A 54592-nucleotide genomic window follows, 5' to 3' on the forward strand; every position below is an offset into this window, starting at 1 on the left:
GACTTATAGTTTCCTGTCATTTCTTGTAATGGAAACTGTCGTTTCCCGGTGAGGGAACGGTCGTTCCTTATAATGGAGACGACCGTTCCTTTTAAAGGGAACTGGCGTTTCCTCCGAGGAAACCAACGCTTGCCCCATATGATACTGATGCTTGATTTATATGAACTGACAATTTAGCGTATAACTGAATCGTTGTTAAGCCATTCGGCATGGATACGAAGAAACAAGCAATCTTATGCTGCGGCAGAACATTTCTTTGCATAACCTCGTTTATTATATAACAAACTAAATATATATTCAGTATGAAGTCATTCATCTTAATGGTTATAACAATGGTATGTGCAATCTCTCTGGAAGCGCAGAATAAGTCTTTCTACGACTTCAATGTGACCACGATTGATGGTAAGGAATTTCCGCTTTCTTCTTTGAAAGGAAAGAAAGTGCTGGTAGTAAATGTAGCCTCCAAATGCGGACTGACGCCACAGTATGCCAAACTGCAAGAGCTATATGATAAATATAAGGATAAGAATTTTGTAATCATCGGCTTTCCTGCCAACAACTTTATGGGACAGGAACCGGGAAGCAATGAAGAGATCGCTCAGTTCTGCTCCTTAAAGTATGACGTTACTTTTCCGATGATGGCCAAGATTTCCGTCAAGGGCAAAAACATGTCGCCACTTTACCAATGGCTGACGGAAAAGAAACTGAACGGCAAAGAAGATGCGCCCGTCCAGTGGAATTTTCAGAAGTTTATGATTGACGAGAACGGAAACTGGGTCGGCTTTGTGGCCCCCAAAGAGAGTCCGCTCTCGGAGAAAATCGTTACTTGGATAGAGCAGGAGTAGGAGCAGGGAAAAGAGACGGAATAAGGGATACTTTCTTTAATTCCCCTTCGAAGTTGGGGGTGAAAATACCTTTTCCGAGGTTTTCTTCTATTTCTTCGATGGTCCAGAATCGTCCGCCGTCCAGTTCGTCACTGGGGTGCAGTTCACCGTCGTAAACAGTTTTGTGAACAAAGACAAGTTCTTTCTCACGATCCGATTCGAATACATAGCTGGTTAGCAGTTCGGGAGTAAAGTCCGTGATGCCTAGTTCTTCGCGGACTTCCCGTTTGAGTGCGATTTCTACGCTTTCGCCCAGGTCAATATGTCCGCCAACGGCTGTGTCCCATTTTCCGGGCTGGATGTCTTTCCATTCCGGACGTTTCTGCAGATATAAATCTCCTTTCGAATTGAAAACGTGAAGATGGATGACAGGATGAAGGAGCTTGCTTCCGCTATGGCATTCTCCGCGTGTGGCGGCTCCGGTGATGTTTCCCTGTTCGTCTACGATGGGAAACATTTCTTGATTATTATCGCTTGGCATAGTTGTTTTTACTTTTTGGTTTACGGTATCAGCAGAGAAGAATCTCCATAACTCAGAAAACGGAAATCGTGCGCCAGCGCATAATCATAAATTGTGCGCCAGTTTCCCTTCACGAAGGCGGAAACCAAAAGTAACAGCGTACTTTGCGGCTGGTGAAAGTTGGTCACCATCGCTTTCACTATCTTATACTGATATCCCGGAGCTATGATAATCTGCGTACTGCTGTGAAGGGCTTCCAGCCCGTTCCTGTCGAGGTAACCTAAAATCTTTTGCAGTGCGACTACAGGCGGAATCTGATCATACTTTTCGTATGGCTGCCATTGTTTGACGTGCAGTTCTTCTTCCGTAGCATCGGGATTTTCCGCCAATGTTACTCCGATGTGATACAGGCTTTCGAGCGTACGCACCGAAGTGGTGCCTACAGCAACAGCGCAACCGTCATGATCGATCAGCTTTTTGATCGTAGCCCGATTGACGGAGATATACTCCGTATGCATCTCATGTCCTTCTATCTCTTCGCTTTTCACGGGCTTGAAGGTTCCTGCGCCTACATGAAGTGTCAGTTCTTCCAGATCAATGCCTTTTTCCTGCAATGCTTCCAGTACACGGGGAGTGAAGTGCAGTCCGGCTGTCGGTGCGGCTACCGAGCCTTTTATTTTGGAATAAACGGTCTGATAAGTTTCTTTATCGCTCTCTTCCGTATCCCGGTTCAGATATGGGGGAATCGGCAGTTCTCCGAACACTTCGAGGATATCGGCAAAGGTTACTTCCGGATTGTCCCAGGAGAAATCAATCCAGTGGCTGGTGCCCCTGCATTCTCCACGGGTAGCGGTCAGAGTGATCGGGAAACCTTTTACCGTCATCTCCCGTTTCAGTGCTCCGTCTTTCCATTTCTTCAGGTTACCGATCATGCAGAGCCAGGCAGCGTGTTCCGTTTGCTGGAAGTTCAATACATAATCGTTGGGCTGAATCGGTTCCAGACAGAAGACCTCGATCAGCGCCCCCGTTTCTTTGCGGAAGTGGAGGCGTGCCTGAATCACCTTCGTGTTGTTGAATACCATCAGGCTTCCTTTCGGAAGATAGTCCGGCAAGGATGTGAAGACATCTTCGCTTACTTCACCGTGGCGATATACCAACAGTTTTGACTGGTCTCGTACTGCTAAAGGAAATTTGGCGATTCGTTCATCCGATAGTGGATAGTTGTATTCGCTGATGTGAATATGTTTCGGGTCTTCTTTCATTCTCGTTTCAATAAAAAAAGCATCAATAACCCATCGATTATCAATGCTTTGTCGGTAGTCGGGATGACAAGATTCGAACTTGCGACCACACGCCCCCCAGACGCGTACTCTACCGGGCTGAGCTACATCCCGAATTGCGGTTGCAAAAGTAGTGCTTTATTTTTAAATAGCAAATAAATAGCCTGTTTTTTTCCATTAGCTGATTTTAGGATAAGTTTCCGTTTGCGGAATAAAAAGTCCTTTAGTCCATAATAATTCTAAATAATATAGGTGGTTGCAAACTAACATAACAGGGTTTTGTTTATGAAATTAAGTGAATAGATAGTGCGTAACTTCTTTAAAATGAAACCATATCGGCATACGAGACATGAGAGTAGTTTAGGATAGTATATTTTTGTATTTAGTTTTATTTAATGAGGGGGTAAATGTGTATAATAAAAATAGAGAAACGTTAGAAGCTTATGTCTTAGGTGATGATTTTAAGTATTTTCAGAATTTGAAGTATCTTCCCCTAAGCGTTTATCCTTCTAATATTCAGTCTGCTTTGGTCGTGTATTGCTTCAGCGGAAAGGCCAAGCTTAATGTATATGATGATTCGCATTGGATACAGCCGCAGGAATTGATTATTCTGTTGCCGGGACAATTCGTTTCGTTCACCGAGGCCAGTGATGATTTTCTGACTACTACGTTGGTGGTGTCGCCTACAATGTTCAGCGATGCGCTGAGCGGTGTGCCTCGCTTTTCACCGCATTTCTTTTTCTATATGAGGACCCATTATTGGTATCCTCAGACCGAAAATGATACCCGGCGGTTGATGAATTTCTTTGGAATGGTAAAGGATAAAGTGACGTCTAATGATATATACAGGCGTGAGCTGATTATTCATTTATTAAGATACTTATATTTGGAATTGTTTAATGCTTATGAAAAGGAGGCATCTCTGATGACTACCCGAAAAGATACTCGTAAAGAGGAACTGGCTAATAAATTCTTTGGGTTGATAATGAAGCACTTCAAGGAGAATAAGGATGTTGCTTTCTATGCTGATAAGTTGTGTATCACATCCAAATACCTGACGATGGTGATTAAGGAAGTGAGCGGCAAATCTGCCAAAGACTGGATTGTAGAATACATCGTACTCGAAATAAAGGCTTTGCTGAAGAATACGAATATGAATATTCAGGAAATTGCCGTGAAAACAAATTTTGCCAATCAGTCGTCTTTGGGACGTTTCTTCAGGAAACATACCGGAATGTCGTTGTCCCAATACCGGATGAGTAACTTAGGATAATATAGAAGATGCCTGTGGGGAATAAAGGCATATGTGGGGAGAGGAGAATGGGAAAGGGAAAGAAGAAATGGGAAACCTTTTAGGGAATCCCATTCTCCTTCATTATTATAATAAGTTTCAAGATCAGACTCCCATACATTCGCGATAGAAGTCAAGCATTTCAAAAATTGTGTCTTTATCAGCTGTCTGGTTGATGCAAATATCTCCGATCTCTTTCAGTAAAGTGAAATTGACCGTTCCCGAGGTATTTTTCTTATCATGTTGCATAAATGCGTAGAGTTGTTCGTACTGCTTACAGTCGAATGCGAATGAACCATAATTCTCTTTGATGAATTGGATGGTCTGTCGCATCTTGTCTTTCGGAAAGCCGACTTTGAGGTGTGACAGGTAAAGCTCGCATACGATTCCCCATGCTACGGCATAGCCATGCAGCACGGGGCGATTCTCAGCCAATGCCAGACTTTCGAAGGCATGTCCTGCTGTATGTCCCAGATTCAGTGCTTTACGGATGCCACGCTCGAAGGGGTCTTGCTCCACAATGTCTTCCTTCACCTGTACCGATCGTCCCACCATATTTTTGAGATATGCATAATCAATGTTATTGGTATTGAAATCCAGTAATTCGACCCAGTGTGCGGTATTGCTGATTAATCCGTGCTTTAACATTTCAGCATAACCGGAGAAGAAATTCTGTGCATCGAGGCTGCGCAGGAATTCAGTTTCAATCAGCACACTGTCTGCCGGAGCAAACGAGCCTATCTCGTTTTTCAGTCCGTTGAAGTTGATACCTGTCTTACCGCCGACGGATGCGTCGACCATAGCCAACAGTGTAGTGGGTATATTGATATAAGAAATCCCCCGTTTGAAGGTAGCGGCGGCAAAGCCTCCCAAATCTGTTACCATGCCCCCACCAAGGTTGATGAGCAATGAGTGACGTGTAGCCCCTTGCTGACTCAGTGCCATCCATACGGAGGCCAGAGTCTCCAGTGTCTTATGCACATCTTCGGCTCCGATACAGATTTCGACTGCGTCTTTCAGAAACGATACCTCTTTCAATGAGGGCAGACAAAGACGCTGGGTATGTTCGTCTGTGAGGATGAATAACTTGTCATGCGGACACCTTTCAATGGCACGACCGAGGCTTGTTTCCAAGCTTTCGCAGAGAATGACTTCTTGTTTACTCATGATTCTTTTGCTTTTTCTTGGTGCAAATGTATATAAAATATCTTTTTTTACTTACTTTTGTCTCGTTAAAACGTTCAATTATGAAAGCATTGTTTCCTGTATTTTGCCGTCCTTTGGGATATGTGGTGTTGTTAGTAGCTTTGTTTCTTCTTCCGATTTTGCTAATGCAAGGGTTGATAACCGACCATAACCTGCTATTTTATAAGGAATGTACGAAGCTGTTGATGATGGCAGGATGCTTGCTGATCATCTTTGCCTTAAGCAAGAATGAAAGCCGCGAGACGGAACAGATTCGTAATGCGGCAGTCCGGAATGCAGTCTTTCTGACTTTTCTGTTTGTTTTCGGTGGTATGTTGTGGCGTGTTCTGCAAGGAGATGTGATCAATGTAGACACTTCTTCTTTTCTCACCTTTTTAATCTTTAATGTGCTTTGTTTGGAGTTTGGTCTTAAAAAAGCGCTTGTTGATCGATTCTTCAAAAGATAATTTTCTATTAAATTAAACCTTTTACGATTCTATTTGTCAAAAAGACATTGTTATTACTCTACTAATCGTAATTAAGGTAAATGAAAAGATTATCAGTTTGGTGGGTGCTTACACTGTTATGCACCTTCTCTATTTTTGCACAGAATAAGGTGATTACCGTTTCGGGGCGTGTTGTCGAATCTGACTCTAAAGAGCCAGCTGCACAGGCAACTATTCAATTGTTATCGTTGCCGGATAGCGCTTATGCAGCCGGTATAGCAAGTAGTAATAAGGGTTGGTTTACGCTCCCTAAAGTGAAAGCGGGGAAATATTTGTTGAAGGTTTCTTACATCGGTTTCCGTACGAAATTCGTTCCTGTACAATTATCCAATAATGTGACTGAAAAGAAAATGGGGACAATCTCTCTGGACCCTGATGCAGTGATGCTGAGCGAGGCTGTGATTACGGCGGAAGCTCCTCCTGTTACTGTAAAAGCTGATACTACAGAGTATTCTGCAGCGGCTTACCCTGTACCGGAAGGTTCCATGTTAGAAGATCTTGTGAAAAAAATTCCAGGAGCTGAAGTGAGTGATGAAGGTAAAATTACTATAAATGGTAAGGAAATAAAAAAGATAATGGTTGATGGAAAGGAATTTTTTTCTGATGACCCGAAAGTCTCTATGAAGAACTTACCTGCTAATATGATTGAGAAAGTAAAGGCTTATGATAAAAAAAGTGATATGGCACGTATCACAGGAATTGATGATGGAGATGAAGAGCCCGTCTTGGATTTGACCGTTAAGAAAGGTATGAAAAAAGGATGGATTGGAAATCTTATTGCAGGGTATGGTAGCCAGGATCGGTATGAAGGGGGAGTAATGATCAGCCGCTTTAAAGATGATGCCAGTCTTTCAATTATAGGTTCTGCAAATAATACTAATAATAAGGGATTTTCTGAATTTGGTGATGCCGGACAAGGACTAGGTGGAGGTAATGCTGGTTCAGGTATTACAACTGCACAATCGTTGGGAGTCAACTTCGCTAAGGATACTAAAAAGTTGCAGATCGGGGGGAATGTACAATATGGACATTCTGATAATGACGCTCGTCGCAAAACCTCTTCAGAAACATTTTTGGGGGAAACATCTTCTTTTGCTCAAAGTGAGAACTTTTCAAATCGTAATCGTCATGATTTTCGCGTTGATTTCCGTTTGGAGTGGAGACCTGACACATTGACTACGATTATTTTCCGTCCTAACGGTAGTTATTCACAAACAGAATCTAGCAGTCGTTCTTGGTCAAAGACAGAAAATAACTCGCATAGTCCTGTTAATGAAAAAGAGGCAGCTTCTTCTTCTAAAAGTCATAATGCATCTTTTAATGGTAGCTTGATGGCTTTTCGAAGATTGAACAATAAAGGACGAAACTTGTCTTTGGGTGCACGTTTCGGATATAGTGACAGCGAGTCCGATTCTTATTCTGATTCAAAGACTGAATTCTTCGAAAAGGATAGTATTTCTGATATTTCGCGCTATACAGACAGAAATAGTGATAGTCGTAACTGGAGTGTATCAGCTTCTTATACAGAACCTGTATTTAAAAATCACTTTTTGCAGTTGCGTTATGAATTTGCTCATCGCAAACAGTTATCACAATCATTAGTGTATGATAGTATTAACTACTATCCGTATCCTGAATATATAGAGCGTGGGTATGATAATGAACTAAGTACACGTGTGGAGAATTTCTATGATACTCATACTGCTGATGTTTCTGTACGTGGTATTCACCCTAAGATGATGTATAGTGTAGGAGTGGGGGTGACTCCTCAGTCATCCTTAAGTAAAACGACAATTGGTCCGAACTATAAGAAGAATCTTCCAGAACAGAATGTTTTGAATTGGGCTCCTTCAGTAATGTTCCGTTATATGTTTAATAAACAACATGTATTAATGTTCCGTTATCGTGGAAGAAGCAGTACACCTAACATTGAGGACCTGCAGGAGGTGATTGATATAACCGACCCGATGAACCTAAGATATGGTAATCCGAATTTGAAACCATCATTTAATAATAATTTTACTCTCGATTATAGAAAGTTTGTACCGGAATCTATGCGTAGCTATTCTGCTAATTTGTATTATACAAGTACATTGAATTCTGTAGCAAATAGAATGACATATGATCCTCAGACGGGTGCTCGGGTTTATAAGAAAGAAAATGTAAATGGTAACTGGCAAGCAAGAGGATTTTTTTCATTCAATACACCGTTGAAGAACAAGAAATTTACAATTTCATCTAATACAAATGCACGATTTAGTGATGCTGTAAGTTATACAAGTGTCGGAAGTTCTAAAAATGCAGATCAGGAACTAAGTACAACGCATAATTTAGGGTTAGGAGAACGGTTTACCAGTAGTTATCGTAGTGAAGTTTTTGATATATCCTTAAGTGGTTCTGTTAATTATAATTTGGTCAGAAATAGTAAACAAGAAAATAGTAATCGAGAAACATTCGACTACTATATTGGAGGTAATACCAATGTAAACCTTCCTTGGCAAGTCTCGATTTCCACAGATATTAATTGTCGATTTAAAGATGGATATACAGGTGGGCTTAATAATAACGAAGTGATGTGGAATGCACAAATTTCGAAGAATTTTTTAAAGAATAATTCGGGTACAATTCGTTTTAAAATATATGATATCTTAAAACAACAAAGTAGTTTGTCGCGTTCGATTAGCGAAACAATGATGAGTGATACTGAATATAATACTTTAGGAAGTTATTTCATGGTACATTTTGTATATCGCTTTAATACGTTGGGTGGAAAGTCACCAAATCGACGTGGACCGGGTGGTGGACCTAGAGGAGGACATGGCTTTGGCGGCGGTGGCAGACCTATGCGTTTCTAAATTGTGACTAGCTCTGAATGAAAACGGGAAAGTCCCGATGGTAATGAACATGACTAACATGACTTGCCATCGGGACTTTTTTGTTTATCCGATAATTTGCTTTATATTTGTTGTTCAGTATCCATATAAAAAAGGAGTATCCTATGATTGACTGGAACATACTAGTTAGCCAGATAGCTACGGTTGCTTTTGATATCGTTTATTTTGGAGCCATTATCAGTACGATTGTCGTTATCATTCTTGATAACCGGAATCCGGTGAAGACTATGGCATGGATACTCATATTACTTTTCCTCCCAATTGTCGGTCTTGTTTTTTATTTCTTCTTTGGTCGGAGTCAGCGTCGGGAACGTATCATCGGTCAAAAAAGTTATGACCGCCTTTTGAAGAAACCTATGGCGGAATACATGGCGCAAGACTGTTCGGATGTACCTGAAGAATATGCCCGCCTTATCCAACTTTTCCAGCATACCAATCAAGCTTTTCCATTTGAGGGAAACCGTATTGCTGTCTATACGGAAGGCTATACCAAATTGCAATCATTGCTTCGTGAGCTCCAAAAGGCGAAACAACACATTCATATAGAATACTATATCTTTGAAGATGATGCTATAGGACGTTTGGTAAGGGATGTACTAATCGAAAAAGCATCTCAGGGGGTTGAAGTAAGAGTAATTTATGATGATGTGGGGTGCTGGCATGTACCTAACCGCTTTTTCGAGGAAATGCGTAATGCAGGTATTGAAGTCAGGAGTTTCTTGAAAGTACGCTTCCCTTTGTTTACAAGCAGGGTCAATTATCGTAACCACAGAAAAATAGTCGTGATAGACGGACGTATCGGCTTTGTGGGAGGTATGAACCTGGCAGAACGTTATATGCGTGGTTTCTCATGGGGAATTTGGCGTGACACCCATATTCTGATAGAAGGAAAGGCTGTGCATGGTCTGCAAACGGCCTTTTTGCTCGACTGGTATTTCGTTGACCGTACATTGATTACAGCTTCACGTTATTTCCCAAAGATAGAATCTTGTGGAAGTTCATTAGTGCAGGTGGTTACCAGTGAACCCATTGGCCCCTGGAAAGAAATCATGCAGGGACTGACTATGGCGATCAATGGAGCGAAGAAGTATTTCTATATGCAAACCCCTTATTTCCTGCCGACAGAGCAAGTACTTGCCGCTATGCAGACAGCTGCACTGGCAGGAGTAGATGTGCGTTTGATGTTGCCGGAACGTGCCGACAACCGAATCACTCATTTGGGATCGCATTCTTACCTGGCAGATGTGATGCAGGCAGGTGTCAAAGTCTATTTTTATAAGAAAGGGTTTCTGCACTCCAAACTGATGGTTTCTGATGATATGCTCTCTACAGTAGGGTCTACCAATGTTGACTTCCGTAGTTTTGAGCATAATTTTGAAGTAAATGCCTTTATGTATGATGTGGAAACGGCTCTTGAAATGAAGGAGATATTCCTTCAGGATCAGCGGGAAAGTACACAGATCTTTCTGAAAAACTGGGTGAAACGTTCGTGGAGGAGGAGGGCAGCAGAGTCTGTCGTTCGTTTGTTGGCTCCGCTGCTTTAAAAAGGATGCTTCCTTTATCTGATATACTTTTATCTTATCTGAAAAGCGAGAAATTCACACTTCCATAGACTCTTCTTTCTATGAAATGCGGATGATCTTCAAAGTTATTTTGCTTACCATGCTCCAATACAAACAAACCTCCTTCTTTGAGCAGATTATTTTTGAATATTAGTTCCGGTATCGATTCCAGCTCCTTTAAAGCGTAAGGAGGGTCGGCAAAGATAAAATCAAACTGCTCTCGTCCGCTGTTGATAAACTTAAATACATCGCCACGGATAGGCAGACATTTGTCAGTTTGTACTTCTTTCATTATTTTGCAGATAAACGAGTGATGAGCCGGATCTTTTTCCACACTGATCACACGGTCGCAGCCTCGGGATACCAGTTCGATACTGATACTGCCCGTGCCTGCAAACAAGTCAAGTGCAGTTACTCCTTCTTCGAAATCAATATAATTATTAAGTACATTGAACAGATTCTCCTTGGCGAAGTCTGTTGTAGGGCGTGCTTTGAATGTACGTGGTACATCAAATCTTCTTCGTTTATAAATACCGCTGATTACTCGCATGTTAATAAGGCTTGCATGTCAATATTGTTGGCAGGATTCATAATGAATACCTGCAGAATGAATTTTTTCAGTTCGTTCATCAATGTCTCTTTGTCCGACAGAGTGCCTGTCAGATGTAGTTCATCCCGTTCCTGATTAAATTCCAGTTGCTTCCAGACATATAATAGATAGTAGATACGATCTTCGGTTTGCATGCACTCGAAAGAGTTGGCCAAAAGTAGCTGCCCCCGTTCGAAACAGTAAATGTCAATGGCATCTTTGCGTACTGAAGCATACATTTTCTTACTATTCCCCAGTCTGCTTTTGATAGAAAAATACTCGATGAGCGGGGTAGACTGAGAGTAGAAGCGGGCTTCGGGATATTGTTCATTTAAGAATGTATAGGTGCTTTTGTCTATGCCGAAGATTATGACTACATTATTCTTTTTCAGAATATTGTACATCACTATTTCATTCTCCCGTTTCTGATGATTGTGATAGAATAAAAGCTCTGCCTGTTCTTCCTCAAACAGTTCCAATGGTATCATGGTAAAGCGTTTGCTGGCTATCATGATGTTCACCCGTTTGTAGGAGTAGCTTAAAAAGTCCGATTCGTGGAAAACGTTTTTAAGATTGGCTGTCAGAGACAGAGAGGTGTCTACCTCTTTTTCGAACAGCGACTGCGAATTGTCGTTAATCGGATTGTAGATAGAAAAAGAAAATCCATCCGTACTAAGACGGATGGATAAAGTATATTGTTTTGATTTTGTAAAATCAATCATTATTCCCAGTTACCAGCACCATTGTTAGGATTGTCAATAGAACCTACCATCAAACCTGAGTATCTGCCCAGTTTTTCATTAAGGTCTTTCAAATTGATAATTTCTTGTCTGTCAAGTCCGCCCAAGTAAGTTTCATATGGAGCTTTCACTTCAAACAAGTATACAGGAGCACCTGATTTAGCTGTGTCGTTTTTAACATTCATTTCAAAGATAGCACCGTTGCCATAAGGAATGTACTTCATTGAATCTGCATTGAAACCTTTTGGATAGATGGTGTCCATTACAGCTACCCACATGGTGTCACGCTTAAAGTTTTCAAGTCCGTTTTTCTTAACTTCATCATACTTGCCTGTTTTTTTAGCTTTGTTGATGATTGCCATTGCTTTCTTCTCAGTCAAGCCGCTTTCCAATTGGTCGTCTGTCAGCTGACCAACTTTCATAACGAAAGGTAATTTTTGATTTTTAACGAAATCAATCAGTGTGTCAAAATGTTCTGTGTACATTCCGTGATGAAGCGAACGGTATTCCTGTTGTGCTTTACGGATGTCGATCAAACGGGCAATGACAGCCTGCTCTCTTTCCTTTTTCGCTTTTTCAAAATTGATAGGACCCATAATACTGCTATAGCAAATGTAGATTAATGCAGCAGCACAGAGTACTAATACAATATTAAATACTGTTTTCATGATAAATTATGTTTTTAGTTGTTATATTCGCATCGCAAAAATAGAATAAATAAATTTAAATACGATAGTTCCGGGAACTTTTTTCTCGTACAAAAATGATAAATAACTATTTAGAAAGGCAAATTAAGGAAAATTTTCCTTATCAACCAACTTTTGAGCAGGAAATAGCTGTAAAATCTCTTTCAGAGTTTCTGCTTTCCACACTGGCGGATGAAGTATTTATCCTCAGAGGCTATGCCGGCACTGGTAAAACATCTTTGGTAGGGGCATTGGTAAAGACGATGGATCAGTTACAGCAAAAGGCTGTGTTACTGGCTCCTACCGGTCGTGCTGCAAAAGTTTTTTCATCCTATGCCGGTCACCCGGCTTTTACAATTCATAAGAAAATATACCGGCAGCAGTCGTTTTCTAATGAAACCAGTAATTTTTCAATAAATGACAATCTTGCTACGAATACTTTGTTTATAGTCGACGAAGCTTCAATGATTTCCAATGAAGGATTGTCGGGCAGTATGTTTGGAACGGGAAGATTATTGGACGACCTGATACAGTTTGTTTATTCCGGTCAGGGGTGCCGTCTTTTGTTGATGGGAGATACTGCGCAGCTTCCTCCGGTAGGTGAGGAGTTGAGTCCGGCACTTTTTGCAGATGCATTAAAGGGATATGGATTGGAAGTGCGGGAAGTTGACTTGACGCAAGTGGTTCGTCAGATACAGGAATCGGGCATTTTGTGGAATGCGACTCAATTGCGTCAGCTGATAGCGGAAGATAATTGCTACTCTTTACCTAAAATAAAGATAACAGGTTTTCCGGATATAAAGATGGTGCCGGGTACGGAATTGATTGATGCCATCACTAGTTGTTATGATCATGACGGCATGGATGAGACGATTGTGATCTGTCGTTCTAATAAACGCGCGAACCTATATAATAACGGAATACGTGCACAGATCCTTTGGCGGGAAGATGAACTGAATACGGGAGATATGTTGATGATAGCCAAAAATAATTATTATTGGACAGAGCAATATAAGGAAATGGACTTCATTGCCAATGGAGAAATAGCAGTCGTGCGTCGTGTCCGTAAGACGCGTGAGATGTATGGTTTTCGCTTTGCGGAAGTGACTCTCAGGTTTCCTGACCAGAATGATTTTGAACTGGATGCCAATTTGCTGCTGGATACTCTTCACTCTGATTCTCCCGCATTGCCAAAAGTAGATAATGACAGATTATTTTATACCATACTTGAAGATTACGCAGATATATCTAACAAGCGGGACCGGATGAAAAAGATGAAAGCAGATCCACACTACAATGCGTTGCAGGTGAAATATGCTTATGCGATAACTTGTCATAAAGCACAAGGTGGGCAATGGCAGAATGTTTTTCTTGATCAGGGATATATGACGGATGAATATTTGACTCCGGATTATTTTCGCTGGTTGTATACGGCATTTACTCGCGCCACGAAGACATTGTATCTGGTGAATTATCCCAAAGAACAAATTTTATAAAAGATTTCTTTTTTTTTCTTCGTAAATAATTGATTCCCAGTCTAGATGAATGGGGAGATACTCGTTGTGAAAAAATAAATATGAGATTATATTTATTTTTTTTCAAAAACCTCTAAGTGTTTTTCAAGGTATGGGTTGTTATATAAATGTGAATCGAAAATAATAAATGGAATATCGATTCTAATATTTATATAAAAACTAATGTTTAATCTTAAATTCAAGTGTATGAGAATCAATGACTCGTGTAGAGGCTCGAAGATTTTTCGGGCATTGTTGATCTTGATGCTATTCGCCCTTCCGGCACAATCTGCAATAGCACAGTTAACAATTAGGATCTCCAATTCTTCTTTAGGAACTGTGATTAAGCAAATCCAGTCTCAATCCAAGTATCAATTTTTTTATGATGACAATTTGGCTTCAATGCGAATTGAGTCATTGAATGTTAAAGATGTTTCTTTGGTAGAAGTACTGGATAAGGCTTTGAAAGGGAAAAATGTCGTTTATAAAATTGATGACAATGTTGTTTATTTGTCGAAAGCAAATGCATCTTCTTCGACAAAGTCGACTCAACAACAACAGAAAGTAACAGGTAAGGTGGTAGATGCTAATAACGAACCTTTGATTGGCGTTTCTGTATTGGAAAAAGGAACAACTAATGGTACTATTACTGATTTTGATGGTAATTATACATTAGTCGTTACAGGTTCAAATGCAGTTTTGCAATTTTCGTATGTTGGATATCAAACTTTGGAGAGGGCTGTAGCAGGAAAGACTGCTATTAATATCACTTTAAAGGAAGATGCTCAAGTCTTGGATGAAGTCGTAGTTACGGCATTGGGAATCAAACGCTCAGAAAAAGCGCTGTCTTACAATGTACAGCAGGTAAATGCTGATGCAGTGACTACCAATAAAGATCCTAACTTTATTAACTCATTGAGTGGTAAAGTGGCAGGTGTTAATATCAATGCTTCTTCATCCGGAGTGGGCGGTGTATCTAAAGTAGTGATGCGTGGTACAAAATCTATCATGCAGTCTTCCAATGCATTGTATGTAGTAGATGGGGTTCCGATGTACTCCAATGCAAATAAAGTGAATGGGACAGAGTTTTCTTCTAAAGGAAATACTGAGCCGATTGCCGACATTAACCCGGAAGATATTGAATCAATGTCTGTGTTGACTGGTGCGGCAGCAGCTGCACTTTACGGTTCTGATGCTGCCAATGGTGCGATTATCATTACTACTAAAAAAGGAAAAGAAGGTCGTGTGAATATCACAGTGAATAGTAATGTTGAGTTTAATGCTCCTTTGGTAATGCCTCGTTTCCAGACACGTTATGGTACAGGTATTGGTGGCGTGAAAGATGATAACTCCAGTCGTAGCTGGGGCCCTAAACTGACAGAAGCCAGATATTTTGGATATAATCCTCGTGATGATTATTTTCAGACTGGTGTTATAGGTACAGAAAGCGTATCATTCTCTACCGGTTCGGAAAAGAACCAGACTTATGCTTCCGCTGCAGCGGTTAATTCAAAAGGTATCGTTCCTAACAACAAATATGACCGTTATAATTTCAACGTACGCAATACTACTTCATTTCTTGATGATAAGATGACATTGGATGTAAATGCCAGCTACATTTTGCAGAAAGACCGCAATATGGTGAATCAGGGTACTTACAACAATCCGTTGGTAGGAGCTTATCTGTTCCCTCGTGGTAATGACTGGGAAGATATTAAAATGTACGAACGCTATGACGTTGCACGTAAGATCTATACTCAGTACTGGCCGACAGGTGATGGTAATATGACTATGCAGAATCCTTATTGGGTGAACTATCGTAACTTGCGTGAAAATAAGAAAGACCGCTATATGTTAGGTGCAAGTCTGAATTATCAGATTCTTGACTGGTTAAATGTTTCCGGACGTGTCCGCCTGGATAATTCTAACAATGATTATACGGAAAAGGCTTATGCCAGTACAAATACTCAGCTGACAGAGTTGTCTGATCGTGGTCTTTATGGCATTTCCAGAAGCTACGAAAAGCAGTTGTATGCAGACTTCCTGGTAAGTGTGAACAAAACATTCGGTGAAAAATGGTCTTTACAAGCTAATATGGGTGGATCGTTTACTGATATGCGATATGATGAAATGGCTGTACGCGGACCTATTGCTGATGATTCAAAAACGTTTGCTGGTGAAAAAGCCGGATTGACAAACGGTTTCTATATTCAAAACCTGAGTACGACCAAGACAAGCAAAATGCAGTCAGGATGGCGTGAACAGACTCAGTCTATCTATGCATCTGCCGAAGTTGGCTACCAAAGTACTTATTATCTGACATTGACAGGTCGTAATGACTGGCCTTCACAGTTGGCAGGCCGTAACTCTGTCAATAAATCATTCTTCTACCCTTCGGTAGGTATGTCTGTAGTGTTATCTGAATTGATGCCTAAATTGAATAAGGATTATCTGTCTTACTGGAAGATACGCGGTTCTTTTGCTTCTGTAGGTACAGCATTCGAAAGATATATAGCTAATCCTTTGTTCGCATGGAATACCAGTATCGGTCAGTGGAGTAACCTGACTGACTTCCCGGTATATGACTTGAAACCGGAACGTACCAATTCTTTTGAAGTAGGTATGAATATGCGTTTTCTTAAGAACTTCGAACTGGATGTGACTTATTATAACGCCAAGACAATGAATCAGACATTCAATCCTGAGTTGCCGGTAGGTGAATATGCTCGTATCTACATTCAGACAGGTGCAGTTCGCAATCAAGGTCTTGAGTTAGCGTTGAATTACAATAATACATGGAAAGATTTTACTTGGAATACAGGAGTTACTTATTCAATGAACAAGAATAAGATTCTTACCTTAGCTGATAATGCCATCAATCCTATCACTCGCGAGAAATTCTCTATTTCTTCTCTGAATATGGGTGGTCTGGGTAGTACCCGTTTCATCCTGAAAGAAGGTGGAAGCATGGGTGACATTTACTCCTTGATGGATTTGAAGAGAGATGCCAATGGAGCTGTTTATATCGATGAGAACAACAGTGTTGTAACAGAGAGTCTGGAAGCTAATAATTACATCAAATTAGGTAGTGTATTGCCGAAAGGAAACTTGGCATGGCGTAACAATTTCAGTTGGAAAAACATTAATGTGGCATTCCTTGTATCAGCTCGTCTGGGTGGAGTTGTATTCTCACGTACACAAGCTGTTCTTGATAACTTCGGAGTTTCTGAAGCATCTGCTGCTGCACGTGACAAAGGTTATGTATCGGTAAATGGAAACGACCGTGTAAATCCGGAAGGCTGGTATTCAGTAGTAGCTGGTGGTACGGCTGTTCCTCAGTATTATATTTATTCCGCTACTAATATTCGTTTGCAGGAAGCTTCTATCGGTTATACTATTCCGAGAAAATGGCTGGGCAATGTGTGTGATATCAAAGTTTCATTGATCGGACGTAATCTTTGGATGATCTACAACAAGGCTCCTTTCGATCCTGAAAGCGTGGCATCTACTGATAACTTCTATCAGGGAATTGACTACTTTATGATGCCTTCATTGCGTAATATTGGCTTTAATCTGAGCTTTAAATTCTAAATAAATCAAGATAGGTATGAAAAATATAATAAATAAATTAGTATTTGGATCTCTTACCGTTGCCTTGTCCTCGTGTATCGGTAACTATGAGAATATCAATTCCAACCCATATGAAGCTCCTGATTTGTCAGCGGATGGATATGCTTTGGGATCTGCCATGAATAACCTGGCCGGTTGCGTGGTATCACCGGATGTAAATACAGCTCAGTTCACAGACTGCTTGTTGGGCGGACCTTTAGGCGGATATTTTGCCGATTCTAATGCCGGTTTTACAGAAACCATTTCAAACTTCAATCCGAAAGACGACTGGAGCCGTGTGTTTCTGAAAAGTGATAAGATTATTCCGACATTATATTCTAATCTGACCCAAGTGAAACTTGTATCACAAAATACGAATGATCCGGTTCCTTATGCCATTGCACAAGTGATAAAGGTGGCAGCTATGCATCGTGTAACTGATGCTTTCGGTCCGATACCTTATTCTCAGATAGGTGCGAATGGCGAAATTGCTACTCCTTATGATTCTCAGGAAGTAACATATAATACATTCTTCGATGAGTTGAATGCAGCTATTGCCACACTCAATGAGAATTCTAACGAACAGCTCGTTCCTACAGCCGACTATATATATAAAGGTGATGTAAAGAAGTGGATCAGATTTGCCAACTCACTGAAGTTGCGTCTTGCTATCCGTATAGCTTATGCTAATCCGGTGAAAGCTCAACAGATGGCTGAAGAAGCTGTGAATCCTGCAAACGGAGGTGTCATCGAATCGAATGCGGACAATGCAACATGGAACTACTTTGAGACTTCACAAAATCCTATTTATGTAGCTACCCGCTACAATCAGGTACAGACTTCCGATCATGGCGGTGTACCCTGTTTGACTGGCGGTGATACGCATGCTGCTGCCGATATCATCTGCTATATGAATGGTTACAAGGATAACAGACGTGAAAAGTTCTTCACAAAATCCGAATGGGCGGGACAGGACTATGTAGGAATGCGTCGTGGTATTGTCATTCCCGAACTGAAGACAACCGGACATAAATACTCTGGGGTGAACATTGCTCCTACATCTCCGCTTTATTGGATGAATGCAGCCGAAGTAGCTTTCTTACGTGCTGAAGGGCAAGCTGTTTTTAACTTCAGCATGGGTGGTACAGCAGAATCATTCTATAATCAAGGTATCCGTCTGTCATTTGAGCAATGGGGTGCAGACGGTGTGGAAGACTATCTGAAAGATGATGTAAACAAACCGACTGCATATACAGACCCGGCAGGTACGAACACTTATCAGAATGCTTTGTCCAATATCACTATTAAATGGAATGATAGTGCTGACAAAGAAGAGAAGCAAGAACGCATTATCGTGCAGAAGTGGATTGCCAACTGGCAATTGGGTAATGAAGCTTGGGCAGACTTCCGCCGTACCGGATATCCGAAACTGATCCCGGTGAAAGAAAATAAGAGCGGTGGTGTCGTTGATTCAGAGAAAGGGGCGCGTCGTATGCCTTATCCGTTGGATGAGTTTGTCAGCAATAAAGCAAATGTAGAATATGCGATTGCCAACTACTTGCACGGTGCAGATAACATGGCTACAGATGTATGGTGGGCTTCTAAAAAATAATATTAAACTTAAAGGAAAGTATATATGAAAAATAACCTGAAATATAGATTGTCTGCTCTGCTGTTTCTGGCATCAGCTCTGACAATAACTTCATGTAGTGATTGGACAGATGTGGAAAGTCTCCAATTGAATACTCCTACATTTGAAGAGCAGAATCCTCAGTTGTATGCTGACTATCTGAAGGATTTGAACAGATATAAGTCTGAAGAACATAAGGTCACTTTTGTTTCTTTCGAGAACCCTAAGGGATCTCCCGGCAAGCAGGCTGAACGTCTGACCGTCGTACCTGACAGCGTTGATTTCATTTGTCTGAATAATCCGGAAGTAAGTCCCGAAGTACAGGCAGAAATGGTCAAAATACGCGAGAAAGGAACTCGTACGGTTTACAGTATTGATTATTCCAGCATTGAAAATGCCTGGAAGGAGAAAGTAAAAGCCGAACCGGAGTTGACAGAAGAGGATGCTCTTCAGTATATCGGTGAACGCACCAATGAGATGTTGGCACTCTGTGACAAATATAACTTTGATGGTGTTATTGCTGATTATACAGGGCGTTCGCTGGTGAGCCTTCCGGAGGCAGCTCTGAAAGAATATAATGACCGTCAACAGAAGTTTTTTGGCGAGGTGATGAACTGGCAAGGCAATCATGATGACAAGACTCTGGTATTCTACGGAAATGTACAATATTTAGTGCCGGAGAATATGGATATGTTAAGCAAGTTTGACTACATCATGTTGAAAACTGCTTCTTCTACCAATGCTGATGATCTTGCTTTAAAAGCATATTTGGCTATTCAGGCGGGTATAGATGCAGTAGGCGGTACAGAAGAAGGAGTGAATCCTGTTCCTGCTGATCGTTTTATCGTTTGTGTCGAATTGCCGCAGGCTGACGATAAGGATAAAGTGAAGGGTTACTGGAGTACAGTGGATGAAAAAGGCAATAAACTAGTAGCAGCTCCGGGAGCAGCCCGGTGGATGGTTGAAGCATCTCCTAATTACACCCGGAAAGGAATCTTTATTATGAATGTCCATAATGATTATTATAACAATACTTATGGATATGTGCGTGAAGTTATTCGTATTATGAATCCTAATAAATAAGAATAGAAATGAAACTCTATAAATATTGTTTTGCGCTTTTGGCTCTTACAACAGTCACAGTGAGTGGTTGTAAGAATGAAGATATCAATGAAGAGCATCATTATGACAATAAACTCTATGTTAGCTCGGCTCCTGTTTGTGATGATTTGCTGATTAAACCCAGTATAACTGAGGCTACCCGTGAACTTAGCTATCGTATAGCATCGCCGGCAGAACAAGATATTCAAATAAGCTTTGATGCGGCTCCCGCTATGACAGCAGCATATAATTTGATTTACAATGATAACGCAACTGCACTGGATTCATATTTTTATAATATACCAACAAAAACTGCTACTATTAAGGCAGGGGATATTTCCAGTGATAATATTGTGATTGACTTTAAGAATACCAACGAATTGGATAAGTCAAAACGATATGTATTGCCCGTCACCATTCTAGATGCATCCAATATTGATGTACTCGAAAGTGCCCGTACTGCTTATTTCATATTTAAGGGTGCTGCCCTTATTAATGTAGTGGCAAATATCAAAGAAATCTATTTCCCAATTAACTGGAAGAGCAGTGTGAATAGTCTTTCTACTGTTACTATTGAAGCTTTGGTTCGTAGTGAAGACTGGGTAGCAGGACGTGATAATGCCCTGAGTTCTGTTTTCGGTATTGAAGGTAAATTCCTTGTACGTATTGGTGATGCTGACCGTCCACGTGATCAAGTTCAGGTAGTAGCTCCCGGTGGTAATTTCCCAGGTCCGAATGTTGTTCCGGGTTTACCGGTTAATGAGTGGGTACACATTGCCATTGTTTATGATAATACAACAAAAGAACGAATCTATTATAAAGATGGTGTGCCTGTTTATAAAGACGAAGCAGCTTCAGGTAATGTATCTTTGAGCAGTGGTTGTTATATTGGTCGCGCTTGGGATGATACTCGTTGGTTGCCGGGAGATATTTCAGAAGTCCGCGTGTGGTCAGTGCAAAGAACGGCAGAGCAAATTGCCACTAATCCTTATGAAGTAGATCCTGCCAGTGAAGGACTGGTTGCTTACTGGAAGTTTAATGAAGGTGCTGGAAATGTTATTACCGACCAGACTGGACATGGTAATGATATTACAGGTTCGGGCGATCCTACTTGGGTAAAAGTAGAGATTCCTAAGATAAATTAATTGTTGGTTTAATCTTTTATTCAAGAATTCATTATGAATATGAAATATATAACTTCGGGTTTGTTCGCTGCCATGATTGTGAGCAGTACTGCATTCTTGACCTCTTGTGCTGATGATCTTGAGGTCGGAAAGAATATTGATGAGTCGGCCTACAGTGGCATTTATGAAAATAATGCATATCTGCGTGATGGAAAGTCGAACTTAGTTTCTAAGGTTGTCGAATTGCACGGTGAGACTTATGCTACTACAGTAAAAATGGGGTTGAGCAAGACACCTAATACAGCTACATCGGCAAAAGTGAAAATTGATGCTGCTTATTTGGAAACGTATAATAAGGCGCATAATACAGATTTTGCATTGTATCCGCAGGACTTGGTTACCTTTGCTAACGAAGGAATACTTACAGTGAACGCTAATACTAAATCAGCGGAGGTAGAGATGACTATTCGGGCAGGAGAAGGTCTGCAGGAAGATAAAACATATGCTATTCCGGTAGCTATCAGTGATCAGAGTAGTGATATCACTATTAAAGATGAAGATGCGAAACATTGTATTTATCTGGTGAAAGATATGCGAAATGCCGGTGATGCATATAAAGGAGAAGGTGTAATGCAAGGTTATTTGTTCTTTGAAGTAAATGACGTAAATCCGCTGAATACTCTTTCTTTCCAATTAGAGAATGGAAAACTTCTTTGGGATGTTGTTGTACTGTTTGCTGCTAATATCAACTATGATGCTGAAGCAGGACGTCCTCGTGTACAATGTAACCCGAATGTACAGTATCTGTTGGATAATAATGAAACTCTTCTTCAGCCACTGCGTAGACGTGGTGTGAAAGTATTGTTAGGACTGCTTGGTAACCATGACATTACAGGCTTGGCACAGCTTTCCGAACAAGGTGCTAAAGACTTTGCCCGCGAAGTTGCTCAGTATTGTAAGGCATATAACTTGGATGGAGTAAATTATGACGATGAGTATTCAAACAGTCCTGATTTGAGCAATCCGTCTCTTACTAATCCAAGTACGGCTGCTGCAGCTCGTCTGTGTTATGAAACCAAACAGGCAATGCCGGATAAACTGGTTACTGTATTTGATTGGGGACAGATGTATGGTGTAGCTACTGTCGACGGGGTAGATGCAAAAGAATGGATAGATATTGTGGTAGCCAACTATGGTAGTGCTGCATATCCTATCGGACAAATGACAAAGAAACAATGCTCCGGTATTTCAATGGAATTCAACTTAGGTGGTGGCGGTAGCTTATCTGCCTCTAAAGCTCAAAGTATGATAGATGGAGGGTATGGATGGTTTATGGGATTTGCTCCAAGTCCGGCTAAATATGGTAGTGTTTTCAGCCGTCTTCAAGGTGGTGGCGAAGTATTGTACGGGTCCAATGTAGCAGCACCGACTATATTCTACAAGAAGAATGATCCGACGCCATATAAATATCCGGATGATCTTTAAATAAAATAGGAACAAATAAAAAACAAGAATATGAAAGCACATTATAAACTCTTTTTATCTCTGGCAATAGGATCATTCATTACTTTTGCTGGATGTCAGGATGATGAGGTGGTGGATTTGGTTAAATATCCGGTGAATCAGCCTGCTATAACGATTGACGATGCGGAAGGAGCGTCTAAAGCGACGTTGACTGCGGTTTACAAATCTGATGGTACATTGGAATTAGATGGCCCTGTCACTAGAACTTATACATTCCATTTTGCTGCATCACCGGAAGATGCTACAGTGACTTTTGATATTATAAATACTAATATCCCAAAAGAAAATGTAGAGATCAGTGCCACTAAAGTAGTTCTTCCTGCCGGTTCAACAGATGCTTCTGTCACTGTGACTTTGAAGGATGAAGATTTTAGTTTTGCAGCATCCAATTATGATGCGACTACTTATGAATTAGGGGTGAAAGCCAGTGTGGAAGGATATAAGATAGGAACTGAACCAATAGAATCTAAAGTTGTAATAGAGAAGGAGGCATACACAGCTTCATGCTCTGTGGTTGGTGAGAGCGGTAATAACGTTACATTTGAACGTGCTTTTTCTCAAGGAGCGATTGTAAATCCTGATCCTATATCCTATACTTTCAAGATGAAGTTGGATAAGCCGGCAAGAAAAGACGTAAAAGTGAAACTTGCCACTACGGGATTGGATGAACAGTTCATGAATGATATCACTGTTACTCCTGCTGAAATTACCATAGCTGCCGGAGAGTTAGAATCAGCAGAGGTTACCTGGATTATTACTGATGATTTCTTGCTGACAACAGCTGGAGAAGAATCTCACACTCTTGTTGTTACTGCATCAGCAGAAAGTGAAGACCCCGTTGTGAAGGTTAATAGTAAGGAGAACTTCTTAACCTTTAATGTGGATAAAGTACTTAGAAACTTTAAATATTTGTCTGTTATAGGTAGTAACTGGACTGAATTGTCGAAAGTAGGTTGGAGTGCGGAGATTCCTTCTGGTGTCTCCGGTAGAGCTAGTTATTTGATTGATGGTAATGGAGGAAGCTATGGATCAGATGTATATAGTTATAATCCATTCTGGTTTGTTATTGATATGAAATCAGCACAGACTTTTAATGCTTTGGGTATGGATTATTATTATACGTATGCTTCTAAGAAAGTACGTATTTCAACTTCATTGGATAATGAAAACTGGACTCCACAGGGAGTGTTGGAAGTTCCTCGTGTGGGTAATCATTATTTCCAATTCTTCTCTTCTATAACAGCTCGTTATGTAAAGGTTGAATTATTGGAAGGCTTTGGTTCATATATTGATGTAACTGAAGTTTATATCTACAACGCTCAGTAAAGTCTAGTCATTAGCAGATTAGTTAATTTTAGAGCCAGGCTTCATTCTGAAAGTTTGGCTCTTTTCTTGTATAAGCTACTATGTCCCTCCTTGTTTCCTCGTAAGGGAACCCTTGTGCCAAGGGCTTGGCACAGTTGTGCCACTACGGTGTCATTGTTGTGCCAACAGCTTGGCACAACAATGACACCAATATGTGACAACAGTGCCACCAAATGGTGACAGTTGTGTCTTCTGAGCGTAACAGTAGTATCACTTCGTGTTACTGCCGATCACCAGTCATAATCTTCAACGTATGCATCAAAGTTTTGTAGATGAGTTGCTCCGCAATTCTTGAGGATATTTAATATTCTTTGTTGCTCGGAGGGGGTAAGGAGGCGTTCGCCTTTGCGGATGCGGTAGTAAGTTCTGCGACCAAAATAGCTCATTAAATGCGATATGACAGTTTGCATTTGCTTATAAGGTAAGTCTTCTAACATTCTGATGAATCCCTTAGCATAACGTACTTTGACATTAGAACGATAATAAGGACAATTCCCTTGTTGGGCAGCGAGATGTTTGGGACTGATAATAACCCAGTATTCAATCTTTTCCGGTACGCTTTGTGCTGTAAGTAGTCTTAAGCAAGTGTTTGCTTTTGAACATTCCCGATTGAGGCACATTGCGTACTGATAGGGGACTTTGGTAAAGTCAATTTCTTCTTCCATGATTTATAGTTGTTTGTCCGGCAAAAGTAGTGAATACTAACTGAAAAATAGCCAGATAGTAAAGAAGTTTACTTTCTGGCTATCGTTTTTTTGCCATTATCCGGATAAAGTCTTTCAGAACAGAGAGAAAGTCAGAAAACCGGAAGAAAAAGGGCCTAATATAGGAACGTGAATTTAATCGATGAACTAACTACTGTTCTTTGGAAAAAGAATAAGGCATATCCTCTTCTTTGGTTCCTCTGTTCAGATTCGGCCGATTACTCATGTCTACTTTGATAGTACCTCCCTTGAACAAATCTTCGTGACGCAGATAATTCTTGGTATGATCAGCACCATTGAAGCTCATGGAATCAATATAGAAATTTTCCGTGCTGTTATTGGGCGCGTCGATAACAAGACTATTGCCGTTCTCGAAGTGAAGAGTAGCCTTTTTGAACAGAGGAGTTCCCATCACATATTCGTCCGTTCCAGGGCAAACAGGGTAGAAACCCAGCGCAGAGAACACATACCAGGCAGAAGTTTGTCCGTTGTCTTCGTCTCCGCAGTAACCGTCCGGTCCGGGCGTGTACATTCTGTCCATTACCTGACGTAACCAGTATTGAGCCTTCCACGGTTGTCCCGCATAGTCATAGAGGTAAATCATGTGCTGGATCGGTTGATTTCCATGCGCGTAGTTGCCCATATTCATCACAGTCATTTCACGAATTTCGTGAATTACCTGTCCGTAATAGCTGTCATCAAAAATGGGCGGTACGGCAAATACGGAATCCATCATGGTAACAAACATCTCTTTCCCGCCCATCAGGTCAATAAGACCTTGCGGATCGTGGAAGACAGACCAGGTATAATGCCAGCTATTTCCTTCCGTAAAGGCATCTCCCCATTTCAGCGGTGAGAAAGGAGACTGGAATGTACCGTCTTCGTTGCGACCACGCATCAGCTTGGATTCTTTATCGAAAAGATTCTTGTAATTCATGGCACGTTTGGCAAACAGGTTGATTTCTTTCTTGGGACGTTTCAGCTCTTTTGCCAACCGGTAGATACACCAGTCATCGTATGCATATTCCAAAGTACGGGCGGCGTTCTCGTTGATTTTCACATCGTAGGGTACGTATCCCAGTTTATTATAGTACTCGTATCCCAATCGTCCGGTGGAAGAAACCTCCGGATGTACATTCTCCGTTCCGTGAATCAGTCCTTCATACAGCGTTTTGATATCATCGACTTTTACTCCCTTCATATAAGCGTCCACAAGGATTGATGCGGAGTTATTTCCAACCATACAACCTCTGTGTCCCGGACTTGCCCATTCGGGGAAGAAACCGCTTTCCTTATACGTGTTGATTAATCCTTCCTGCATCTCTTTGTTGACCGACGGGTACATCAGATTCAGCAGCGGAAAGAGGCAGCGGAATGTATCCCAGAAACCGGTATCGGTAAACATATATCCCGGAAGTACCTGCCCGTTATACGGACTGTAATGGATGGGCTGGCCGTTTGCATCCAGTTCATAGAACTTGCGCGGGAATAGCAGCGAACGATACAGGCAGGAGTAGAATGTACGGTACTGATCCAGATTACCGCCTTCTACTTCTATTTTACCCAGTACTTGATTCCAGGCATCTTTTCCTTTTTGGGCGAGTTGTTCTATGTTATCTTTGCCCAGTTCGTTCATATTAGCAGCAGCCTGCTCAAAGCTGATAAAAGAAGAGGCGATACGTGCATTCACCTGCTCCCCTTTGCGGGTTTTGAATCCGATGATCGCTCCGGCATGGTCGGTCATCTGTTCCGCTACGTTCTCTTGCAGATTTCCGTTTTCTACCGTAGCCTTATAGGTGAAAGGTTTGTCGAACTCGATGATAAAGTAGTTCTTGAAGTTTTCAGGAACACCACCGCTGTTGCGTGTCGTATAACCGATTATCTTATTCTCTTCCGGAAGAATCTTGATGTAAGAACCTTTGTCGAAGGCATCTACGACCACATAAGAATGATCATTCTCCGGGAAAGTGAAACGAAAAAGCACGGCACGTTCCGTCGGTGTCATTTCGGTGACTATATCGTGTTCTGCCAGGTATACTTTGTAGTAGTAAGGAGTTGCCACTTCCCCTTTATGTGCAAACCAGCTTGCCCGTTTCTCTTCGTCAAACAACGGTTGGCCCACTATCGGCATAATCGAGAACTGACCATAATCATTGATCCACGGACTGGGCTGGTGTGTCTGTTTGAACCCGCGGATTTTGTTGGCGGTATAGGTATATTGCCATCCGTCTCCCATTTTGCCTGTCTGTGGAGTCCAGAAGTTCATACCCCAGGGACGGGCAATAGCTGGATAAGTATTACCTGTTGATAACTCAAAAGTAGACTGGGAACCTATCAGCGGATTGACATACTGCGTCCAGTCTTTGGCTTGGGCCAATAGCGTACAACTAAGTACACAAGCTATCAATAAGAGTCTTTTCATGATAAGTAATGGTTTTTATATGATTATTGAGAAGAGTTGTTACTTCCCCATTGTGTAGGATGGTCAGTCATTTTGATCTCCATGATTCCGCCTGCTACAATGTCCTGATGTCCGAAGAATGGCGTGTCCAGAGCTTTGCCGTTCAGCAATACGCTTTCGATGTATTTGTTGCTTTTGGAGTTGTTCTTCACCACGATGCTGAATGTCTTTTCACTGGGGAGATTGATCACAGCTTTGTCGAAAGCCGGACGTCCGATAGAATACACCGGTTTGCCCGGGCATACCTGATAGAATCCCATCGAGTTGAGTATGTACCATGCCGACATCTGTCCGCAGTCTTCATTGCCGGACAACCCGTCGACGTTGTTGGCATACTGGCTCCGGTAGACACTGTCCACTAATTCCTGCGTTCTCCACGGACGATTCACATAGTTGTACAGATGAATCACGTGATGACTCGGCTCATTGCCATGTGCATACTGACCGATCAGTCCGCTGATATCAGCCGAGGTGGTTTCTCCGTCCAGACTCGAATCGACTGTAAACAGCGAATCCAGCTTTTCTACAAAAGCCTCCTCGCCTCCCATCAGTTTTACAAGTCCTTCCACATCGTGCGGAACAAACCAGGTCCACTGCCAGGCGGTTCCTTCGCAATAGTCATCGCTACGGTGAGTGGAGGCACGCGGGTTGAATGGGGTGCGCCATTCGCCATTCGAATCCAGTCCGCGCATGAAGCGGGTCGATTTGTCGAAATAGAACTCGTAGGCTTTGGCGAAACGTTCATACTTTGCTTTGTTTTCGAAGTCGTTCATTGCTTCGGCAAAGATGGAGATACACCAGTCGTCGTAGGCATATTCCAGCGCTTTGGCTACAGATTCATTTTCGCGGTCGCAGGGGATGTAGCCGATGGCGTTTTTATAATACTTCGCTTTGGGCATCAGATGCGGCAGCACCAGATCGGGGCATTTGATGCCTGTAGTGTCATATTCGGCTGCCCGTAGACTGGCTTTATATGCTTCGTGAGCATCAAAATTGCGGTAACCTTTCATATAGGCATCCACGATAACAGGGACCGCATGATATCCGATCATCGTTCCAGTGTAGTTGGAAGCCAGATCCCACATTGGGTATATTCCGCCTTCCTGATGTTTCCTGATCAGTGAATTGATGAACTGATTGTTCAGATTCGGGTCGATGATCGTCATCAGCGGGTGCAGTGCACGGAAAGTATCCCACAGGGAGAAGACAGTATACAGCGGATTAATGGTATCTCCCTGATGTACTTCGAGATCCATGCCGAGATAGCGTCCGTCCGCATCCGTAAACAGGTTCGGGCTGATGGCCGTATGATACAGAGCGGTATAGAAAATGGTTTTATCTTCTTTATCGGAAGTGGTGATGTCTATTTTAGACAGATAATTATTCCAGGCAATGCGGGCATCTTTTCGTACCTTGTCGAAGTCCCATTCGGGAATTTCGGATTCCACATTCTTGCGTGCGCCGGCGATATCGACGGCGGATACACCCACTTTTACCAGTACTTCTTCGTCTTTCTTTGTATTAAAGTGCAGTACGGCTTTGCATACAGGCAGGCGTTTGCCGTTGTCCATTGTGACAGAGTCGGTGATGAGGGTATATGCGAACGGTTTGGAAAACTTGGCGTAGAAGTTAATATACTGGTCGAAAGCCCAGTAAGTCGTCTTCTTATGTCCGCAGATTTCCGTGTCACTGATAACTTCGATTTCCATCTCGTAGTTGGTCTGCCGTTGCAGGCTGTAGTCCAGATCGATGATAAATCCGGATTCTGTGCTTTCGGGGAAAGTGTAGCGGTGGATGGCGCCGCGTTTGGTAGCTGTGATTTCCGCTTTTACCTGATAGGTGTCGAGGAAGACGGAGTAATATCCGGGTTCCGCAGTCTCATTCTCGTGCGAGAAAGCAGAGGCGTAAGCCAGCTTCTGGCTTTCCGGATCAGTTGTCAGATACTGCGGTTTGCCGACAATCGGCATCAGTAATACATCTCCGTAGTCACAACAGCCTGTACCGCTGACGTGGGTATGCGAAAAACCGTTGATCGTGTTGTCGTCGTAATAATAACCGGAGCAAGCGTCCCAGCCGTCGATCCGGGTGTCCGGACTGGGCTGGATCATACCGTGCGGAACTACGGCTCCGGGGAAAGTATGTCCATGTCCGCCGGTGCCTATGAAAGGATTGACATAAGCACTATAATCTTTTACACTGGGGGACTCTGTGCAGGAGTTGAGCATTATAAATCCTCCGAAACATCCTATCAGAAGTGTCTTTAATTTCATGTCGTTTATTAGTTTAAGTTTAACACAGGACTCATTTTTTATCTGAAGAGATAAAGATGTTGTTTCCTACGATTTTATATTCAATAGGTATGGAATTTTGCAAGGATTTCAATACCGATTCGATGGTTGATTTTTTCTTCAATACACCCGAATATGTTTTGTCCGACCGAATGTCAGGAGACAGAATGATTTTCACGTCGTAGAAGCGTTCCAGTGCTTTGGTGATGGTAAATATGTTTGCTTTATTGAATGGTATCAGATTGTCACGCCATACAGCATCCAGTTTCGCATCGACCTGTTTCACCGTCAGCCGTCCGCTGTTTCTGTTCAGTTCGGCACGCTGACCCGGGGCGAGGACAATTTGTCCTTCGTCCTTGTTGCCTTTCACTTCGATTTCTCCTTCGATCAAGGTCGCTTCGGCTATCCGGCAACGTTTGTCGCACTTGAAGTTGAAAGTGGTTCCCAGTACACGTACGCGCATAGCGTCGCTTTCTACCGTGAATGGTTTATGGCGGTTTTTGGTTACTTCGAAATAGGCTTCTCCGTCTAGATACACATTACGTTCTTTTTCGGAGAATTCGCGCGGGTACTTCAGCATGGCGGCATTGTTCAGCCAGACTTTCGTCCCGTCCGGCAAGACAACTTCTTTCACGATGCCTTCATTGGCAACGGCTACCAGCATCTGATGCTCCGGCCGGTTGTAGAACCAATATCCGGCTCCTCCGCCCATTAGTAAAGCGACGGCAAGGATGGCCGCATACCTCATCCAGCGATGCATATGCAGTACTTTATCTTTCTTCTTTTTCTCTTGCGACAGTTGTTTATAAAGCCTTTTTTCCGCATTAGCCATTCTCTGTTCATCGGCATAATGGTCGAATTTACCCAGATGATAAATTTCTTCCATGCGGAACAACTGGCGGGCATTTTCGTCCGATTCGCTGATCCAGGCATTCACCTCGATCAGCTCTTCTTCAGAACACTGACCAGTCAGATATCTGTTTATTATTTCTTCGCTCAGATTTCTCATTTTCTTTTCCTTCATATAAGTAATACAATTGAAAACCCAAAAACACTTATCTTTAATCCAATAAAAATAAGAGGAGAATGAACCAAAGATGTCCGAGACGATTTCGCAGGAACTTCAATGCCTTATACATATGTGCCTCTACCGTGCGGAGTGAAACTCCCAGTACATCGGCTATCTCCTTATTTTTCATGTCGTGCAGATAGCTGAGCTTGAAAACTTCTTTGCACTTGTCCGGAAGCTCATTGATTGCATCGTGAATCTCTTTCCGCAATTCCCGGTCTTCGATCTTGCGGATCACTTCGTTGTTGTCCGGCTGATAAAACTCTGCACGCCTCCGGTTTATCTCTTCCATGGCGGCGCAATAGCCATCTTCTACATTACGATGTTTCAATACGTTAAGGGCACGTGTATAGACAGCACGATAGAGGAAAGCCTGAATCTGCTCTCCTATTTCTATGCTGTCTTTTCGTTTCCAAAGCTCTACGAACACGTCCTGCACTACATCCTCCGCCTCTTCTTCTCCTACCAGTCGGGTGGCATAGAATATCAGGCTGGGGTAGTACCTGCGGAATAGAGCTTTGTAGGTTAAGTCGAAGTTTTCATCCATTTTTCCGATAGATTAGTTTAGGTGGACCTACTGGGTTTGTTCTTCAAATTCGACTTCCACTAAGGGAGTATTCCCCATTTCAAATTCGACGGTGGCACCGCTCATAATCTGTTCATGGGTAAGGTAGGTCTTGTTGTACGGTTGACCGTCTACTTTGATAGATTGAATGTAAATATTCTCTTTGCTCACTTTGGGGGCAAGTACTGTAAATGTCTTTCCGTTAGCCAGATGCAACTTCATCTCCGGGAACAGGGGAGTACCGATTTCATACTTTCCGCTGACCGGATTGACAGGATAGAATCCCATTGCGCTGAATACGTACCAGGCAGACATTTGTCCGCAGTCTTCGTTTCCGCAAAGACCGGCAGGCTCGTTCTTGTAAAGCTCGTTCATTACTTTGGCAACGTATTTCTGTGTCAGGTTCTGTTGTCCTACGGCATTGAAGAGATAGATTACGTGGTGGCTCGGCTCATTGCCGTGCGCATATTGCCCGATCATTCCCGTACTGAAGATGGGAAGTTCCTCGTCGGCTGCCGGATGGTAGGTAAACATACTGTCCAGTTTCTCTGCAAAGCGGCTTGTGCCTCCTGTGAGATCAATCAGACCGTCTATGTCATGCTGCACGGACCAAAAGTATTGCCAGCCGTTACTTTCGCAGATATGCGGAGTGTATTCGTCGGCTTTGAAGTCTTTGATAAAGTTTCCTTTATCGTCACGCGGCTGCATGAACGAAGTGGCCGGGTTGTAAACATTCTTGTAGTTATGAGAACGTTTGTAGAATTCGTCCGCTATCTCCTTCTTACCCATCTTGTTCGCCATCTCAGCGATGCAGTAATCGTCAAATGCATATTCCAGTGTTTTGGACAGTGACCAATTTTCGGCATTGTAATGATCTGTCACATTGTAAGGAATATAGCCTAATTGCTTGTATAGCCCGATGCCCCGGTAGTTATCCAAGTTGGCGGTAGCTACGCAGGCGGCCAGTGCTTTCTCCGCATCAAAGTTGCCTATACCTTTCAGATAAGCGTCTACAATCACGGGAACGGCATGATAGCCGATCATCATATCGGTTTCACTCCCGTAGAAGTTCCATACGGGCAGGCGTCCGTTCTGTTCAAAGAAGGCGATGAAGGATTTTACCATGTCGTTGACACGTTCCGGCTCGGTATATGTGAAAAGGGGATGGGCGGCACGGTAGGTATCCCAAAGGGAGAAAGTGCTGTAATTCACCCAGCCGTCACTCTGATGTACTTTTTTGTCGGGACCGTAATAGGCTCCGTCTACGTCACTGTAAATCGTAGGCGCGATCATCGAGTGGTACAGAGCTGTATAAAAGTTTACTTTATCGTCTTGATTGTTACTCTCGACTTCGATCTTTCCCAGTTGGCGGTTCCAGTTTGCTTTTGTTTCTGCCAGATACTTGTCGAAGTCATTTTCGGGCACTTCGGCTTGCAGGTTCTTGGCTGCGCCTTCCATGCTGACGCCGGAAATGGCGGTATTGACGAGAATCTGTTCTCCTTCTTCGGTATGGAAGTCAAAACGTGCGATGACAGCCGTACCGATGTGTTGCTTGTCTTTGATAATGGCAGTCGTATCCAGTTTCACCTTGTCGAAAGGCTTGGAGAAGCGGGTGCGGAAGTAGATTCGCTGGTCGCGTGCCCAGCCGTCGGAGTAACGGTATCCTTGAATCGTCACAGAGTCCACTACTTCGATGTGCGAATCGTTTGTGAAGTCCCAGTTCATGGCTTTCTTCAGATTCAGGAAGATGGCGGCTTCGGCTTTGGGGAAGGTGTATCGCTGGATGCCACAACGTTCGGTTGCGGTCAGTTCCACATTGATATGGTAGTCTTTCAGACGTACTTGATAGTAGCCTGCATAGGCGCTCTCTTCATCGTGAGAAAACTTGGAGTAGATGCCCAGCGGCGCTTCTGCCTCTTTGTAGGGCAGTGTGACCGGCATGAAAGAGATGTCGTACAAGTCGCCTGCACCTGTTCCCGAAAGGTGGGTATGGCTGAAGCCGGCGATGGTGCTGTCCGGATAAAAATAGCCGGAGATGCGGTCCCATCCCGGAAGTCCGTTGTCTGGGCTGAGCTGCACCATACCGAAGGGGACTTGTGCGCCGGGATAAGTGTTTCCTGTGAAATCGGTGCCAATAAAAGGATTTACATACGATGTGTAATCAATTTCAGCTTTTGTCTGTTTGGTGTTGCAGGATGCAAAAATACAAACGATTAGAAGTAGGTAAATAGGTGTTTTCATCGGTGTACGGGTATTGGTGATTACTTATTTTATTATTTGAAGGATAAGAAAAATAATTAATCTGTTTACAAAGGTAGGAAAAAGTTGTGATAATTGAGTTTATATCACGAATATTTTTGGCAGGAGGCTGATTAGTTGCTGTTGACACTGGAATCTGAAATAAAAAACCGTGTCTTAAAGTCCTCGCACTTTAAGACACGGTTCTTGTATTGGATGTATGTTACTGCTTTTTTAGATACCTGCGAGTTCCAGTACCTTTTCGATAGCGGCATTCAGTCCGTCTGTATTCTTGCCTCCGGCAGTAGCGAAATGAGGTTGACCGCCTCCGCCGCCTTGAATCAGTTTGGCTGCCTCTTTCACCAGGTTGCCTGCTTTTAAGCCACCGGCCACCAGATTGTCACTTAGCATGACGGTCAGCATAGGCTTGCCGTTGTCGAGGCTTCCGGCCACAAAGAACAGATTTTCTGTGATTTCACCGCGAAGCTGGAAGGCGATATTCTTCACCACTTCCGCCGGCAACGGAGCACAGAACTTGATTACCTTGATACCGTGAATTTCCTGTATATTCTTCAGCAGTCTTTCTTTCAGCGAGGCTTCTTTCTCTTTCATGTAGTCTTCTACCTGCTTTTTCAGTCCTGCGTTTTCCTCAATATACTTGCGGATGGCAATACCCAGGTCGGGTGCGTTGTTGAAGAGCGATTTCAATTCACTGATCGTATCCTGGATGGTATCCAGCATTTCTTCCACACGGGCTCCCGTATATGCTTCGATACGGCGTACACCGGCTGCAACAGAGCTTTCGGAAATGATCTTCACCATACCGATATTTCCGGTTGCGGCTACGTGGATACCTCCACAGAATTCGATAGAAGAACCGAACTGGATGACACGTACTCTTTCACCGTACTTTTCACCGAAGAGGGCGATAGCTCCCAGCTCTTTCGCTTCCTCGATAGGAATGTTGCGGTATTCCTTCAAAGGTATGTTGGCACGAATCTTGGCATTCACCAGGTGTTCTACCTGGCGGATTTCTTCGTCGGTCACCTTCTGGAAGTGAGAGAAGTCGAAACGCAGTGAATCCGGTGTTACTAACGAACCTTTCTGTTCGATATGCTCACCCAGTACTTCACGCAGGGCAGAGTCCAGCAGGTGAGTTGCCGAGTGATTGGCTGCGCAGGCTGCCCGTTTGTCGGTGTCTACACAAGCCATCATCGGAGCTTCCGGATGTTCCGGCAACTTTTTGGTAATATGTATCGGTAGATTGTTCTCTTTCTTGGTGTCAATCACTTCGATGGTCTCGAATTCGCTGACCAATACACCGGTGTCGCCTACCTGACCACCGCTTTCTGCATAGAACGGAGTACAGTCAAGTACGATCTGATACAGTGTCTGGTTTTTCTGCTTGATCTGACGATAGCGGAGAATAGATGCTTCGTATTCAGTATAGTCGTAACCTACGAATTCGGTTGTTCCTTCTCTCAGAGTCACCCAGTCACCGGTTTCGATGGCGGCAGCGTTACGTGCACGCTGTTTCTGCTGTTGCATTTCCGTGTTGAACTCTTCGATGTTGACTGTCATTCCATTTTCGCGAAGAATCAGTTCTGTCAGGTCTAACGGAAAACCGAAAGTATCATATAAGGTAAAGGCATCTTTACCGCTGATTTCTGTCTTTCCGGCGGCCTTTGTATCTCCCATTGTTTTATCCAGCAGACGGATACCTGTTTCCAGCGTGCGAAGGAAGGCTTCTTCTTCTTCCTTGATTACTTTTTCGATCAGACCTTTCTGTGCGATCAGTTCCGGATAAGCGTCTCCCATGTTGTCGATCAACACCGGAAGCAGCTTGTACATGAATGACTGTTTCTGTCCGAGGAAAGTATATCCGTAGCGAACGGCGCGGCGGAGGATACGGCGGATTACATAACCTGCCTTGGCATTGGAAGGCAGCTGACCGTCCGTAATGGAGAAAGCAATTGTACGGATGTGGTCAGCGATTACACGCATGGCGATGTCCTGCTGTTTGTCTTTTCCGTACTCTGTGCCTGACATTGCTGCAATCGCTTTCAGCATCGGCTGGAATACGTCTGTATCGTAGTTGGAAGTCTTGCCCTGCAAAGCCATACAGAGGCGTTCGAATCCCATGCCTGTATCGATAACCTTTGCAGGAAGTGGTTCGAGGCTGCCGTCAGCTTTACGGTTATATTGCATGAACACAAGGTTCCATATTTCAATCACTTGGGGATGATCGTGGTTGACGAGATCACGGCCGGAGATTTTGGCACGTTCTTCTGCCGGACGGAGGTCGATGTGGATTTCCGAACAAGGTCCGCAAGGGCCTGTATCACCCATTTCCCAGAAGTTGTCGTGCTTGTTGCCGTTGATGATGTGATCTTTCGGCAGATACTGTTCCCAGTAAGAAGCGGCTTCGTCGTCACGGCTCAGTCCTTCTTCGGGGCTTCCTTCGAATACAGTGGCGTACAGGTGTTCCGGATTCAGTTTCAATACTTCTACCAGATATTCCCATGCCCAGTTGATGGCTTCTTTCTTGAAGTAGTCACCGAATGACCAGTTGCCCAGCATTTCGAACATGGTGTGGTGGTACGTATCGTGTCCCACTTCTTCCAGGTCATTATGCTTTCCGCTTACACGCAGACATTTCTGAGAGTCCGCGACTCTGTGGTATTTGGCCGGGTGGTTACCCAAAATAATATCTTTAAACTGGTTCATCCCTGCGTTGGTAAACATCAGGGTAGGGTCATCTTTTATCACCATCGGAGCCGAGGGAACAATGTGGTGTCCTTTCGTCTCAAAGAAATTCTTGAATGAATCTCTGATCTCTTTTGCAGTCAACATATTCTTCTATATATCTATTGTTGAGGTTAATATTCTCAAAAAACTGTGCAAAGATAGCTTGTTTTTATTACTTTTGCCGTATTAACAAGCGAAATATTTCCAAAAAGATGCGCAAAGTTTACTACATCTACAATCCAAGGACGCAGACTTATGACCGAATTTACCCTACCGTACGGCAGCGTGCACTTAGCATTCTGCGCCGGCTTTTTATCGGTATGGGACTTGGAGCCGGATGCTTCATCGTCTTGCTTCTAGTGTTCGGATCGCCTTCGGAGAAGGAGCTGCGAATCGAAAATAGCCGTCTTTTGGCGCAATATAATGTACTTTCCCGCCGTCTGGATGATGCGATGGGGGTGCTGCAGGATATTCAGCAGCGTGACGATAACCTGTATCGGGTGATTCTGCAAGCTGATCCTGTTTCGCCGGCTATCCGTCAGGCAGGTTTTGGAGGTACGAACCGGTATGAGGAGCTGATGGATCTGGCAAACTCCAAGCTGGTGGTAAATACGACCCAAAAGCTGGATGTACTGTCCAAACAACTTTATATCCAGTCCAAATCTTTCGATGACGTGGTGGATATGTGTAAGAATCATGATGAAATGCTGAAATGTATTCCGGCTATCCAGCCTATCTCCAATAAAGACCTTCGCAAGACTGCTTCCGGATACGGAACACGTATTGATCCGATTTACGGTACGACGAAGTTTCATTCGGGAATGGACTTCTCCGCTCATCCGGGAACGGATGTCTATGCGACCGGTGACGGTACAGTGGTAAAAGTAGGATGGGAAACCGGATATGGCAATACGATTGAGATTGATCATGGCTTCGGTTATCTGACTCGGTACGCTCACTTACAGAGCTATAACACGAAAGTTGGGAAAAAGGTGGTGCGTGGCGAGGTGATTGGAAAAGTGGGAAGTACAGGTAAGAGCACCGGTCCTCATCTTCACTATGAGGTACACGTGAAGGGAAAGGTTGTGAATCCTGTCAACTATTACTTCATGGACTTGAGTGCGGAAGATTATGAGAAGATGATTCAACTGGCCGCCAATCACGGTAAAGTGTTCGATTAATCTCTTAAAACAACGATTTCTATGCTGAATACGGACAAAGAACTAAAATTATATTACTCCATAGCCGAAGTGGCCGATATGTTTGGAGTCAATGCATCCTTGCTTCGTTTTTGGGAGAAGGAGTTCCCGCAGATTTCTCCCAGGACAACGGGGAGGGGGATACGTCAGTATCGAAAGGAGGATGTGGAAACGATTGGTCTGATCTATCATCTGGTGAAGGAGAAAGGTCTGACGCTTCCCGGTGCCCGTCAACGGTTGAAGGATAATAAGGAAGCCACGGTTCGCAATTACGAAATTGTGAACCGTCTGAAAGGTATTAAGGAAGAGCTTCTGGCTATCAAGAAAGAACTGGACGGACGATAAATTATTCCTCCACCCGGTTCACCTGTTTGATGTTTTGAATCTTCTTCAGATTATTACAGATTGTCTTTACATCTTCCACATCGTGTACCCATAGCTGAATCTTTCCTTCGAATATCCCGTCATTCGTTTCAATGGCAAGTTTACGGATGTTCACGTTGAGCTGTCTGGAAATGACCTGAGTCACTTCATTCAGAAGTCCCATGCTGTCAATACCTCTTAAATAGATATATACGAGGAAAGAAAGTTCTTTGTGAGTATCCCATTCGGTCGCTAATATACGGTTACCATAGCTGCTTTTCAGCTTGGCAGCAACAGGGCACTGGCGTTTATGAATAATAATGCGGTCGTTTTCATCAACGTAACCCAAAACATCATCACCGGGAATCGGATGACAACATTCGGCCATGATGTATTTCTTTTGCAGGCTTTCTTCGGTCAGTTTAAGAATCTCTTTCGGATTGATCTTTTCTTTTTCCTGCGGTTCTTTCTCTTCCGGTTTTTCCTTGTTGCTGTTCCCGAAGGAGAACGTCAGGTATTTCTTCCAGTTGCTGGTTTGCTTTTCTCTCAGCTCGTTCTTGTCCGCTTCTCCCAAAGTAATGGCTTTGCTGCCGATAGCGGCCAGTAACTCTTCTTCATTCTTGAAGTTGTGAAATTTACGCAACTTCTCGATGACAGCTTCTTCCGGACGTATTTCTTCCTTCTTCAGAAACTCGTTGAGTAGCTCTTCGCCAATTTTCTGATTCGCTTTCCGTTCTTTGCGAAGAATCGCTGCGATCTTGGCACGGGCACGGGCGGTCGTTGCAAATACCTCCCATTGCGGTTGTACACGTTGGGATTTGGAGGTCAATATTTCAACCTGATCTCCACTTTGCAGTTTATGACTTAGCGGCACCAGTTTATGATTGACCTTGGCGCCGATACAATGGCTACCGATATCTGTGTGCAGTGAGAAGGCAAAATCCAGTGCCGTAGAGTTTTGTGGCATTGTCTTTAACTCTCCCTTCGGAGTGAACACGAAGATTTCGGAAGCAAACAGGTTCAGTTTGATCGTATCCAAAAAGTCGATTGCGTCCGGTTGCGGATCATCCAGTATCTCTTTAATGGTTTTCAGCCATTTCTCCAGTTCACCTTCGTCTTCGCTGCCTCCTCCTTCTTTATATTTCCAGTGGGCGGCAAAGCCTTGTTCTGCAACATCGTTCATCCGTTCGCTGCGAATCTGTACCTCGATCCATTGTCCGTTGTTTCCCATCAGGGTGACGTGCAATGCCTGGTAACCATTCGCCTTCGGGTGGCTTACCCAGTCGCGTAGGCGGTCGGGATGAGGCTTGTATATCTTGGAAATGGAGACATAGATGTCGAAACAGTCGTTGAGCTCTTCTTCCACGTTGCGTGGTTCGAAGATGATACGGACAGCGAGCAAGTCATAAATCTCCTCGAACGGGACGTGTTTGGTCTGCATCTTGTTCCAGATGGAGTAGATCGATTTCACACGTGCCAAAATCCGGTATTTCAGCCCCATCTTATCCAGCTGGGTGCGGATCGGAGCTGTGAAGTCGTTGAATACTTTGTCGCGTTCGGCGGCGGTAGCATTCAGCTTTTCTTCTATTTCGGCATATTCTTCGGGGTGTTCATATTTGAAGCTGAGGTTTTCAAGCTCTGTTTTTATCTTGTACAGACCTAGGCGGTTGGCTAACGGGGCATAGATGTAGAGAGTTTCTCCTGCTATCTTATATTGCTTGTTGGGCAGCATGGAACCCAGCGTGCGCATATTGTGCAAGCGGTCGGCTATTTTGATCAGGATAACTCGGATATCGTTCGACATGGTGAGCAGTAACTTCTTGAAGTTCTCTGCCTGTGCCGAAGCACGGTCACCGAAGATCCCTCCGGAGATTTTGGTCAGTCCGTCTACAATCTGGGCAATCTTCGGTCCAAAGATATTTTCGATGTCTTCTACCGTGTAATCAGTGTCTTCTACTACGTCGTGCAGCAGTGCCGCACAGATAGAAGTAGAACCAAGACCAATTTCGTTACATACTATTTGTGCAACGGCAATCGGGTGCATGATATAAGGTTCGCCGGATCGGCGTTTGATTCCTTTGTGTGCCTGATTAGCGAAGTTGAAAGCTTTTGTGATGATTTCAACTCGTTTGCGATGTTTAGTATGGAGATAATCATTCAGAAGTTCCTGGAACGCCTGATTGATCATCTCTTCATCTGCTATTTCTTTGGGGGTTATATTATCCATATTCGTTATCCTTTCATTCGCTTATTTTTGCAAAAATAAGCAAATTTCCGAATGAAGCAAGCGGGAAGTCATTTATTTGTAGATTTTCAATTGTTTTCCTGCTGCGATTCTGGTGTTCGACATACCGTTCCACTGCTGTATATCTTTGACACGTACGCCTAGCTTTTCGGCAATCGATGAAAGAGTGTCTCCACTTTTTATCTTATAATAAGTTAATTTTCCTTTACCGGCAACAGCGCTTGTCTGTCTGCGGGTGGTTGGAGTAACTTCTTTCACTGCAACGGTTTTGCGGTTGCGGAATAGCTCGTCGGCACGGTGTGCGTAGATTGTATCTTGCTTGTCAATAAACGTACTGATGGCACCTTGTGGTAAACGTAATGTACAAGGTTTGGTCGTGCCGGGAATCACTTGTTTCTTGTATTGGGGATTCAGGCTCTTCACTTCCTCCAGCGGAACATTGCAAAGTTCGGCAATCTGCTCGAAATGAAGGTTTTTAGTGACTTGCACCGTATCTGTGCTTGCCGGAATGTTTGTTTCCATCGGACAGATGTTGTGGTCGCAATAGTATGTCATCACGTAGTTGGCTGCGATGAAAGCAGGTACATATCCGCGTGTCTCTTTAGGCAGCAGGTTATAGATTTTCCAGTAATCCGTTTCGCCTCCAGCGCGGCGGATTGCCTTGTTGATAGTACCTGGGCCACAGTTATAGGCTGCTATAACCAGATTCCAGTCTCCATAAATATCGTACATCTCTTTCAAATAACGGGCGGCAGCCCAAGTTGCTTTGATCGGGTCGCGGCGTTCGTCTATCAGACTATTGGATTCAAGACCGTAAATCTTTCCTGTTCCAATCATGAATTGCCACAGTCCAGAAGCACCGGCACGTGACACAGCTGAAGGATTCAGTGCAGATTCGATAATCGGCAGGTACTTCAGTTCCAAAGGAAGTCCGTAAGCGTCCAGTGCTTCTTCGAAAATAGGCATATAGAAATTGCAGGCGCTCAGCATGAATGAAACCTGATTGCGTAGGCGACCCGCGTACATATCGATGAATTTGCGTACAATGTCATTATAAGGCATTTCCATGACAGCCGGAATACGTGAAAGGCGGTCAATGTAGACAGAATCACTGAATAAAGGATTCACTTCCGCCGTACTGCAATCTTTGCCTAAATCAATATAGTTTTTAGCTTTCCAGTCGTTCAGCAGACTGTCGAGCGGGTAAGTCATACTCTTTGGAAGATCGATGCTTTCTTTGCGTTCGGTTCCGTTTTCACGAATAACTACATCTACACTTTGAGCTTTTACCTGTGTGGTTGCCAACAGGAAAAGGAAAATAATCGAACAATAGTTTTCTAATTTCTTCATGCTTTAATTATAAGTTCAATCTAAATTGTGTTTTTAAAATCGTAGTACGCATTGCAGTCCCACTGACTTATTCTTGTAACTGTTGGAGCGGAACTGGTTGTTATTGTCGATGACAGTTGGCTCCAGCTTCATACTCAAGTCAGGTGAAATGTCGAAGTTCGATAATTCCGCATCGACATAGGCATCGATGATGGAGATAAGGTATACTCCGATAAATGCAAATATACTAAGGTCCCGAAAACGACGGAACGAGTCCTTTCTTCGTTTCAAGGTGTTTTTCAGTTGCTCTTCATTATACTGGGCGTTCGGTGGCAGCAAATCTTCATAGCTCTTGGTGTTTGGATTACTGTCCATGATGTCCAGATAGGCCTGTGAATAGTCTTTATACATTTTCCCGTTCCAGCTGAGGGCATACGCACATCCTGCAAACCCTCCATATATAATAGGTAGTTTCCAGTATTTACGGTTGTAAATCTGTCCTCCGCCGGGGAATACGACTGCAAGCCATGTTGCTTTGGTCGGGTTGGGAATGAACAGTTTCTTGTTGAGATCCTGCACAGGAGGTACTGTGTCGGTTTTCACTACAATAGGTGCCGGCTGTTCTATCTTCTTCAGTTCTTTTTTATTGGCTGCGTCAAGGCTGTCGGCTATCTGTATTTTGGCAGCAGACAGACTGTCGGTTGCTTGCAGGCGTTCCGGATGCAATATTTTGATTGAATCCTTTTTCAACGAATCCATCACCTGAGCAGGATCCCGGTGCCTTCGTGCACGTGCTTTCGGTGCTTCCCGGCTCTGAATAATACTGTCTTTCTGTACCGGAGTCACAGGTTCTTGTGCATACACATCAATCCCTGCCACCTGTAGAAAACAGAGAAGCAGGGTGATGATGAGTAACTGATATTTCTTACTTTTTCTTGTCATCTACTTTTTTAGCGTATCGAAGATTTCCATGATACGTTCCAGTTCCTCCTCGTTGCTGAAAGGAATACTGATTTTTCCTTTCCCCTTTTCGGAGCAAGTCAGTTGTACCTTGGTGTTGAAAAATCCCGTGAGTTGTTGCTTTAGTAAATTAAACTCTTCCGGTAGTTTGCTGCGTTTCGGAGTGATTTTCCGTGTGCCGCTTTTCACAGCTTCTCCTTCGCTCAGCGATTTGACAATCTCTTCTACTTTGCGGACGGAGTATCCGTGTTCCTGTATCTCTTCGAATATTTTTACTTGAAGTTTGGGGTCGCCTAATGAAATCAATGCACGTGCATGTCCCATATCTAGCTGTTTGTTTTGTAGAGCCATCTGTATAGGAGCCGGCAGTTTCAGCAGACGCAGGTAGTTGGCGATAGTGGTCCGGTTCTTGCCGATACGTTCGCTCAGGCGTTCCTGTGTCAGTTCATACTGGTCCAGCAGATGTTGATAAGCCAATGCTATTTCTACCGCATTCAGGTCTTCACGCTGTATGTTTTCAATCAGCGCCATTTCCATCATGTTTTCGTCGTCGGCAGTGCGGATGTAGGCAGGGATGGTTTTCAGTCCTGCTTTTTGTGAAGCACGGTAACGACGCTCTCCCGCGATGATCTGATACTCATCGTCCGAGAGTTTGCGTAGAGTGATAGGCTGTATGATACCGATTTCCGCAATAGAATCAGCCAGTTCCTGCAATGCCGTTTGATCGAATTCGCGGCGTGGCTGATTGGGGTTGACGGTAATCTTCGCCAACTCTATTTCACTAATGGAAGAAGAACCTTCGGTTTTCACATCATCCATTGAGAGCAGGGCGTCAAGTCCGCGTCCTAATGCATTTCTTTTTTGTGTTGCCATATCTTCTTCGGTTATTTATTTCTGTTGATAATCTCTTTGGCAAGGGCGAGATGGTTTTTGGCACCGGTAGAGTCCGCATCATAAAGAATGGTCGGGATACCGTAGCTGGGAGCCTCGCTCAGTTTCACATTTCGCTGGATCACGCTGTTGAAAACTAATTCCTGGAAGTGTCTTTTCACTTCGTCGTAAATCTGGTTTGCCTGACGCAGACGTGAGTCATACATCGTCAGCAGGAAACCTTCGATTTCCAGAGCGGGATTCAGTTTCGACTTGATGATTTTAATCGTATTCAGCAGTTTGCTGATGCCTTCGAGAGCAAAATACTCAGCTTGCACGGGGATGATCACGGAGTCGGCTGCCGTCAGGGCATTGATGGTAATCAGTCCGAGTGAAGGAGAACAATCTATCAGAATATAGTCATATTCTTTCTTCAAGGGTGTGAGCACTTCTTTCAGTATCTTTTCGCGGTTTGGGAGGTTCAGCATTTCAATCTCTGCTCCTACAAGATTGATGTGCGAAGAGATCACTTTCAAAGAGTCGATTTCTGTGTCAAGAATAGCGTCCTGTACATTGGCTCTGTCAATAATGCATTCATAGATAGTGCATTCCGACTGCTTGATGTCCACTCCCAGGCCGGAAGAGGCATTTGCTTGCGGGTCTGCATCTACCACGAGTACTTTCTTTTCAAGTGTAGCAAGTGACGCTGCGAGATTAATCGTAGTCGTGGTCTTTCCTACACCCCCTTTTTGATTGGCCAAAGCAATTATTTTTCCCATATACTCTAAATTTATTGGCAGCGAAATAAGTGATAATTCCTTAGAGCGCCTACGAAAAAAGAGAAACTTTGCATTTTCTGTTGATAAGTCACCGGTTTTGTTAATAACTGCCGGACGAAACAGTTCCGAAACCTGGTTGATTTTATCATCATACTTTCTCTGTTTGAGCTTGCAAATATACATATTTATATTGGATATCTATTTCTTTTTTTACTCGCTTGCAGAAGATTAAGATTTGTAAACGGGTGTATATTCGTCAGATAGCGATGTGATTAATATGATATTCGGAGATAAGCGGTTGGCAGTACGGTTACTTTTTGCTACTTTTGTGCGAACATTAAAAAGGAAAGGATTGAATATATGGAAAGTAAGAAGCCGTTGATCCTCGTTTCGAATGACGATGGTGTTATGGCTAAAGGTATTAGTGAACTGGTGAAGTTCCTTCGTCCGTTGGGGGAAATTGTTGTAATGGCACCCGACTCTCCGCGCTCCGGCAGCGGCAGTGCATTGACGGTGACTCATCCGGTTCATTATCAACTGGTCAAAAGAGAAGTGGGACTGACTGTATATAAATGTACAGGAACGCCGACCGATTGTATCAAGCTGGCATTGGGCTCAGTGCTCGACCGGAAGCCTGACCTGATCGTAGGCGGTATCAATCATGGAGATAATTCCGCTATTAACGTGCATTATTCGGGAACGATGGGAGTAGTGATTGAAGGCTGTCTGAAGGGAATTCCTTCGATTGGTTTTTCTCTGTGCAATCATCAGCCCGATGCTGATTTTGAACCTTCGGGTCCTTATATACGCAAGATAGCTGCCATGATATTGGAAAAAGGACTGCCCCCGTTGACTTGTCTTAATGTGAACTTTCCCGATACTCCCGACCTCAAAGGAGTGAAGGTTTGTGAACAGGCAAAGGGATGCTGGGTGAATGAATGGGTAACTTGTCCCCGTCTCAATGACCATAATTACTTCTGGCTGACCGGTTCATTCACCGATCATGAACTTGAAAATGAGAACAATGATCATTGGGCGCTGGAAAACGGATATGTGGCTATCACGCCAACGACAGTCGATATGACTGCTTACGGCTTTATAGATGAACTGAATGGCTATTGTCAGCAACTGGAATTCTGACATACGCATTGTGCTGATTTCAAATATCAAAACTCCTAATTCAAAATTCCCATGAAGTACTATCTGATTGTCGGTGAAGCTTCCGGAGACTTGCATGCGTCCCATTTGATGACTGCCCTCAAGGCGGAAGATCCTCAGGCCGATTTCCGCTTTTTCGGTGGAGATTTGATGGCTGCCGTCGGAGGAACGATGGTGAAGCATTATAAAGAGCTGGCGTATATGGGATTTATTCCAGTACTGCTTCATTTGCGTACGATTTTTGCAAATATGAAACGTTGCAAGGAAGATATTGTGGCGTGGAATCCCGATGTGGTGATCTTGGTCGATTATCCCGGTTTCAATCTTAACATAGCTAAGTTTGTGCATTTCGAGACGCAGATTCCTGTCTTCTATTATATTTCTCCGAAGATATGGGCATGGAAGGAGTACCGCATAAAGAATATCAAACGTGATGTGGATGAACTTTTCTCCATTCTTCCTTTTGAAGTGGAGTTTTTTGAAGAGAAGCACCGGTATCCTATACATTATGTAGGAAATCCTACGGTAGATGAAGTGGCTGCTTATCAGAAAGCTCATCCTAAAAATTCGGAAGCATTCTTGGCGGATAATAATCTGGAGGATAAACCGGTAATCGCACTGTTGGCGGGAAGCCGGAAACAGGAGATCAAGGATAATCTGCCGGATATGCTGAAAGCTGCTTCTGCTTTTCCCGATTATCAACTGGTACTGGCCGGTGCTCCCGGCATCGCTCCGGAGTATTACAAACAATATGTAGGGCAGGCTAAAGTGAAAATAATCTTTGACCAGACCTATCGTTTGCTACAACATGCGGAGGCGGCTTTGGTCACTTCGGGTACGGCGACTCTTGAGACAGCCTTGTTCCGTGTTCCTCAGGTGGTTTGTTACTATACACCGATTGGAAAAGTGGTTTCGTTTTTGCGTCGTCATATCTTGAAAGTGAAATTTATCTCACTAGTCAATCTGATTGCAAATCGTGAGGTTGTAAAGGAGTTGGTTGCAGATACAATGACAGTCGGAAATATGCAGAGTGAACTAAAGAAACTAATTGAAGATCAGGAATATAAGGATCGTATGCTTGCCGAATATGAGTATATGGCAGATCGGTTGGGGCCTGCAGGTGCTCCCCAGCATGCTGCTCGCAAAATGCTTGAACTGTTGAAAAAATAACTTTCTTTTTCTGAATAAACGTAAAGCCGGTGCAGTAAATGCCCGGCTTTTTTATTTATATAGCAGAAGAATTAAAAAGAGAGGAATAAATATGAAAAAATTTAATTGGCTTTTAGTAATGTTATTGCTCGCATTGGTACCTGCGCTGCAATCATGTGACGACGATGGGTACTCAATTGGAGACATAGGATGGGATTGGGCTACAGTTCGTGCTACCGGTGGCGGTGGTTATTATCTGGAAGGTGATCGTTGGGGTATGATTGATCCGGTGGTCAGCTCTATTCCTTGGTACAAACCGGTAGACGGTGAACGAGTAGTTGCTTTTTTCAATCCTTTGGCTGATACGGATAAGGGTGCTCAGGTAAAGATCGAAGGAATTCAGGAAGTGTTGACAAAAGAAGTGGAAGATATGACGGCTGAAAATGAAGAGGAATTCGGTAATGATCCTATCGTGATTTATCAAGGAGATATGTGGCTGGGAGGAAAGTTTCTGAATATCATCTTCCATCAGTATTTGCCTCGTTCTGAAAAGCACCGCATCAGTCTTGTACAGAATAAGATAGAACCGGAAGTTCCGGAAACACCGGAAGCTTTGAAGGTGGATGAAGATGGGTATATACATCTGGAATTACGTTACAATACGTATGATGATGTGACTGGATACCGGGGATGGGGACGAGTTTCTTATAATCTGGAAGAGTTCTATCCAACGGCAAAAGATGCAGCTGAAACAGAATTTAAAGGATTCAAGGTGACTATTAATTCAGAAGAAAATGGAGAAGGAAGAGTGATCGTTCTTGATTTGGATCATCCGGTAGGCGTTCCGGAAAAAGCGAAAGATGTGCATTCTACTTCTTTTGTTAAATAGCAAAACTTTTATAAATAACTAAACCTAAACCTTGACGAACACTGTGTGTGAAAAAAAAGGTCGGAAGTGCTTCAAAGCGGCTTCCGACCTTTTATTTTATTTATTCTGTTATTAAAACCAAGTCAGTGCATATAGATAAAAGACTGCTGCCGGTATAGCCATCAAAGCACTGTCGAAGCGGTCGAGCATCCCTCCATGTCCCGGAAGAATGTTTCCCGAATCTTTAACGTGCAGCTGGCGTTTCAGTAATGATTCTGTCAGGTCGCCCCATGTTCCGAAAACGACAACGACTAAAGCCAGACCTGCCCATTCCCACATTGACATAATCGTGAAATAATGTGCCAAGACAAAAGAAGCTCCGATAGCTACTACTCCGCCACCGATGGAACCTTCCCATGATTTTTTAGGAGAAATACGTTCAAACAAGCGGTGTTTGCCAATTAATGAACCGACACAATATGCACCCGTATCACTCAGCCAAAGGAATATAAAGATAGACAATGGCAGGATCGGATTGTAGCTTACGCTGCTATATTCCGGATCAGTATGAAATGCCAAGACATTGAGCAAGGCAAACGGCAGGCCTATATAAAGCTGGCTGAGCATGGAATATGCCCAGTTAAGCATTGGGCTTGCCTTTTTCAGATACAGCTCACTGATCATCAAATAGAGTAGCAGCAGCAAATAAGGAATGAAAATCTTGGAGTCGGCTGCATCGATACAGAATCCCATCACTGCGAGGAACAGGTAAGCTCCTCCCAGCATGATAATGGTTTTGTTTACATTGACTCCTTCTGCGCGGCTGTTGATTAACTGTCCGAATTCATAGATTGTCAGTGCACTGATCGCCATGAACAGAATGCCGAAGCTGAAAGAATTATAGAGTATACATCCCACTAAAATGGCAACAAAGAGTATACCTGTAATGGCCCGTTTTATAAAATTACTAATCAAAATCTTCGTGTTTTAATTATTTAGATTCGGTAGTTTGTTCTTCCTCATTGGATTTTGCTTCTATAGTAACTTTTCCTTCTACGGTTACTTTTTTTCCTTCCGCAGTGATTTTCGTTTCTGTAGTTGCTTCTTCCTGAGCAGAATTTTTAGCTTCCTCTTCTTTGATTTCTTGTTCTTCTGTTTTCAGTTTCTCGGCAAGTTCTCTTTCCGCTCTGGCAGCGTCCTGGCTTTCTTTGGCAGCCATGATTTCTTCCGAGCGGGATGCCCACGGGCGTTTACCGAAAATACGTTCGACGTCTTCGGCAAAGATCACTTCTTTGTCGATCAGTAACTGAGCCAGTTTATTGTGTCCTTCCATATGTTCGGACAAAATCTTCTTGGCACGTTCATATTGCTCGTTCACCATCCGTTTCACTTCTTCGTCGATGAGTTCGGCTGTCTTTTCGCTATATGGACGGTTGAAAGAATATTCCTCATTATTATAATAGCATAAGTTGGGTAGTTTGTCACTCATACCTAAATAAGCAATCATGCCGTATGCCTGTTTCGTAACTCTTTCGAGGTCGTTCATGGCACCGGTAGAGATGCGTCCGATGAACAGATCTTCGGCTGCACGTCCTCCGAGGGTAGCACACATTTCATCAAGCATTTGCTCTTTAGTAGTGATCTGACGTTCTTCCGGCAGATACCAGGCGGCACCCAATGCACGTCCGCGGGGAACAATCGTTACTTTGATCAATGGATTTGCGTATTCCAGCAACCACGAAATAGAGGCGTGTCCTGCTTCATGCAAGGCAATCGAGCGTCTTTCCGCTTCTGTAGTAATCTTGGTCTTCTTTTCCAGACCACCGATGATACGGTCTACCGCATCCAGAAAATCCTGCTTGCCTACAAATTTCTTTCCGTGACGGGCTGCGATCAGCGCAGCTTCATTGCAGACATTCGCAATGTCCGCACCGGAGAATCCCGGAGTCTGACGTGCCAGCAAATCTACATCTACTGTATCGTCTATCTTGATCGGGCGCAGGTGTACGCCGAATACTTCTTTACGTTCGTTAAGGTCGGGCAGGTCTACGTGTATCTGACGGTCGAAACGCCCGGCACGAAGTAATGCCTTGTCAAGTACGTCCACACGGTTGGTAGCGGCAAGGATAATCACACCACTATTGGAACCGAAGCCGTCCATTTCAGTCAGCAACTGATTCAGAGTGTTTTCACGCTCATCATTTCCACCCATTGCCGGGTTTTTTCCACGAGCACGGCCTACCGCGTCAATTTCATCGATAAAGACAATACAAGGAGCTTTTTCTTTAGCCTGCTTGAACAAGTCACGTACGCGGGAAGCACCTACACCGACAAACATTTCTACGAAGTCGGAACCTGCCAGTGAGAAGAACGGAACGTTTGCTTCGCCGGCAACAGCCTTGGCAAGCAAGGTCTTACCGGTGCCCGGAGGGCCTACGAGCAATGCGCCTTTGGGAATCTTACCTCCCAAGTCAGTATACTTCTGAGGTTCTTTCAGAAACTCTACGATTTCTTCTACTTCCTGTTTTGCTTCCGCCAGGCCGGCTACATCCTTGAATGTAATCTTGATGGAGCCTCCCTTTTCGAAAAGCTGGGCTTTGGATTTTCCTACATTGAATACACCGCCGGCACCACCGCCGCCACCGCCGCTCATACGGCGCATGAAGAATATCCATAGGGCGATTAATAAAACCAGTGGAAGAATATTAATCAGGATTGCCGGGAAAATATCCGAATCGGCAGGGTAATCTGCGATTCCGTCAAAATGACCGGCTGCTTTTTCGTCCTGCAGAAATTTATCCAGTCTGTCCTTGGAAGGAGGGTTACTGGTGATAATCGGGTTTCTTCCCACTTTGGTGGAGTCCGCACCGAATATTGCACCTACGGCATTCGGCTTGACATGGGCTTCGAGAGTTTTCTCAGAGCCCAGCACTTTGCTGATGTAGCCGTTAGTGACATACTTCTGGAAGTCGCTGTAAGGAACGACTTTACTTCCGCTTCCTCTTGAATCGCTGCTCCACCAAAGGCCGAGAAGCATGAGGGCAATAATCATATATAGCCAGTTCAGATTGAACTTGGGCATATTCACCTTATTGTTAGGCTTATTGTTATTAGTATTATTGTTGTCCATAATTGTGGATTAGTCTAAATCGGGGATTTGAGTAAGTTTGGCGTCAGCCCACAGATGTTCAAGATTATAGAAGGATCTTACTTCCGGCAGAAAGACATGTACGAGTACATCGGAATAATCCATTGCCACCCATTCTGCATTTCGGAGTCCGTCGATTGCGGTCGGTTTGCTGTCTGCACCTTTACGGGCAAACTCCTTCACAGAGTCTACAATAGCATTTACCTGACTAGGGGAGTTCCCCTGGCATATAACGAAATATTTGCAGATGGTATCTTCTATACTGGTTAAATCAGCAATAATGATGTTTTTACCTTTTTTTTCCTGAATTCCCTCTTTAATTTTTTCAATTAATATTTTCGTATCGTTCATTCCTGTAATTGAAATTAATAATTCATGTTCTCTTTTGGTTTATAACAAAAAAGGATTCCCCTTTGTTTCTGATTATAAACGTGATATTTTTGACAAATATACGGTGATTTATTGGATACAAGAAAGTTATGACTTAATTTTTGTGTTTTTTAGGGGAGATGCTTCTACTTAAGGGAGCAAAATGAGAGTTTTTGCAAAAAAAATAGCAGAAATGTTTGCAATTCCCAAATTATTTATATCTTTGCACCCGCAAACGAAAATCATTGGGCTATGGTGTAATGGTAACACTACAGATTCTGGTCCTGTCATTCCTGGTTCGAATCCAGGTAGCCCAACAAACCACCAGCTTTTTAATGACAAAAACCCGCTAAAACTGCAATTTTAGCGGGTTTTTTCATGCTTTGACAAATGCCACCCGAAAAAAGTTGACGCTAATTCGGTGACAAATTCGGTGACACGATTGCTCTTTTTTGATATTTTTTTGAGTGATTCTCAAAAAAAACAACGATGAACCAAAAAAAGCAAACTTTCAATGTTCTTTTCTGGATAAGGAAAGGAAGAACGAATGAAAAGATGTCACCTCTCTCATGTCGGGTTACGATCTCAGGGCAAAGATACGAAATTCCCACGAAACTACATCTACGCTCAGAATCATGGTCGGCGGTTGCGCAAAAGTCGCTCGGGAAAACCGCCAATGATAAAGAAGTCAATCGGTATATCGAAGATTTGAAGATCACGATTGAGGATACCATTGCCAAAATCAGGCAGAAAAGCTATCCCTTGAACATTGAGAATTTCAAACTCATGTTCCAGACACAGGATAATGAGTTCTCTACGATCAGCACACTGTTCGACTACCATGAAATCATGGAGAAAAAGAATCTCCGTACCAGTACATTTATTGGCTATCACGTCACGAAAAAACATCTGCTCAATTTCATACGCATTAAATACCACGTTTCCGATTATGACCTGGCTGCTGTTGACAAAGCATTCGTTTATGAATTTTACGCCTATCTTCAAGGGTATAGGAGGGAAGGGGATACCGTATGCGCAGTCAATGGTGCATTAAAACATATCCAGCGTTTCAAAAAGGTGATGAATGTAGCCTTGCAAAACGAATGGATAAGCCGAAACCCTGTTTGCCTGCTCAATGCCAAGAAAACAAAAGTGGAAAGGGGATTCCTCTCCGAAAAGGAACTGAAAAGCCTTGAGGAGGTCCCTTTGCCTGCCAACCTGTCTATCGTGAGAGATGTCTTCATTTTTGCTGTATATACAGGCCTGTCCTATGTCGATATAGAGAACCTTACCAATGAAAATATTAATGTCGGCATAGACAAAAGCCTGTGGCTTAGCTACTATCGGCAAAAAACTGACATACACGCAATACTGCCTTTATTACAACCTGCCGTTAATATATTAAAAAGGTATGAGGCATATCACGAAGGAAAACGGAACAATCATATATTCCCCGTGCCACTCAATCAGGTGATGAACAGATACTTGAAAAAGGTGGCCAAGCAAGCGGGAGTAGATAAGAACATCACGTTTCATATGGCCCGGCATACGTTCGCCACTACTATTACCTTGTCTCATGGCATACCGATTGAAACCGTATCGAAAATGCTTGGACATACCAGTATCAAGACGACGCAAATCTACGCTAAGATTCTGGACACAAAAGTGATGGACGACATGGCGGCCCTCAAAGAAATGTACGCCCGGAAAGAATCACAAGAATCACCCAACAATAAAGCAGCAAACGAATGAAAACAACCGCAACCCTTATCCAGCAAGCCCTGGAACAAAAAGCAATCGACAGCATGATAGCATACGAACGGAACCTCATCTCCGAACAGAAGATGGGGAAAGCGCTCAATGACGCACTGCAGCACTATGGCAACGTCGAAGGACACCGCAGCATTGTCCTCAAAGGATGGATTATAAAAACGATCTACGCCCTGAAAAGCAACCAACTGAATGATCTCGACCGAATAGCTTTCAAATACATAAAAAATGAATATTAATCCCTATAAAGAAGTAGAACAATGAAAACAAAGAACAATAGCATGAAAATCATGAAAACCGAAAGTACAGCCAATGAACAGGAACGGAAAGAAGCGAAGTACAAGCCCGTTACCCCCGTCATACTCGACAATGTCTCCGAAGATGTGACATTTATTCGCTCTGCAGATGTGTGTAAGCTACTCAACGTCAGCAATTCAACATTGAGAAACCTGCGTGCAGCGCAGGCTATTCCCTTCTACAAGCTGGGCGGAACGTTCCTATACAACAAAGAAGAAATCATGAATTATCTGGCATCCAATTACAGCAAAAGAATATGAGCAAGAACGGTTTTTCATACTACAAAGCGGAAACGGACCGCTTTCAGGACATTAAGATAAAGCGTCTGAAGAAGAAATACGGATGCGACGGATACGCTGTCTACCAATACGCGCTGAACGAAATCTACCGTGTGGAAGGCGCATATATCCGCTGGACGGAAGATCAGCTCTTTGACTGTGCCGACTACTGGGACATGGACGAAGCACGGGTGAAGGAGATCATCGGTTACTGTGCCGAAGTATGCCTGTTCGACCCCGTGATGTGGAAGACGCAATGCATACTGACCTCACGTGCCATTCAAAGCCGATATCTCGATATCTGCAAGATCAGCAAGAAGAAATCATACATACCGCTCGAAATCCTGCTTGTAGAACCGGAACAGCCGATGAGGGAGCCTGTAGCGATGCCACTCTTCGAAGGCGGGGCCGGGGCGGCGGAACACGATACACCGAATCAGGCAACATTGGCCGAACAAAAATTCCGGAGTACTCCGGAAACTTTCCAGAATACTCCGGAAAGTTCCGGAAACATTCCGGAAAAAACAGACAAAGAAAAGAAAATAAAAGAAAAACAAAGAAAATCCTCCTCTACTCCCCCGCAGCCTTCCGGAGCGCTTACGGAGGAGGAAGCAAGAGTTTTACTTTCTTCTACCGTATTGGGTGAGGACCGTAGCTCCAAACCGGATATCGCCAGGCATCAACCGCCACAGGCGGATGTGAAGGCGGAGGAAGAGAAACAGCGCAATCCGCAGGGGCTGATAAACACGCTGCGTCCCTACAATCTGTCGCAAAGAGAGCTGGAGGAGGTACTGCAGCTCTCACGGCATGGAGAAATCGGAAATCCTGTCTGGTCTATTCTTGCCGAAATGCACGGAAACAAACGTCTCAAAATGCCGCGTCTATTCCTGTTGAAGCGACTGCGGGATGCAATGGGACTAGTGGCCGGAGGAAGCCCGGGCGGTAAAGCGAAAGAAGCCTCCTGATTGATCACTCAAAAGAACGAAAAACAATGAACGAAAATACAACAAAAGAAACGCTGTACTATCCCCGCAAAATGCGTATAGGATGGTGCGTGGCTCATGAAGTGACAGCCGCAGGCGTCAAGATCGAACGTTACGGAATCAAGTGCCGGACGTATGTCGAAGCATTCGACAGGGCGGCGAAACTGAATAATGAAAATCGGGCCGGCAAAGCGGCTGTTAATGAATCGGCAAGTGAAGGAGGCGGGCAATTATGAGCGAAAAAGTGAGCATCCTCACGCTACGGCTGACAGCCGAAGAGGCCGCACAGATGGAAGTGCTCAAATCCATCACCGGAAAGAAAAGCGGCAGTGAAGCGATAAAGTATATCGTGAAGGAATACCCCCGATTCTGTGCCCACTACAAGCAGGAGGCACGGGAGAAGGGAGAATTGCAACGCAAGTACCAGGATCAGAAAATCGCTGTGGGAGATTTCCTCAAAGCATTCGAAAGATTGCAGCAGACGATGGAGGATGACCGGAAGTAGAGCATCCTGCCGATGTCAGTCGGAAAGGTGATAGCTGATTTCTCCGGAAGAAGATCTCGATCTGAATAAATGTGATAGCAAATGGTTTCTCCAGGAACAGCTGCCGGCGAAAGATCTGCTATCATAACGAGTGAGATATCGGGATGATCAGGTGTAGATCCTGCCAGGTGTGTGATAGCAATCCGGCAATCCGGGCCACAAGCGACAGCCTATGCGATGGTAGCCCATGCGGTGTGTACTCAGTCGTTTTCAATGCCCGGTGCGGTTTCGCTCTGCCCGGCACTTGCTGCCGGGACAAGGCTCAA

Annotated in this window: 44 protein-coding genes and 2 tRNA genes; 24 read left to right on the top strand and 22 right to left on the bottom strand. The window is 43.5% G+C overall.

The features are described from left to right. Nucleotides 1-302 precede the first annotated feature (302 nt). Complete coding sequence (locus tag DW640_RS18770) at nucleotides 303-845, top strand: glutathione peroxidase (protein WP_008764211.1); 543 nt, start codon at nucleotides 303-305, stop codon at nucleotides 843-845. Here DW640_RS18770 and DW640_RS18775 read toward each other — a convergent pair. The 3 genes from DW640_RS18775 to DW640_RS18785 all read right to left on the bottom strand — a co-directional run bounded on the left by DW640_RS18775 (nucleotide 823) and on the right by DW640_RS18785 (nucleotide 2738). Then, nucleotides 823-1365 carry an NUDIX domain-containing protein gene (locus tag DW640_RS18775; protein WP_008760888.1) on the bottom strand — a complete coding sequence of 181 codons (543 nt, stop codon included), beginning with the start codon at nucleotides 1363-1365 and terminating at the stop codon, nucleotides 823-825. The genes DW640_RS18770 and DW640_RS18775 overlap by 23 nt on opposite strands. 20 nt (nucleotides 1366-1385) lie before the next feature. After that, complete coding sequence (locus DW640_RS18780) at nucleotides 1386-2606, bottom strand: S-adenosylmethionine:tRNA ribosyltransferase-isomerase (RefSeq protein WP_008764212.1); 1221 nt, start codon at nucleotides 2604-2606, stop codon at nucleotides 1386-1388. A 58-nt stretch (nucleotides 2607-2664) separates the two neighbouring features. Beyond that, nucleotides 2665-2738, bottom strand: a tRNA-Pro gene (locus tag DW640_RS18785). 295 nt (nucleotides 2739-3033) lie between these two features. Here DW640_RS18785 and DW640_RS18790 point away from each other — a divergent pair. Further along, on the top strand, nucleotides 3034-3897 hold the full coding sequence (locus DW640_RS18790) for an AraC family transcriptional regulator (RefSeq protein WP_008760890.1): 864 nt from the start codon (nucleotides 3034-3036) through the stop codon (nucleotides 3895-3897). Nucleotides 3898-4020: 123 nt separating this feature from the next. Here DW640_RS18790 and aroB read toward each other — a convergent pair whose 3' ends face one another. Next, a complete protein-coding gene (aroB, locus tag DW640_RS18795) occupies nucleotides 4021-5082 on the bottom strand; it encodes a 3-dehydroquinate synthase (RefSeq protein WP_008760891.1) in 1062 nt (353 codons plus the stop codon). Between the two features lie 80 nt (nucleotides 5083-5162). Between aroB and DW640_RS18800 the strand changes: the two genes are divergently transcribed. The 3 genes from DW640_RS18800 to cls all read left to right on the top strand — a co-directional run bounded on the left by DW640_RS18800 (nucleotide 5163) and on the right by cls (nucleotide 10044). Then, on the top strand, nucleotides 5163-5567 hold the full coding sequence (locus DW640_RS18800; RefSeq protein ID WP_008764219.1) for a hypothetical protein: 405 nt from the start codon (nucleotides 5163-5165) through the stop codon (nucleotides 5565-5567). Nucleotides 5568-5647: 80 nt separating this feature from the next. Next, the gene (locus DW640_RS18805) at nucleotides 5648-8461 is read left to right on the top strand and encodes a TonB-dependent receptor (protein WP_008760893.1); all 2814 of its coding nucleotides are present in this window, start codon (nucleotides 5648-5650) and stop codon (nucleotides 8459-8461) included. A gap of 143 nt (nucleotides 8462-8604) precedes the next feature. Beyond that, nucleotides 8605-10044, top strand: a complete 1440-nt coding sequence (cls, locus tag DW640_RS18810) for a cardiolipin synthase (RefSeq protein ID WP_008764220.1) — start codon at nucleotides 8605-8607, stop codon at nucleotides 10042-10044. Nucleotides 10045-10078: 34 nt separating this feature from the next. Here the strand turns inward: cls and DW640_RS18815 are convergent, their stop codons facing one another. Genes DW640_RS18815 through DW640_RS18825 form a run of 3 tightly spaced genes read right to left on the bottom strand, consistent with a single transcriptional unit; the run spans nucleotide 10079 to nucleotide 12059 of the window. Continuing rightward, nucleotides 10079-10612 (bottom strand): RsmD family RNA methyltransferase, encoded by a 534-nt coding sequence (locus tag DW640_RS18815; protein ID WP_008760894.1) that lies wholly within the window; start codon nucleotides 10610-10612, stop codon nucleotides 10079-10081. Then, nucleotides 10603-11373 carry a DUF3822 family protein gene (locus DW640_RS18820; protein ID WP_008764221.1) on the bottom strand — a complete coding sequence of 257 codons (771 nt, stop codon included), beginning with the start codon at nucleotides 11371-11373 and terminating at the stop codon, nucleotides 10603-10605. The genes DW640_RS18815 and DW640_RS18820 overlap by 10 nt, the downstream gene beginning before the upstream one ends. Continuing rightward, a complete protein-coding gene (locus tag DW640_RS18825; protein WP_008760896.1) occupies nucleotides 11373-12059 on the bottom strand; it encodes a hypothetical protein in 687 nt (228 codons plus the stop codon). Before DW640_RS18825 ends, DW640_RS18820 begins: the two co-directional genes overlap by 1 nt. Before the next feature lie 95 nt (nucleotides 12060-12154). Here DW640_RS18825 and DW640_RS18830 point away from each other — a divergent pair, with 95 nt between their 5' ends. The 7 genes from DW640_RS18830 (at nucleotide 12155) to DW640_RS18860 (ending at nucleotide 23905) form a co-directional block, all read left to right on the top strand. After that, nucleotides 12155-13573 (top strand): ATP-dependent RecD-like DNA helicase, encoded by a 1419-nt coding sequence (locus DW640_RS18830; protein WP_008764222.1) that lies wholly within the window; start codon nucleotides 12155-12157, stop codon nucleotides 13571-13573. Between the two features lie 225 nt (nucleotides 13574-13798). Continuing rightward, nucleotides 13799-17182 (top strand): SusC/RagA family TonB-linked outer membrane protein, encoded by a 3384-nt coding sequence (locus DW640_RS18835; RefSeq protein WP_032814420.1) that lies wholly within the window; start codon nucleotides 13799-13801, stop codon nucleotides 17180-17182. Nucleotides 17183-17198: 16 nt separating this feature from the next. Continuing rightward, nucleotides 17199-18812 (top strand): RagB/SusD family nutrient uptake outer membrane protein, encoded by a 1614-nt coding sequence (locus DW640_RS18840; RefSeq protein ID WP_008760899.1) that lies wholly within the window; start codon nucleotides 17199-17201, stop codon nucleotides 18810-18812. Nucleotides 18813-18836: 24 nt separating this feature from the next. Continuing rightward, entirely contained in the window at nucleotides 18837-19913 is a 1077-nt protein-coding gene (locus DW640_RS18845) for a glycoside hydrolase family 18 (RefSeq protein ID WP_054959835.1), read from the top strand. Between the two features lie 8 nt (nucleotides 19914-19921). Next, entirely contained in the window at nucleotides 19922-21076 is a 1155-nt protein-coding gene (locus DW640_RS18850; RefSeq protein WP_008764225.1) for a DUF1735 and LamG domain-containing protein, read from the top strand. Between the two features lie 33 nt (nucleotides 21077-21109). After that, nucleotides 21110-22540 (top strand): BT_3987 domain-containing protein, encoded by a 1431-nt coding sequence (locus DW640_RS18855; RefSeq protein ID WP_008760902.1) that lies wholly within the window; start codon nucleotides 21110-21112, stop codon nucleotides 22538-22540. 30 nt (nucleotides 22541-22570) lie between these two features. After that, complete coding sequence (locus DW640_RS18860; RefSeq protein ID WP_117578827.1) at nucleotides 22571-23905, top strand: DUF4989 domain-containing protein; 1335 nt, start codon at nucleotides 22571-22573, stop codon at nucleotides 23903-23905. A gap of 269 nt (nucleotides 23906-24174) precedes the next feature. On the opposite strand, the gene DW640_RS18865 is transcribed toward DW640_RS18860, so the two are convergent. The 7 genes from DW640_RS18865 to alaS form a co-directional block, all read right to left on the bottom strand. Continuing rightward, a complete protein-coding gene (locus DW640_RS18865; RefSeq protein WP_008760904.1) occupies nucleotides 24175-24609 on the bottom strand; it encodes a DUF6078 family protein in 435 nt (144 codons plus the stop codon). 190 nt (nucleotides 24610-24799) lie between these two features. Next, a complete protein-coding gene (locus DW640_RS18870; protein WP_117578828.1) occupies nucleotides 24800-27070 on the bottom strand; it encodes a GH92 family glycosyl hydrolase in 2271 nt (756 codons plus the stop codon). 23 nt (nucleotides 27071-27093) lie between these two features. Next, entirely contained in the window at nucleotides 27094-29379 is a 2286-nt protein-coding gene (locus tag DW640_RS18875) for a GH92 family glycosyl hydrolase (protein WP_117578829.1), read from the bottom strand. Nucleotides 29380-29410: 31 nt separating this feature from the next. Continuing rightward, nucleotides 29411-30421 (bottom strand): FecR family protein, encoded by a 1011-nt coding sequence (locus DW640_RS18880; RefSeq protein WP_055298782.1) that lies wholly within the window; start codon nucleotides 30419-30421, stop codon nucleotides 29411-29413. 37 nt (nucleotides 30422-30458) lie between these two features. After that, the gene (locus DW640_RS18885) at nucleotides 30459-31013 is read right to left on the bottom strand and encodes an RNA polymerase sigma-70 factor (RefSeq protein WP_008760908.1); all 555 of its coding nucleotides are present in this window, start codon (nucleotides 31011-31013) and stop codon (nucleotides 30459-30461) included. Nucleotides 31014-31040: 27 nt separating this feature from the next. Beyond that, entirely contained in the window at nucleotides 31041-33272 is a 2232-nt protein-coding gene (locus DW640_RS18890) for a GH92 family glycosyl hydrolase (protein ID WP_117578830.1), read from the bottom strand. Between the two features lie 231 nt (nucleotides 33273-33503). Next, nucleotides 33504-36122, bottom strand: a complete 2619-nt coding sequence (alaS, locus tag DW640_RS18895) for an alanine--tRNA ligase (RefSeq protein WP_117578831.1) — start codon at nucleotides 36120-36122, stop codon at nucleotides 33504-33506. A 107-nt stretch (nucleotides 36123-36229) separates the two neighbouring features. Between alaS and DW640_RS18900 the strand changes: the two genes are divergently transcribed. After that, nucleotides 36230-37198: a M23 family metallopeptidase gene (locus DW640_RS18900; protein ID WP_008760911.1), complete on the top strand. Its 969-nt coding sequence runs from the start codon at nucleotides 36230-36232 to the stop codon at nucleotides 37196-37198. A 21-nt stretch (nucleotides 37199-37219) separates the two neighbouring features. Continuing rightward, complete coding sequence (locus DW640_RS18905) at nucleotides 37220-37561, top strand: MerR family transcriptional regulator (RefSeq protein ID WP_008760912.1); 342 nt, start codon at nucleotides 37220-37222, stop codon at nucleotides 37559-37561. Between the two features lies 1 nt (nucleotide 37562). On the opposite strand, the gene DW640_RS18910 is transcribed toward DW640_RS18905, so the two are convergent. The 5 genes from DW640_RS18910 to DW640_RS18930 form a co-directional block, all read right to left on the bottom strand. Further along, nucleotides 37563-39806 carry a bifunctional (p)ppGpp synthetase/guanosine-3',5'-bis(diphosphate) 3'-pyrophosphohydrolase gene (locus DW640_RS18910; protein WP_008760913.1) on the bottom strand — a complete coding sequence of 748 codons (2244 nt, stop codon included), beginning with the start codon at nucleotides 39804-39806 and terminating at the stop codon, nucleotides 37563-37565. 72 nt (nucleotides 39807-39878) lie between these two features. Then, nucleotides 39879-41174: a lytic transglycosylase domain-containing protein gene (locus DW640_RS18915; RefSeq protein WP_008764235.1), complete on the bottom strand. Its 1296-nt coding sequence runs from the start codon at nucleotides 41172-41174 to the stop codon at nucleotides 39879-39881. 33 nt (nucleotides 41175-41207) lie between these two features. Then, nucleotides 41208-42095, bottom strand: a complete 888-nt coding sequence (locus tag DW640_RS18920) for a DUF5683 domain-containing protein (RefSeq protein ID WP_117578832.1) — start codon at nucleotides 42093-42095, stop codon at nucleotides 41208-41210. Continuing rightward, nucleotides 42096-42986, bottom strand: coding sequence for a ParB/RepB/Spo0J family partition protein (locus DW640_RS18925; protein WP_008760916.1), 891 nt, complete (start codon nucleotides 42984-42986; stop codon nucleotides 42096-42098). An 11-nt stretch (nucleotides 42987-42997) separates the two neighbouring features. After that, nucleotides 42998-43762 carry a ParA family protein gene (locus DW640_RS18930; RefSeq protein WP_016269488.1) on the bottom strand — a complete coding sequence of 255 codons (765 nt, stop codon included), beginning with the start codon at nucleotides 43760-43762 and terminating at the stop codon, nucleotides 42998-43000. Nucleotides 43763-44122: 360 nt separating this feature from the next. Between DW640_RS18930 and surE the strand changes: the two genes are divergently transcribed. The 3 genes from surE (at nucleotide 44123) to DW640_RS18945 (ending at nucleotide 46958) form a co-directional block, all read left to right on the top strand. After that, nucleotides 44123-44902: a 5'/3'-nucleotidase SurE gene (gene surE / locus DW640_RS18935; protein ID WP_117578833.1), complete on the top strand. Its 780-nt coding sequence runs from the start codon at nucleotides 44123-44125 to the stop codon at nucleotides 44900-44902. A 51-nt stretch (nucleotides 44903-44953) separates the two neighbouring features. Beyond that, nucleotides 44954-46090 (top strand): lipid-A-disaccharide synthase, encoded by a 1137-nt coding sequence (lpxB, locus tag DW640_RS18940; protein WP_008760919.1) that lies wholly within the window; start codon nucleotides 44954-44956, stop codon nucleotides 46088-46090. A 91-nt stretch (nucleotides 46091-46181) separates the two neighbouring features. Continuing rightward, the gene (locus DW640_RS18945; RefSeq protein WP_117578834.1) at nucleotides 46182-46958 is read left to right on the top strand and encodes a NigD-like protein; all 777 of its coding nucleotides are present in this window, start codon (nucleotides 46182-46184) and stop codon (nucleotides 46956-46958) included. A gap of 111 nt (nucleotides 46959-47069) precedes the next feature. On the opposite strand, the gene DW640_RS18950 is transcribed toward DW640_RS18945, so the two are convergent. The 3 genes from DW640_RS18950 to rsfS are packed head-to-tail and all read right to left on the bottom strand — an operon-like array spanning nucleotide 47070 to nucleotide 50436. Further along, the gene (locus tag DW640_RS18950) at nucleotides 47070-47912 is read right to left on the bottom strand and encodes a phosphatidate cytidylyltransferase (protein ID WP_016269491.1); all 843 of its coding nucleotides are present in this window, start codon (nucleotides 47910-47912) and stop codon (nucleotides 47070-47072) included. Between the two features lie 16 nt (nucleotides 47913-47928). After that, entirely contained in the window at nucleotides 47929-50067 is a 2139-nt protein-coding gene (ftsH, locus tag DW640_RS18955) for an ATP-dependent zinc metalloprotease FtsH (protein WP_199610428.1), read from the bottom strand. Nucleotides 50068-50076: 9 nt separating this feature from the next. Then, on the bottom strand, nucleotides 50077-50436 hold the full coding sequence (gene rsfS, locus DW640_RS18960; protein WP_008764242.1) for a ribosome silencing factor: 360 nt from the start codon (nucleotides 50434-50436) through the stop codon (nucleotides 50077-50079). 264 nt (nucleotides 50437-50700) lie between these two features. On the opposite strand from rsfS, the gene DW640_RS18965 reads away from it, so the two are divergent. From DW640_RS18965 to DW640_RS18995, 7 genes are all read left to right on the top strand, one after another. Beyond that, a tRNA-Gln gene (locus DW640_RS18965) sits at nucleotides 50701-50771 on the top strand. A gap of 172 nt (nucleotides 50772-50943) precedes the next feature. After that, complete coding sequence (locus DW640_RS18970) at nucleotides 50944-52206, top strand: site-specific integrase (RefSeq protein WP_117578835.1); 1263 nt, start codon at nucleotides 50944-50946, stop codon at nucleotides 52204-52206. Further along, nucleotides 52203-52463: a hypothetical protein gene (locus DW640_RS18975; protein ID WP_117578836.1), complete on the top strand. Its 261-nt coding sequence runs from the start codon at nucleotides 52203-52205 to the stop codon at nucleotides 52461-52463. The genes DW640_RS18970 and DW640_RS18975 overlap by 4 nt, the downstream gene beginning before the upstream one ends. Nucleotides 52464-52484: 21 nt before the next feature. Next, nucleotides 52485-52781 (top strand): helix-turn-helix domain-containing protein, encoded by a 297-nt coding sequence (locus DW640_RS18980; protein WP_117578837.1) that lies wholly within the window; start codon nucleotides 52485-52487, stop codon nucleotides 52779-52781. After that, complete coding sequence (locus DW640_RS18985; RefSeq protein ID WP_117578838.1) at nucleotides 52778-53764, top strand: DUF4373 domain-containing protein; 987 nt, start codon at nucleotides 52778-52780, stop codon at nucleotides 53762-53764. Before DW640_RS18980 ends, DW640_RS18985 begins: the two co-directional genes overlap by 4 nt. Before the next feature lie 26 nt (nucleotides 53765-53790). Then, nucleotides 53791-54018, top strand: coding sequence for a hypothetical protein (locus DW640_RS18990; protein ID WP_117578839.1), 228 nt, complete (start codon nucleotides 53791-53793; stop codon nucleotides 54016-54018). Then, nucleotides 54015-54287, top strand: a complete 273-nt coding sequence (locus tag DW640_RS18995; protein WP_008764270.1) for a hypothetical protein — start codon at nucleotides 54015-54017, stop codon at nucleotides 54285-54287. The genes DW640_RS18990 and DW640_RS18995 overlap by 4 nt, the downstream gene beginning before the upstream one ends. The last annotated feature ends 305 nt before the right edge of the window (nucleotides 54288-54592 follow it).

The sequence above is a fragment of the Bacteroides sp. AM23-12 genome (genome assembly GCF_003434395.1).
GTDB classification, from domain to species: domain Bacteria; phylum Bacteroidota; class Bacteroidia; order Bacteroidales; family Bacteroidaceae; genus Bacteroides; species Bacteroides thetaiotaomicron.

What these genes read in the sequence shown, in the direction of transcription:
- DW640_RS18770 (WP_008764211.1), top strand. Translation starts at nt 303, where the DNA reads ATGAAGTCATTCATCTTAATGGTTATAACAATGGTATGTGCAATCTCT.
- DW640_RS18775 (WP_008760888.1), bottom strand. Translation starts at nt 1,365, where the DNA reads ATGCCAAGCGATAATAATCAAGAAATGTTTCCCATCGTAGACGAACAG.
- DW640_RS18780 (WP_008764212.1), bottom strand. Translation starts at nt 2,606, where the DNA reads ATGAAAGAAGACCCGAAACATATTCACATCAGCGAATACAACTATCCA.
- aroB (WP_008760891.1), bottom strand. Translation starts at nt 5,082, where the DNA reads ATGAGTAAACAAGAAGTCATTCTCTGCGAAAGCTTGGAAACAAGCCTC.
- DW640_RS18800 (WP_008764219.1), top strand. Translation starts at nt 5,163, where the DNA reads ATGAAAGCATTGTTTCCTGTATTTTGCCGTCCTTTGGGATATGTGGTG.
- DW640_RS18805 (WP_008760893.1), top strand. Translation starts at nt 5,648, where the DNA reads ATGAAAAGATTATCAGTTTGGTGGGTGCTTACACTGTTATGCACCTTC.
- cls (WP_008764220.1), top strand. Translation starts at nt 8,605, where the DNA reads ATGATTGACTGGAACATACTAGTTAGCCAGATAGCTACGGTTGCTTTT.
- DW640_RS18815 (WP_008760894.1), bottom strand. Translation starts at nt 10,612, where the DNA reads ATGCGAGTAATCAGCGGTATTTATAAACGAAGAAGATTTGATGTACCA.
- DW640_RS18820 (WP_008764221.1), bottom strand. Translation starts at nt 11,373, where the DNA reads ATGATTGATTTTACAAAATCAAAACAATATACTTTATCCATCCGTCTT.
- DW640_RS18825 (WP_008760896.1), bottom strand. Translation starts at nt 12,059, where the DNA reads ATGAAAACAGTATTTAATATTGTATTAGTACTCTGTGCTGCTGCATTA.
- DW640_RS18830 (WP_008764222.1), top strand. Translation starts at nt 12,155, where the DNA reads ATGATAAATAACTATTTAGAAAGGCAAATTAAGGAAAATTTTCCTTAT.
- DW640_RS18835 (WP_032814420.1), top strand. Translation starts at nt 13,799, where the DNA reads ATGAGAATCAATGACTCGTGTAGAGGCTCGAAGATTTTTCGGGCATTG.
- DW640_RS18840 (WP_008760899.1), top strand. Translation starts at nt 17,199, where the DNA reads ATGAAAAATATAATAAATAAATTAGTATTTGGATCTCTTACCGTTGCC.
- DW640_RS18845 (WP_054959835.1), top strand. Translation starts at nt 18,837, where the DNA reads ATGAAAAATAACCTGAAATATAGATTGTCTGCTCTGCTGTTTCTGGCA.
- DW640_RS18850 (WP_008764225.1), top strand. Translation starts at nt 19,922, where the DNA reads ATGAAACTCTATAAATATTGTTTTGCGCTTTTGGCTCTTACAACAGTC.
- DW640_RS18855 (WP_008760902.1), top strand. Translation starts at nt 21,110, where the DNA reads ATGAATATGAAATATATAACTTCGGGTTTGTTCGCTGCCATGATTGTG.
- DW640_RS18860 (WP_117578827.1), top strand. Translation starts at nt 22,571, where the DNA reads ATGAAAGCACATTATAAACTCTTTTTATCTCTGGCAATAGGATCATTC.
- DW640_RS18865 (WP_008760904.1), bottom strand. Translation starts at nt 24,609, where the DNA reads ATGGAAGAAGAAATTGACTTTACCAAAGTCCCCTATCAGTACGCAATG.
- DW640_RS18870 (WP_117578828.1), bottom strand. Translation starts at nt 27,070, where the DNA reads ATGAAAAGACTCTTATTGATAGCTTGTGTACTTAGTTGTACGCTATTG.
- DW640_RS18875 (WP_117578829.1), bottom strand. Translation starts at nt 29,379, where the DNA reads ATGAAATTAAAGACACTTCTGATAGGATGTTTCGGAGGATTTATAATG.
- DW640_RS18880 (WP_055298782.1), bottom strand. Translation starts at nt 30,421, where the DNA reads ATGAAGGAAAAGAAAATGAGAAATCTGAGCGAAGAAATAATAAACAGA.
- DW640_RS18885 (WP_008760908.1), bottom strand. Translation starts at nt 31,013, where the DNA reads ATGGATGAAAACTTCGACTTAACCTACAAAGCTCTATTCCGCAGGTAC.
- DW640_RS18890 (WP_117578830.1), bottom strand. Translation starts at nt 33,272, where the DNA reads ATGAAAACACCTATTTACCTACTTCTAATCGTTTGTATTTTTGCATCC.
- alaS (WP_117578831.1), bottom strand. Translation starts at nt 36,122, where the DNA reads ATGTTGACTGCAAAAGAGATCAGAGATTCATTCAAGAATTTCTTTGAG.
- DW640_RS18900 (WP_008760911.1), top strand. Translation starts at nt 36,230, where the DNA reads ATGCGCAAAGTTTACTACATCTACAATCCAAGGACGCAGACTTATGAC.
- DW640_RS18905 (WP_008760912.1), top strand. Translation starts at nt 37,220, where the DNA reads ATGCTGAATACGGACAAAGAACTAAAATTATATTACTCCATAGCCGAA.
- DW640_RS18910 (WP_008760913.1), bottom strand. Translation starts at nt 39,806, where the DNA reads ATGGATAATATAACCCCCAAAGAAATAGCAGATGAAGAGATGATCAAT.
- DW640_RS18915 (WP_008764235.1), bottom strand. Translation starts at nt 41,174, where the DNA reads ATGAAGAAATTAGAAAACTATTGTTCGATTATTTTCCTTTTCCTGTTG.
- DW640_RS18920 (WP_117578832.1), bottom strand. Translation starts at nt 42,095, where the DNA reads ATGACAAGAAAAAGTAAGAAATATCAGTTACTCATCATCACCCTGCTT.
- DW640_RS18925 (WP_008760916.1), bottom strand. Translation starts at nt 42,986, where the DNA reads ATGGCAACACAAAAAAGAAATGCATTAGGACGCGGACTTGACGCCCTG.
- DW640_RS18930 (WP_016269488.1), bottom strand. Translation starts at nt 43,762, where the DNA reads ATGGGAAAAATAATTGCTTTGGCCAATCAAAAAGGGGGTGTAGGAAAG.
- surE (WP_117578833.1), top strand. Translation starts at nt 44,123, where the DNA reads ATGGAAAGTAAGAAGCCGTTGATCCTCGTTTCGAATGACGATGGTGTT.
- lpxB (WP_008760919.1), top strand. Translation starts at nt 44,954, where the DNA reads ATGAAGTACTATCTGATTGTCGGTGAAGCTTCCGGAGACTTGCATGCG.
- DW640_RS18945 (WP_117578834.1), top strand. Translation starts at nt 46,182, where the DNA reads ATGAAAAAATTTAATTGGCTTTTAGTAATGTTATTGCTCGCATTGGTA.
- ftsH (WP_199610428.1), bottom strand. Translation starts at nt 50,067, where the DNA reads ATGGACAACAATAATACTAATAACAATAAGCCTAACAATAAGGTGAAT.
- rsfS (WP_008764242.1), bottom strand. Translation starts at nt 50,436, where the DNA reads ATGAACGATACGAAAATATTAATTGAAAAAATTAAAGAGGGAATTCAG.
- DW640_RS18970 (WP_117578835.1), top strand. Translation starts at nt 50,944, where the DNA reads ATGAACCAAAAAAAGCAAACTTTCAATGTTCTTTTCTGGATAAGGAAA.
- DW640_RS18975 (WP_117578836.1), top strand. Translation starts at nt 52,203, where the DNA reads ATGAAAACAACCGCAACCCTTATCCAGCAAGCCCTGGAACAAAAAGCA.
- DW640_RS18980 (WP_117578837.1), top strand. Translation starts at nt 52,485, where the DNA reads ATGAAAACAAAGAACAATAGCATGAAAATCATGAAAACCGAAAGTACA.
- DW640_RS18985 (WP_117578838.1), top strand. Translation starts at nt 52,778, where the DNA reads ATGAGCAAGAACGGTTTTTCATACTACAAAGCGGAAACGGACCGCTTT.
- DW640_RS18990 (WP_117578839.1), top strand. Translation starts at nt 53,791, where the DNA reads ATGAACGAAAATACAACAAAAGAAACGCTGTACTATCCCCGCAAAATG.
- DW640_RS18995 (WP_008764270.1), top strand. Translation starts at nt 54,015, where the DNA reads ATGAGCGAAAAAGTGAGCATCCTCACGCTACGGCTGACAGCCGAAGAG.